The sequence below is a fragment of the Methylosinus sp. shoA genome (assembly GCF_059718125.1).
In genome coordinates, this window is the sequence record NZ_AP046091.1 from 1,473,437 (window position 1) to 1,530,201 (window position 56,765).

Below are 56,765 nucleotides of genomic sequence, written 5' to 3' on the forward strand. Positions count from 1 at the left end.
TTACGGAAGCGACCTTGGAGCCGCCGCCCCGGGCGTGTGCGGCGAGCGCGCTCGAGGCCGCGGGCTCGCAACTGCTCGGGCGGTGGGAGAACGCCGACTGGCCGACCGTCTTCGTCGAGCCCGATCCCGCCTTGCGCCTCGCCCCTTCCTATTCGATGTCCGACGCGGCCGCGGCGGGACGGGCGGGCGGCGGACCGGCGCCGCCGCTCTGCGATCCGCAACGGCGGCCGAAGCCCGACGATTTCGTCTTTCAGACCCGGCGATCGTCGCTGCTGCGTCATGGCCGCTTCGCCCGGCTGTTCGAGGGGCTCGGTGGTCCGCTGCTGATTCTGCTCGGCGACGAGCTCGGCGAGGTCGTGCTGCAGACGGCGATCGACGGATTTCTGGCCGGTCATCCGATTATCGTCGTAAAGGACGCGGCTCCTCCCGGATTTGCGCCGAGCGCGGAGGCCGAGGCGTCGCGCGCGTCGGCGCTGCCGCTCATTGCCTGCTTCGCCCGGCTGATGGGCGCGGGCGAATTGATGCGGGACTGGACCGGCGCCGAATGAGCCGCGGCGCGGCCGTCGCCTCCTCGAGGGCTGCGCGCGACTTGTCTCGGCGCGCGGCTCGAGCCAGTCTCCTCGCCGCGGCGCAAATCGAAAACCTCGTGGGAGCGAAGCGATGGATATCAAGGAGCGGATGAAGGACATCGCCGAGCGCGCGAAACGCCTCATTCTGTCGCCGAAGAGCGAGTGGGCGGCGATCGACGCCGAGCCGATCACCGTGCGTGAGATCTATTTGAATTATGTCGTCTATCTCGCCGCCATACCGGCGGTGGCGAATTTCCTCGGCAACTGGCTGTTCGGCTTCTCGCGCGGGTCCGGCGGCGTCGTGCATACGACGTTTTTCGGAGGCCTGTGGCGCGCGCTGCTGCAATATGGGCTCGGCCTGCCGCTGATCTATCTGGTCGCGGTCGCCATCTCGCGCCTCGCTCCGACCTTCGAGGGAAAAACCGACGATCTGCGGGCCTTCAAGCTCGTCGCCTTCTCCTACACGCCGATCTGGCTCGCCGAAATTTTTGGCCTCGTCCCGGGCCTGCGGTGGCTCGACGTGCTCGGGCTCTACGCCGTTTATCTCTTCTACGTCGGCGTGGCGCGCATGACGCGCAGCAAGGCGGAATATGCGGACGTGTTCACGGCGGCGGGCGTGGCGGTCGGCATAGCCGCCGCCTTTCTCCATGGCGCGATCGTTCATCTGCTCGCCCCCTTATAGGCCTTGCGAGGGAACGGCCTCCCGGAGGGGAGTCCGGGAGGCCTCGCATCCGCCGTCGCGCGAGAGGGGGCGGGGGAGCGGCGGCGGGCTTCGCGCGCCCTCGGGGCGGAGGGCGCCGAAATCAGTGGCAGACTCGCACCCGGCGATAGGCGACGATCCGACCCCAATCGTCGTAGACCGGCTGATCGGCCGGATAGCAGGCGGGAGCATAATAATACGGCTGCGAGGCGGCGGCTGCGCCGAGCGCCAGTCCGCCGAGGAGACCTGCGGCGACCGGGGCGCCCCAACCATACCCGCCACGGTAGCCCCATCCGCCGCGGCGATAGCCCCAGCCGGGACCCCATCCGCCGCGATATCCCCAGCCGGGGCCGCCTCTGCCGCCCCAGCCGCGGCCGCCCCAACCGTGGCCGCCCCAGCCGCCATGTCCCCAGCCATAGCCGCCGGCGGCGGCGGGCGTCGCGAGGCCGATCGAACCCGCCAGGATGACGCCCGCGGCGGCGGCGACGAATTTCTTCAATCTGGCGTCCATCGACGCTGCTCCCATTTTGTGGCGGTCCCCGAGCCGGTCCGCGTGTCGAGAATGGGTGAAGGTTGACCTGACGAAGCTGAACGTCGCATGGCCGTCTTGTTCATCTGGCTGTCAGCTTTCTTTCGCCGCTTTCTTTCGCCGCCGCCGCGCGCGCCTCGACGCGGCGGCAGCCGTCGCGTAACGAAGGGCCGCGTCTCGACGAAGGACGATGTGACGTGGGATCGCCGAAGGAGGAGGAATGGGCCGTGCTGATGCGCGTCGCGGGGGACGCGGACGCCTATCGCCGATTGCTCGCTCGCTCGCGCCTATACTGCGGGGTCTCGCCCCAGCTGATCGACGCGCGGCGACCGGACGCCGCTCGCGATCGACGATCTGGCCGGGAGCTCGTCGCGGTCGGGGCGCCGATGACGGCGTCGACCGGCAGGACCTCGAGCGTCTGCTCGACGGCCTCGGCGACCGTCAGCGCGACCTCGTGCGCTCGCTCACGGTCGAGGACGCTCGATCGAGGAGACGGCGGCGCGGTTGCGCATGAGCGAAGGCGCCGTGCGCGTCGCTCTGCATCGGGCGATCGAGCGCCTGGCTGCTCTCTATCGGAGGGACGAAGGATGAGGACAGAGGATCTGATCGGCGCGCTGGCGGTGGATCTCGCGCCGTCGCGATTTCGCTTCCGTCGCCTCTTCCGGGGCGCGATTCTCGGCGGCGCGCTCGCCGTCGCCTTGTTCCTCGCCTTCCTCGGGCCGCGGCCGGACATCGCCGATGCGGGCGCGAGCATGCGCTTTCTATTGAAATTCATCGTCACTCTCGGCCTTCTCGCGGCGGCGATCGGGCTTCTCTCGCGGCTCGCCGCGCCGGGCCGCGAAGCCGAAGATTGGGCGTTCGCCCCTTTCGCCGCGCCGCTGCTTCTGGCGCTGGCGACGGCGGCGGAGCTCGTCGTTCCGCCGAGCGGCGAATGGCGAGCGAATGTTCTCGGCCACAATGCGTTCTTCTGTCTCACGCTCATTCCGCTGCTGGCGATCGGACCGCTCGCTTGCCTGCTCTATGCGCTGCGGCGCGACGCGCCCGGCCGGCCGGGCCTCGCCGGCCTCGCCGCGGGCGGACTCGCGGCGGCGCTCTATGCCGCCCATTGCGTCGACGACAGCCCGTTGTTCGTCGCCGCCTGGTATTCGCCGGCGATCGGGCTCGTCTCGCTCCTCGGCTTCGCGCTCGGCTCGCGTCTGCTGCGATGGTGAGCGGTCGCCCCACCCTGCGCGCCGACGTCGCGCTCTGCGCGCGCGGCCTGTTCGAGAGCCGCGCCAAGGCGCGCGAGGCGATCATGGCCGGACTTGTCGAGGTCGAGGGACGCAAGATCGAGAAGCCATCGCAGCTCGTTGCGGCCGACGCCGAGATCGCGGCGCGCGCGCCTCATCCCTACGTCTCGCGCGGGGGCGTCAAGCTCGCCCATGCGCTCGAGGCTTTCTCCGTCGAGGCGCGGGATCGCTTTTGTCTCGACGTCGGCGCTTCGACCGGCGGCTTTACCGACGCGCTGCTCTCCGCCGGCGCGCGCCATGTCGTCGCGATCGACGTCGGCCACGGCCAGTTGCACGAAAAGCTGCGCGCCGACCCGCGCGTCGCCTCTTTCGAAGGGCTCGACGCCCGCGCGCTGACCGCGGCGCATCTCGCCGAGCCGCCGTCGCTCGTCGTCGCCGATGCGAGCTTCATTTCGCTCGCGCTGGCGCTGCCCAAAGCGCTCTCGCTCGCGGCGCCGCAGGCCGAACTGCTGGCGCTCGTGAAGCCGCAGTTCGAGGCGGGCCGCGCTTCCGCCAAGAAAGGCGTCGTGCGCGACGCCGCCGTTCACGCCGAGGTTTGCGCGCGCGTGGCCGCCGGGATCGAGGCGCTCGGCTGGCGTGTTTGCGGCGTCGTCCCCTCGCCGATCGCCGGCGGCGACGGCAATCGCGAATTTCTGCTGCATGCGAAGCGGGGCTGAGCTCATGCGCCGGCGTCTCGTCATCGTACGGCTCGGCCATCGCGGGGAGGGAATCGCGCGCGCCGAGGACGGCCTCGTCTTCGTTCCCTTCGCGCTGCCGGGCGAGACGGTGATCGCCGAGATCGAGGGCGAGCGCGGGCGGCTCGTCGACATCGTCGAAGCGTCGCCCGAGCGGATCGAGCCGTTCTGTCCGTATTTCGGCCGATGCGGCGGCTGCGTCGCGCAGACGCTCGCGCCTCGATCTTACGCGGAGTGGAAGCGCGGCCTGGTCGAGACCGCCTTGCGCAACGCGGGACAAGGGCTCGAGGTCGCGCCGCTCGTCGACGCGCATGGCGCGGGGCGCCGGCGCGCGACCTTCCATGCGCGCTTCGATCGCGGCGCGGTCCGGCTCGGCTTCATGCAGGCGCGCTCGCACGAGATCGTCGGGATCGACGCCTGTCCGCTGCTGGAGCCGGGCCTGTCCCGGGCTCCCGCCGTCGCGGCGGCCCTGGCGCAGGCGCTCGCGTCGCGCGGAAAGCCGCTCGACGTCGCGATCACGCTGACGGCCGGCGGGCTCGATGTCGATCTTCGCGGCGCCGGCGCCTTGGAAGAAGGCGAAACGCTCGCTTTGCTGAACCTCGCCGAGAGCCTCGATCTCGCCCGCCTCGCCAATCATGGCCGGCTCGTCGCGCTGCGTCGCCCGCCCGCGGTGGCGATGGGCGAGACGATGGTCGTTCCGCCGCCCGGCGCCTTTCTGCAGGCGACGGCGCGGGGGGAGGCGGAGATCGCGGAGCGGATCGAGGCCGCGATCGGCGCCGGCGCCGATCGCATCGCCGATCTCTTCTGCGGCGTCGGCGCCTTCGCCTTGCGGCTCGCCGCGCGCGCAATGATCGCCGCGGTCGATTCCGACGCGCCCGCCGTCGAGGCGCTGGACAAGGCCGCGCGCGCCGCGATGCGGCCGGTCGAGGCGAGGGCGCGCGATCTGTTTCGGAGCCCGCTCGCCGCCGAGGAGCTCGCGCGTTTCGATGCGATCGTCTTCGATCCGCCGCGCGCCGGAGCGCCGGCGCAGGCGCGTGAAATCGCGCGGTCCCGCGTGCGCCGGGTCGTCGCCGTCTCCTGCGACGCCCAGAGCTTCGCGCGCGACGCCGCGATCTTGAGAGCGGGCGGCTATGTCGCGGGCGTCGTGACCCCCATCGACCAGTTCCGGCATTCGCCCCATGTCGAGATCGTGGCGGCCTTCGAGCGACGGACAGAGCCGCCGCGCCGGCGCTTGCTGTCCCGATAGGCGGCGGGACGGCGAACCGGCTCCCCTTGGCGAAGCGCCGAGCGGCCCTAGGTGGAGGGTCCGCCCGTCCTTTCGTGCGACAACGGACGGAATTTAGATAATTTCGAGCCCCGCGAGCGATTCCCCTTGCCAGTCGCGTCCTTTCGGGCATAGCATTTGCGTCCGTGTCCACCGCAGGGAACGAAACTAGGTAAGTCTCGTTCGTAACTGGAAGGAGATGGTCACATGAATGCGCTTCTCGCCGCAACATTGTGCAGTATCGTCCTGGGTAGCCTTCCCGTCGCCGCCGCCGCTTATGCGCGGGTGAAGCGCTCCGACAGCCGCTATCGCCGTCACAGGTGAGCCTCTCCTTTCCTGGGTGATCCGCGCTGGCTGCCATCCCCGAAAGGCCGTCTCAATCGCCCATGTTCGAGCGCTTGGCCGCGGTCGTGGGCCGTAACGGCGTCATCGCCGATCCGGCCGATATGGTCGCCTATGTGAACGAGCCGCGCGACGCCTTCCATGGACGCGCTCTCTGTGTCGTGAGGCCGCGCAGCGCCGAGGAGGTCGCCGCCGTCCTCGCCCTTTGCAACGACGCCTGCGTCGGCGTCGTGCCGCAGGGCGGCAACACCGGTCTCGTCGGCGGCCAGACGCCGGACGAGAGCGGCGCTCAAATCATACTTTCCCTCCAACGGCTCGACCGCATCCGCGAAGTCGATCCCGCCTCCGACACGATGACCGTGGAGGCCGGCGTCGTATTGGCGCGCGCGCAGGAGGCTGCGGAGCAGGCCGGGCGCTATTTTCCCCTCTCGCTCGCCGCCGAAGGCAGCTGCACGATCGGCGGCAATCTCGCCACCAACGCCGGCGGCGTGCATGTCATCGCCTATGGGACCGCGCGCGACCTGGCGCTGGGGCTCGAGGTGGCGCTCGCGGACGGGCGCCTGCTCTCCAACCTGTCCAAGCTGCGCAAGGACAATACGGGCTACGACCTCACCCATTTGTTCATCGGCTCGGAAGGCACGCTCGGCGTCATCACGGCGGCGACGCTGAAGCTATTTCCGCCGCCGCGCTCGCGCGCCACGGCTTTTGTCGGCCTCGCCGATCCGCGCGCTGCGCTCGATCTGCTGACCCTCGCCAAGACCCGCGCGGGGCCGGCGCTCGTCGCCTTCGAGATCATTCCCCGCATCGGCGTGGATTTCGTCCTGCGCCACCAATCCGGCGCGCGCGATCCGCTCGCGGGCGCGCATGCCTGGTATGCTCTGATCGAGCTGGCCTCGCCCGCCGAGAGCGGAACCGAGGAGCTCATCACCGAGCTGCTGGGCGAGGCGCTGGAGCATGGCGTCGCCGAGGACGCGGCGCTCGCCGCGACGCTCGAGCAGCGCGCCGGCCTCTGGCGGCTGCGCGAGACGCTGCCCGAAGCGCAAAAGCCGGAGGGCGGATCGATCAAGCATGACGTGTCCGTGCCGATCGAGAGCATTCCCGCCTTCCTGGCCGAGGCCGAGGCGCTGGTGCTCGCCCATGTCCCCGGAGCGCGGCCCGTGCCTTTCGGGCACATGGGCGACGGCAATATTCATTACAATGTTTCGCAGCCGGAGGGCGCCGACCGCTCGGCCTTTCTGGCCCGCCGCGGCGAGGTCAACGAGCTGGTGCACGGGCTCGTGCGCGAATTCGCCGGCTCGGTCTCGGCCGAGCACGGCGTCGGCCGGCTGAAGCGCGATCTGCTTCGGCAAGTGAAGGACCCGGTCGCGCTCGATCTGATGCGCGCGATCAAGGCGACGCTCGACCCCAAGGGCGTGATCAATCCGGGGAAGCTGCTGTAGCGCCCGCATGGCGCTTCCGGCGCTTGGGCGCCGTAACCGACTTCTCCGCGACGCCGCCCTCGAAGCCGACGAGGATTTCGTAATCATCCGCGGCCTGCGGGCCGAGATAAGGGACGAGGAGCGGATCGGCGATCACGCGGAACTCGCCGCGCGTCGCGCCGGAGGGGACGGTGACGGAGACGCGATAGGTCTTCGAATCGACGATCGTTTCGTCCTTCTGCCGCCGCACGGAGATGTGCAGCGAGCCGGAATAGGCGCCGGGCGAGCCCGCCGGCCCCAGCACGGCGGCGCCTTCGACGCCGACTCTTATCGCAATGCGGTCGCCTTCCATCGCGCATTCGCGCGCCATGTCGCCGAGCGAGAGCTGATAGCGCACGGCCGTATTGTCCGCGCCGGGAGGAACGCGCAGCGCGGCGGTTCCCGTATCGACGAGAATTTCCGGACAATCGAGGCCGAGCGATCCGCTCGGCGGCGGCGCAGGCGCGGCTCCCGGCGCCTGCTCCCTCTTCTTGTCGCCGAACAGGCCGAAGGGGTTGGGAAGATCGAGACCGCGGGCCGCGCCCGCCGAGAGCGCGAGGCCCGCGGCGAGCGCGGCGAGCCCCGCCGAGATGCGCTTTGCGTTCATGGAACAGTCTTCCTCTCGTCCTCTGGCCAGCGTCCGAGCGCCTCACGGGAGCTTGGCGTAGCCCTCCTTGAAGCCGGCGAGCGACAGCGGCAGGCCGACGCCTTCGTCCGGGGTCAGATAGATCACGAAGGTCGCCGTCTTGCCGTTCTTCAGCTGCTCGATCAGCGCGTCGTCCATCACCACCTCGGCCACGCAGCCCGAGGGGAGGCAGCGCAGAAAGCCGGTGTCGCCGATTCGCGTCTTGTCGATGGTGAGGCCGAGGCCCTTGATGAGCAGCACATTGAGCGGCGCGATGACGCGCAACAGGCGGCTCTTCCCGTCGCTGGTCTTGAGGACGATGACGACCAGATTGATATTGGCCTTGTCCTCGGCGGCGACGCTCTGGATCAGCGCGCATTGCTCATTGGCCGCGCCGGGCGGCGTCTCGCAGCGAATCTCCCAGTCGCCGAATCGCGACTTGAGGGCGCCTTGCGCGGCGGCCGTCGCGCAGAGCCCTTGTGCGGCGCCCGCCATAAAGACGCCCGCGACCAGATGTCGCAACCTGAAGGATCGGCGATCTGGGGCGCTTGGCCTCATTTTCGCTCCGTGACGCTCGATGTGTGTCGTTCGATGCGGAATCCACTGGGCCATAGGATCGAATCCCGGCCGAATCGGGGCGTTACGCAACGCCGCGCGATCCGTATCGCTGGGTAGCAAATGGCCGGTGTCTGTCAAGCTCGAGGGGCTCCGCCTCCGCTTCACGGCGGGCCAGGGGATGGCGCGACTATTTGTCAAGGCGGGTATGGCGCCGCAGCGATTGCGTAGGAGCGCCGTTTGTGATTGAACCCCATCGGAACATGCGTCGAGCGCGGCACGCGGCGGGCCGCCCGGCGCGAAAGACACTGGACATCAGAATCATAACGACCTTGTTCCGAAGGTCCGAGAGGCGAAGTTCATGCTCATCGGCAGACGACATTTCATCCGCTGCGCAGCCACAATGGCAGGCGCTTTTTTCCCCGTCCTGCTGTTCGCGGGACTGGCCTTCGCGCAGGTCGAAGGCAGGCCGACGCCGGGAGGGCTGGGCCTGCCGGCCACGGTCACCGACGTCGGCGCCGAGACGCAGTTCTTCTATAATGTCATTCTTCTTCCCGTCATTTCCTTCATCGGCCTCTTCGTTCTCGGCCTTCTCGTCTATGTCTGCTGGCGCTTCAACGAGAACGCCAACCCCGTCCCTTCCAAGCTGACGCATCACACCGGGCTCGAGATCGTCTGGACGCTCGTTCCGGTGCTGATCCTCGTCTTCATCGCCGTGCCCTCCTTCCGGCTGCTCGCCCATCAGGTCGAGATCCCCGAGGCGGCGGTGACGATCAAAGTCACCGGCAATCAATGGTATTGGTCCTTCGCCTATCCGGAGGATCAGGGCGGCGGCTTCTCCTTCGACCAGTTCATGAAGACCGACGCCGATCTGAAGCCCGACGAAGGCGATGTGCGTCTCCTCTCGGTCGACAACGAGGCGGTGGTGCCGGTCGGCGAGGTGGTCAAGCTCCAGGTCATCGCCTCGGACGTCATTCACTCCTTCACCATTCCGGCCTTCACCGTGCGTATCGACGCGGTGCCCGGCCGGCTCAACGAGACGTGGTTCAAGGCCGAGAAGGAAGGCGTCTTCTACGGCCAGTGCTCGAAGATCTGCGGCAAGGATCATGCGTTCATGCCCACTGCCATCCGCGTCGTCTCCAAGGAGAAATATGCGGAATGGCTGGTCGAGGCGAAGCAGAAGTTCGCAAAGCTCGACGACGGCCGCGTGAAGGTCGCCGCCGAGACCGAAGGGCGCTGATCTGAAAAATCGCAAGAACGAACAAGCCAAGCATTCGAGGACGATAACCATGGACGCGATCTCGACCGCCGAGGCGGGGGCTCACCACGACCATCCGACCGGTCTGCGCCGCTACCTCTTTTCGACCAATCACAAAGACATCGGCACGCTCTATCTGATCCTCGCGGTCGTCGGCGGCCTCATCGGCTTCCTGATGTCCATGGCGATCCGCGCCGAGCTCGCGCATCCGGGCATTCAGGTGTTCCCCGGCCTCGCGGCCCTGCTGCAGGGCACGGATCCGACCTCGATCGACGCCGGCAAGAACCTCTATAATGTGTTCATCACCGCTCATGGCGTGCTGATGATCTTCTTCTTCGTCATGCCAGCGCTGATGGGCGGCTTCGCCAACTGGTTCGTGCCGATCATGATCGGCGCGCCGGACATGGCCTTCCCGCGCCTCAACAACATCTCCTTCTGGCTGCTCGCCGTCGCGCTCGTCCTGCTCGTCCTGTCGGCCTTCGCGGAGGGCGCGCCGGGCAGCCTCGGCTTCGGCGGCGGCTGGGTGTTCTACCCGCCCTTGTCGGCCAACACCGGCCATCCGGGACCGGCGATGGACTATGTGATCCTGTCGCTGCATCTCGCCGGCGCCTCCTCGATCCTCGGCTCGATCAACTTCATCACCACGATCTTCAACATGCGCGCGCCGGGCATGACGCTGCACAAGATGCCGCTCTTCGCCTGGGGCATGCTGGTGACCGCCTTCCTGCTGGTGCTGACCCTGCCGGTGCTCGCGGGCGCCATCACCATGCTGCTGACCGACCGCAATTTCGGCACGACCTTCTATGATCCGTCGGGCGGCGGGGATCCGATCCTGTTCCAGCATCTGTTCTGGTTCTTCGGCCATCCGGAAGTCTATGTGCTGATCCTGCCCGCCTTCGGCATCATCAGCCACATCGTCTCGACCTTCTCGAAGAAGCCCGTGTTCGGCTATCTCGGAATGGCCTACGCCATGGTGTCGATCGGCTTCCTCGGCTGCATCGTGTGGGCGCACCACATGTATACGGTCGGGCTGTCGCTCAACGCGCAGCGCTATTTCGTCTTCGCGACCATGGTGATCGCGGTGCCGACCGGCATCAAAGTGTTCTCCTGGATCGCGACCATGTGGGGCGGCTCGATCTCGTTTCGCACGCCGATGGTCTGGGCGATCGGCTTCATCTTCGTGTTCACGCTCGGCGGCGTCACCGGCGTCGTGCTCGCCAACGCCAGCATCGACCGCCAGCTGCACGAGACCTATTACGTCGTGGCGCACTTCCACTACACGATGTCGCTCGGCGCGGTGTTCGGCATCTTCGCCGCCTTCTACTACTGGTTCCCGAAAATGACGGGCTATATGTACAGCGAGCCGCTGGCCAAGGCGCATTTCGTCCTGCTGTTCGCCGGCATCAATCTGGTGTTCTTCCCGCAGCATTTCCTCGGCCTCGCCGGCATGCCGCGCCGCTATATCGACTATCCGGACGCTTTCGCGCTGTGGAACTATTGGTCCTCGGTCGGCGCCACGATCACCGCAGTCAGCGTGCTGCTGTTCTTCTACACGGTGGCCGAGGCCTTCTTCCGCAAGCGCGTCGCGGGAGCCAATCCGTGGGGCGTGGGCGCGACGACGCTGGAATGGACCTTGCCCTCGCCGCCTCCCTTCCATCAGTTCGAGGTGCTGCCCCGCATCTCCGGCTCCGGACATCAATGATCGGCGCCGCCGGACGGGGAACGGCGCCTGTCCGGCGGCCTAATCGCCGAGAGCGGCGGGTAGAGTTGGAACGATCATGAGCGACGCTTCCTTCATTCTCGACGACAGCGCGCCGCGCGTGCCCGCAGCAGCGCCCGGCGATTATTTCGCGCTGCTGAAGCCGCGGGTGATGTCGCTCGTCGTGTTCACCGCCCTCGCCGGCCTGCTCTTGGCGCCCTCTCCGCCGCATCCCTTCCTCGCTTTCGCCTCGCTGCTCGCCATCGCGGTCGGCGCCGGCGCGTCCGGCGCGCTCAACATGTGGTTCGACGCCGACATCGACGCGCTGATGACGCGCACGCGGCTGCGTCCCATACCCGCCGGGCGGCTCGCCCGCGAGGAGGCGCTGGCCTTCGGCCTCGTGCTCTCGGTCCTTGCGGTTCTGACTCTCGGCCTCGTCGCCAACTGGCTGGCGGCGGCGCTGCTCGCCTTCACCATCTTCTTCTATGTCGTCGTCTACACCATGTGGCTGAAGCGCTCGACGCCGATGAACATCGTCATCGGCGGCGCGTCCGGCGCGCTGCCGCCGGTGGTCGGCTTCGCTGCCGCGACGGGCTCGGTCGATCTGTCGAGCGTCGTGCTCTTCTCCATCATCTTCATCTGGACGCCGCCGCATTTCTGGGCGCTGGCTCTGCTCAAGAGCGAGGAATATGGCCGCGCCGGCGTGCCGATGCTGCCCAATGTCGCGGGCGAGGACCGCACGCGGCTCGAGATCCTCGCTTATTCCCTGGCTCTCGCGCCGATCGGCGTCGCGCCCTATCTCCTGGGTTTCGTCTCGCCGATCTATGGCGTCGCCTCCATCCTGCTCGGCGCGGCTCTGATCGTCGGCGCCGTCCAGGTGTTCCGGCTGCGCAGCGGCGACGCCGCCCGGCGCGCGGCGCTGCGCCTCTTCATTTTCTCCATCGTCTACCTGTTCCTGCTGTTCATGACCTTGGTGATCGAGCGACTTGTTCATCTATCGTCCTGGTTCGCCTGAACGGAGTCGAGAGGGGAGGACGAAGGGATCATGGAGCGCCGCCCGAACGAGAATCCGAGGGAGACGGAGGGGATCATTCTCACTCCGGAGCAGGAGAAGAGCCGGCGCGCGCGCAACATCGCCATCGGCGTCGCCGTGGCGCTGTTCGTCGCGCTGTTCTACTTCGTCACCATCGTGAAGCTCGGCGGCAATGTCGTGCCGAGGAGCTTTTGAAATGAGCGAGAACTCTCCGCGCCGCAACGATGAAGGGGCTTGGCGTTCGCGCCTCGGCCGTTCGGCCGGCGCGCTCGTGCTCGGCTCGCTCGCCATGCTGGCGCTGAGCTTCGCCTCGGTCCCGCTCTATCGCGCTTTTTGCGCCGCGACCGGGTTCGGCGGGACGACGAAAGTCGCCGATGTCGCGCCGGTGAAGCCCGGCGAGCGGCGGCTGGGCGTTCGTTTCGACGCCAATGTGGCGCGCGATCTGCCGTGGCGCTTCGCGCCGGAGACGAGCCGTATCGTGGCGCGAACCGGCGAGACCGCGACGGTCTATTACAAGGTCGTCAATCTCTCCGACCGCGAGACGGTCGGCGTCGCCGCCTACAATGTCAGCCCCGATCAGGCGGGCGCCTATTTCAACAAGCTGGCCTGTTTCTGCTTCTCCGAGCAGAAGCTCGGTCCGCACGAGACGGCCGAATGGCCGGTGGTGTTCTTCCTCGATCCGGCGCTCGAATCCGACGAGACGATGAGCCGCGTCGAGGAGGTCACGCTCTCCTACACATTCTTCCCCGGCAAGGGAGCGCCCAAGGCGGCGACCGCCGAGGGGACGAAGCCGAAGAGCTGAGAGCGAAGCGGTCGGAACGAAGAAAAAAGCGACGGGCGCGCCGGCGGCGGGGCGTATCGGTCGCTCGAAGGAGCCCAGTCAACGAGAGCCGGCGCGCCGGCGCATTGTCGAGGAAATGAAGATGGCGGACGGACACGCGAAACCCCAGCACGATTATCATCTCGTCGATCCGAGCCCCTGGCCGCTCGTCGGATCCCTCGCCGCTCTCGCCACCGCCATCGGCGCCATCAATTGGATGAAGGGCCTGCCGATCCTCGGGATTTCTTACGGGGCGCCGCTGCTGTTCTCCGCCGGCTTCGCCGGCGTGCTGTTCACCATGTGGTCCTGGTGGGGCGACATCATCCGCGAGGCCGAGCATGAAGGCCATCACACGCCGGTCGTGCAGCTGCACCACCGCTATGGGGTGATCCTGTTCATCCTCTCGGAGGTGATGTTCTTCGTCGCCTGGTTCTGGGCCTTCTTCAACTCGTCGATCTTCCCGGCCGATCCCGCCCAGTTCGCGCGCACGGAGCTGTTCCACGGCGTGTGGCCGCCGCATGGGATCGAGGTGCTCAACCCCTGGCATCTGCCGCTGCTCAACACGGTCCTGCTGCTCACCTCCGGCGCGACGCTCACCTGGGCGCACCATGGTCTGCTGCACAACGACCGCGACGTGCTGAAGAAGGGCCTCATCGCGACCATCGCGCTCGGCCTCACCTTCACCGCGGTGCAGGCCTATGAATACGCCCATGCGCCTTTCGCCTTCAAAGGCTCGATCTATGGCGCGACCTTCTTCATGGCGACCGGCTTCCACGGCTTCCATGTCATCGTCGGCTCGATCTTCCTGATCGTCTGCCTCGCGCGTTCCTACGCCGGCCAGTTCAAGCCCGGGCAGCATCTCGGATTCGAATTCGCCGCATGGTATTGGCACTTCGTCGACGTCGTCTGGCTGTTCCTGTTCGCCTCGATCTATGTCTGGGGCAATTGGGGCGGGGCGATGGAATAGGCCGCGCGCCGACTGGACGTCTTTTCGAAGCGCCGGCGACACGCCGGCGCTTCTTTCATTTTGGCGTCGCGACCGCGAGCGACGGAAAGGAAACCATGTCCGCCGAACCCGAACGTCCCCCCTCTCCCCTCGTGGCCGGCCTGCTCGGCCGCTGCCCGCGCTGCGGCGAAGGTCATCTGTTCCGCGGCTTTCTGACGCTCGCGCCGACATGCGACGTCTGCGGGCTAGATCTCGCTTTCGCCGATGCGGGCGACGGTCCGGCGGTCTTCGTGATGACCATCGCCGGCTTCATCGTGGTCGGCGCCGCGCTCTATGTCGAGGTCGCCTTCGAGCCGCCCTATTGGGTGCATCTGGCGATCTTCCTGCCTTTGACCATTATCGTCTGCGCCGGCCTGCTGCGGCCGACCAAAGGCCTGCTGATCACGCTGCAATACGCCAACAAGGCGGAGGAGGGCCGCCGCGCCGATGAGGGCTGAGGCGCGCGCTCTGCTGGGCCCGGCGGCCTTCACGGCGCTGATGATCGCGCTCTCGTCGACTCTCGGCGTCTGGCAGCTGCGCCGCCTCGCCTGGAAGGAGGCGCTGATCGCCCATGTGGAGACGCGCGCCCGCGCCGAGCCGGTCGAGCCGCCGCCGCGCGGAGATTGGCCGGCGTTGCGCCCCGAGGACTATGATTTCCTGCATGTGCGCGCGAGCGGCCGCTACGATCTCGCGCGCGAGGCGCTGATCTTCTCGCCGCCGCCGCAAGGCGCGGGCGTCGAGCCCGGCTATCGCGTCCTCACGCCCTTCGCGCTCGAAGACGGCGGCGTCGTGCTCGTCGACCGCGGCTTCCTGCCGATCTCCAAGCGCGAGAACGAGGCGCGCCGGCGCGGGCCGGCAGGGCCGACGACGATCGTCGGCGTGCTGCGAAAGCCGCAGGCGAGAAATCTGTTCACGCCCGTGGACGACCCTCGGGCCGGCCTGTTCTATACGAGCGACGCGCAGGCGATCGCCGCCGCCCTGAAGATCGAAAACGGCGCGCCCTTCACTCTGGAGCTCGACGCGCCGGACCGCGAGCCGCAGCCCTCCGACGACCTGCCGCACGCGCACGGCGCCAATGTCGAGCTGGTAAACAATCATTTGTCCTATGCGATCACCTGGTTCGGCCTCGCCGCCGCGACTGCCGGCGGCTTCGCTTATTATGCGTGGAGTCGCCGCGGGCCGACGTGAGCCGAGCGACCGGAGACGCCGCCTCGTGCGTGCAAGGTCGGGTCGCCGGTCCGGCGAAGCAGTTCCCGTCTGCCGCTTTTCGATGGATCGGCCTGCGCCGCAGGACCCGACCGTGACCGCTCGCGCGCCGAGAACGGCGCCGGTCCGAGATGACATTTCCGGGCTTTTCGGGCGCGGGGTCGGCAGGCTAGAAGAAGAGCCGTGCGCTACATCTCGACCCGCGGCGAAGCTCGCGAACTCGCCTTCGAAGACGTCCTCCTCGCCGGCCTCGCCGCCGATGGGGGGCTCTACACGCCCGTCGCCTATCCGAGCCTGCCGCGCGACGAGATCGCCGGCCTCGCCGGATTCCCCTATGCGCAGGCGAGCGCGAGAATCATCGCGCCTTTCCTCGGCGAGGCTTTCGCCGGCCCGGCGCTCGAAGAGCTGACGACGAGCGCCTATTCGAGCTTCCGCCACGCCGCGGTCGCGCCACTCGCGCAGATCGGCGACAATCTGTTCGTGCTCGAGCTGTTCCACGGTCCGACGCTCGCGTTCAAGGACGTGGCGATGCAGCTGCTCGGGCGCATGATGAACGAAGCGCTGGCGCGCCGCGGCTTGCGCGCCACCATCGTCGGCGCCACCTCGGGCGATACGGGAGCGGCCGCGATCGAGGCCTTTCGCGGGCTCGACCGCGTCGATGTGTTCATCCTCTATCCGCACGAGCGCGTCTCGAATGTGCAGCGCCGTCAGATGACGACGGTCGCGGACGAAAACATCCATACGATCGCTCTGCGCGGCTCCTTCGACGACGCGCAGGCGATTTTGAAGGCGTTGTTCCGCGATGCGCGTTTTCGCGGCGAGCTCGGCCTCGCTGGCGTCAACTCCATCAATTGGGCGCGGGTCGTCGCGCAGACCGTCTATTATTTTACGAGCGCCGTCGCGCTCGGCGCGCCCTTCCGCATGGCGAGCTTTGCCGTCCCGACCGGCAATTTCGGCGATATTCTCGCCGGCTACGTCGCCAAGCGCATGGGGCTGCCGGTCGACCGGCTCGTCATCGCCACCAACGCCAACGACATTCTGGCGCGCACCCTGGAGAGCGGAGACTATGAGCTGCGCGCGGTCACGCCCACCTTGTCCCCCTCGATGGACATACAGATTTCGTCCAATTTCGAGCGCCTGCTGTTCGATCTGCTCGATCGCGATCCCGCGCGGATCCGCGCGCTGATGGGCTCGCTCGACCAGTCGAAGCGATTCGCGCTCGCCCCGGCGACGCTCGCCGCCATACGCGCGGAATTCGACGCTTGCTCCAGCACCGACGAGGAGACGACGGCCGAGATCGTCCGCACCTTCCGGGAATCGGGCTATGTGCTCGATCCGCACGGCGCGACGGGCGTGCGCGCCGCCCGACGGCGGCTCGCCGCGGACCCGGCGACGCCGGTCGTCGCGCTGGCGACGGCCCATCCCGCCAAATTTCCCGATGCGATCGAGGCGGCGATCGGCCGCAGGCCGCGGCTGCCCGAGCATCTCGCGCCGATTCTCGAGGCCCGTGAGCGTTTCACCATCGTCGACAATGATGTCGCGAAAGTCGCCGCCTTCATCCGCGAGCGCGCCCGCGCCGCGCGCGCGGCCTGAGGAGCGGCGCTCATGGCTCTGTTCGGCCTCGTTTCCTATTATCGCGACCTGCCGATCCGCGGCGACGGCGTCTATCTGCGCATGTCGGACATGCGCGACTATTCCGCCTGGGCGTCCTTGCGCGAGCGGAGCCGCGCCTTTCTCACGCCCTGGGAGCCGACCTGGCCGGCCGACGACCTGACCCGCGCCAGCTTCCGCTATCGCGTGCGCCGCCACGCCGAGGAGATGGCGCGGGACGAGGCCTATTCCTACTTCGTTTTCCGCGCCGCGGACGACGAATTGGTCGGCGGCCTGACGCTCGGCCATGTGCGGCGCGGCGTCTCGCAGGCGGCGACGCTCGGCTATTGGATGGGCGAGCCCCACGCCGGCAAGGGCTATATGTCCCGCGCGGTGCGGGCGGCGCTCGACTACGCCTTCACGCGCCAGCGCCTGCACCGTATCGAAGCCGCATGCCTGCCCGCCAACGAGCCATCCATCCGCCTGTTGGAGCGCAACGGCTTCAAACAGGAAGGCTTCGCCCGCGCCTATCTCAACATCAACGGCCAATGGCGCGACCATCTGCTGTTCGCACGGCTCGACAGCGATCCGCTGCCCGCCGGCCGGCCCCTCGCGGGCTGAGCGTCGCCGTATCGAATTCGCACGGCGCCGCTCGAGCGCGCGTCGCGGGATGACGCCGGCGTCGGCGCGATTCGCCTTGTTCTTGCTCGTTTCGAGGCTCGCGCGATCGTTTGGCGCGATTCTTTCTGCCACCCTGCAAGTCACGATAGCGCGTCCCGGAACAGGACGCGCAAACGTAGCAAGCGTTGCGTTTCGAGGGTGTGTGCATGGCGTCGAAAGATCGAGAACATCCGTTCGAGGCGGTGGAGACCGTCGTGGTCGGCGGCGCGCGCGTCGCGCGGCTCGGGCTCGAGGAGACCGCCCGGCTGATGATCGAGACGGCGCGGGGGCTGTCGCCCGAAGGCGCGCCCCTGTTCCTGACGTCGGTCAATGGCGAGGTGCTGGCGCGGCGCGACGCCGATCCCGATTTCGCCGCGCTGATCGACAGCGCCGACCTCGTCAACGTCGACGGCCAGCCGCTGGTCGTCGCCTCGCGGCTCCTCTCGCGCAAGGCTCTGCCGGAGCGTGTCGCGACGACGGATCTCTATCCCCTCGTCGCCGGCAAGGCGGAGGCCGAGGGCGTCAGCTTCTACCTGCTCGGCGCGAGCGAGGACTCCAACCGCGGGATATTCCAGGCGACGAAGCGGCGCTTTCCGCGGCTCGACATTCGCGGCCGTTGTCATGGATTTCTCACGGGCGCGGCGCTGGAGCGCAAGATCGACGAGATCGACGCGCTCGCGCCCGACATATTGTGGCTCGCGCTCGGCGTGCCGCGCGAGCAGGAATTCGTGCGCCATTGGCGCCATCGCCTTCGCAACGTCAAAATGATCAAGACATCTGGGGGGTTGTTCGACTTCATGGCCGGCGTCAGGAAGCGGGCGCCGCTGTGGATGCAGCAGGCGGGGCTCGAATGGGCGTTTCGGCTGGCGCTGGAGCCGCGCCGCCTGCTGCGCCGCTATGCGACGACCAATCCGGTCGCGCTGATTCTGCTGATGCGCCACACGCGCTGAGGCGAAAACGAATTCCCGCCCGGCGTCTCATGCGCAGAGGGCGGGCGTCCAGGGCCGAGAGAGTATCGATTACCGGCTTTGGGTCCCCGGCGCGCGTCTCCGCCCGCGCCGGGGACGGGCCCGGCCTCAGCCCGGCCTCCAGGGGAATCGGGTGAAGGATTTTCAGGCTGCGACGAGGCTTGCGAGGAATTCGTCGTCCCAGGCGGCGGTCATTCGCTCGAGGCGCTGGGAGTCTCTGCCCGGCGCCTTCCGGATCAGATTATTGGCCATGTGCTCGAGCGTGGTGAAATTTGCCGGGGCGTTTTCGGTCCGCACGCGGCATTCGTCGTCGCGGAAGACCATGTCCAGGACCCAGCGCAGGCTGTTCTCGATCGCCCAGTGATCGCGGATCATCGGGCCGGCCAGAGCGGCGGGGAGCGTCGACGAGGTAATGTAGAACCTCGTTTCCTGCGTGCTCTCGCCGTCGATCTCACGCCGGCTCTCGACCATGACCACGACTTCGAGGACCACGCCTTCGAGCCCCGGCCAATCGTGTCTCTCTTTCAGCCAACCGATGTCGTGGAACGCCGTATAGCGACGCGTCTCGATGCGGCCGCGCTCACCGCAACAGGTGATCGGCTGCGCAACCCCGACCAGCTCCGCCGATCGCCTGTTGCTCACCCCATGCCCGCGGGCGTATCAACCGCCGGGACCCAACTCGCCGCTGGATGAAACTTCGGGGGCAGGTCACCGGCTCCGAGCCATATTTGGCGTTGTAATCGGCGCGGGCTTCGCCATGCCCGCCCGCCTCGAAAAATTGTCCATCCGACGATGACGTGCCGCCGTCGCCCCAGACCCTTGTGAACGGCTGCGCGTGTATCGCTTCTGTCAGGCACGCTAGCGCCGCCTGATATGTTTCGTCGCGAACATGCCATTCCGCGATCCAGAGCAATTTCGAATGGCTGAATATCTTGGAGTTGGCCGCCATTCTGGCGAGGCCGAGATTGGTGGCGTCGGCGAGCAACGCCGTCATCAGCCCTATGCTTTCATCGGCCGGCGCGCCGGTGCGAAGATGGCCGAAGCGCTCGGCGAATCCCGTCCAACAGTTGACTTCGGCGAGAAGCTCAGTGATGCGCAGCCGAGGCAACATTCCGTAGAGCTTGCGCGCGACATCGTCTACTTCATCGTTCTCGTCTTTGCGAATGGGGCTGATCGACAACCCCTCTGCGGTGATCGCAGCTTCGACAAGCTTGCCTGCGGACGCGAGCGTATCGATTTCATTGAGCCGCGATTCGAGCAAGGCCGTTCGCTCGGTGCGCCAGTCGTCGAAGCGATCCGTGACCGCAAGTCCCAATTCGCCTTCCTGTCGCCGAGCGACAAAGGCCTCCGGCGGCAAAAGGAAATCGCCGAAGGCGTGGAATGCGCGGCTCCCTTCGACCCAGATATCTCCAGATCGCAAACTGTCGCGTAGTGACATCATCACCGCGACATCGTACGCTCGACGGTCGAAAGTCGAGCTCTTTCCAACGAGCTTGCGCCATGTCGATTTCAGAAACGCCGTCGGCGGGCGTCGAGGGAATCGCGTCGACGGCGCCGCATACAGTCCGCGCAACGAATCGAGCGCGTCAAGCAGCGAGTCGTTTGGCTTCCATGAGCGGAACACAAATGTGCTGAGCAGGACCGGAATCATCCGGCGCACCGCTGGGTACCTTTCGACTATCTCGATCAGATTGTCGTCGCGCGTGTTGGTAACGACCTGGAAGTGAGGCGCCGACGATCAGAACACGCCCGACACCTTCCACCTGCGCGAGCTTCTGCTGCAGAACGACGGTCGCTGCGTCGTAGATCGCGCTCTGGGAGAGCTTCGATGAGGTCAAAGCAAGGATGAAAATCGGGTTTTCGCCCGGATTGGCTTCGTATAAGTCGGATTTGTCCGCAGCGCGGCCGGCAAATCGACGCGCGCCGAATTAATCGCGGCCTGAACGTCGCGCGCAGCGCCATCCACGCTGCGGGCGAGCCCGAATTCCAGGAAGACCGATGACATGCCTGAAATACTCGACGATGAAATTTCTCGAACGTCAGCGATCCGGCCCAAATGCCGCTTGAGCGGCGTCGCTACGGAAGGGGCCATTGTCTCCGGCCCCGCGCCCCGGCATCGTTGCCGTGACATAGATCGTCGGATAGTCCGACTTGTGGAAAGGGCGCGATCGACAGATAGAAGAATGCGCTCAGGCCCACCAGCATACAGCCAAGGGTTAAAAGCGTCGTCGCCACGGGTCGGGTAATTGATTTCTTGAGAGAAATCCATCGTCGAAATCTGAAACGCAACTCCGAACCGTGAAAGCCGCCGCGGGTCGCCGAGTCGCAGCAAATAGCATTAAATCTATCTGTTTACTAGAGTTAAGGTGACTTGGCAAGGGCTTTAAACAGAGGCTCGGTCTCGAGCGAGCTGCCGTTGCGGTCGCGAGGGGTCAGGATCGATGAAGGCGAGAGCGCTGAAAATGACGAGCGAGACCGCGCCAGCGACGGCGGTGAAGACGATGCCCGCATAGAGGCCGAAGCGCGTCGCGTGCGATAGCAGTGATGGGAAAAAGGTCGATCGGAGACGCAGGCGCGCATGGCGCGCGAGCGTCTGCGCGTCGACAGAGCCCAAAATTTGCGACACAACCAAATCGATTCATATCGTTCGAAACTTGCTCTAAACGCATTCGGCCGTAAGGAAACGGCGCTCTTCGCCTTCCAGCACGAGGCATGTCAGGCGGCCGGTCGCATAAGCTCCGGTGTCGATGCAAATGCGATTGGACGTGACCTCCGGTTCTCGAACTGGCGTATGCCCGTGGACGATGATCTTTTCGAATGGCTCCGAAAATGAGACGAACTCGCCGCGAATCCACAGCAGGTCTCGCTCGTCCTGTTGCGTCAGTGACACGCCGGGACGAATGCCAGCATGGCAGAAAAAATATCCGCCGATGCTGCATGAGAGCAGCGTCCGCTCAAAGAAGGCGAGGTGCCGCGATGGTAGATTGCATCGCAACGACGCTCGCGCCGCCGCATATTCACGGCCGCGCATCACCTCCGTCACATCGACCTTATAAGAGACGAGCGTTTCCAACCCGCCGACGCGGCGCCAGCCGTCGAGGACCCGCTCATCAGCGAGAAAGCTCATAAGCATTTCTTCGTGATTGCCACGCAGAGCAACGATGGAAGTCGGAAACCCGCCGACACAGAGCCGCTCCGTCACGCCTGCCGAGTCGATGCCGCGATCGATGTAATCGCCGAGAAATATGGTCGACACTTCGTCGAAACAACCGTGGCGAAGATCGACTTCGATCCGGCTCGCGAGCCGATCGAGCAGGTCGGACCGCCCGTGGATATCGCCGACGACATAAATGCGCAGCCCAGGCGGCACGCTAGCGGCCGTATGGACCGTTTCCACCAACGGTCTGCGACGATTAAAAACCAAACCGAGCATTTACGCTCCCCAAAAAAGACCTCGCTCTTCGCCCGAGCCGCGGACCTCGATGGGGGGGCCATGCCGCCGCCACACCGCCGAAGCTGTCCTGCGCCTATCCGTACCTCTGGCGACTGGCAAGCGCGGCGGACCGACCTTAACATCTTCGGCACTGCCGAGAAAATTGTGGTTACTCATATCGACGGCCGCAATCATGGGAACTCCGACTGCCTGAGGTCGCAATGTCGAGGAATGTTTCGGCGATTGGATATTTGTTCGGCGTCCTGGTGATGGCGGGATGCGAATCCGGATCGACCCTCGGCCCGATCACCGCCGACGAGCAGCGCAGCCTGATCGAATCCGCCGCATCGTCGCGGGCGCTGCAGCCGGGCGAGAAAATCCGCATCATCGTGTTCGGCGAGGATCGGCTCTCGGGCGAGTATGAGATCGACCCTGCGGGATATGTGTCCCTTCCGCTCGCTGGCACAGTGAAAGCCGCAGGGCTCGGCAAGCAGGAGCTCGAACGCGATCTCTCCAAAAAGTTCAGCGGGGAGTATCTGCGCAGTCCCAAGGTGACGGTCGACGTCACATCGTTTCGTCCATTCTACATTCTCGGCGAGGTCTCTAAGCCCGGCGAATATCCGTTCAAGAGCGGCTTGAACGTCATGAGCGCGATCGCAATCTCCGGGGGCGCGACCTATCGAGCCAGCCGCTCGAACGTGCTGATTCAGCATGCCGGCGAGAGCGGCTTCAAGGAATATCCGCTCTCGCCGATGATTCCGGTCACACCCGGCGATCTGATCAAGATTCCAGAACGCTATTTTTGATGATGGGGGCTCGCCGGCGACGAGCGCGTCGTGTCGAGTGAGGCGGGCGGTCAGTTGGGACTGACGATGAAAGGTGCAATGATCGGCCCGCCGCCTCCCGAAAATCCGCCGCCGCCGGCGCCACCGAAAATGACCCCGCGAAATCCGCCACGGGCTTCATTTTGCGCATTGAGCTGGATTTGCAGAGCGGACAGCACGGCGCGGAATTCCGGATCGGCGCCGGCGAGAGCCGCATTGATCGTTTGCGCCGCCTGCGACGCCGAGTCGAGCGAGTTCAGGACATGTAGGACGCCGAGGGCGATGGCGGCCTTTTGTTCTGGGTTGCCTGCTCTCGCCGCCTCGACAATTGCAGCCGCGTTGACTGGACTGTCGTCGAGAAGCGTCTCCGTGGCGACAGTGAGGCCCGGCCCGCCGGCGGGATATTGCGCGAAAAGCCCCGCCAGCGCGGGCGAGGCCGCAGCGCTCGGCGGACCGTTCGCCCGGCGCGGCGCGGCGAGCGCCGGGCTTGCGCAAGAGACGATCAGCGCGGCGGAAACGACGAGTGCTCCTACTGCTTTCATGGCGCCCTCTCACGGGTTTATTTTTCAATATTTGTAGGTGATTCCAGCTGTGATGACGTTTTGCGAATAGTTGCCGAACCAAGCGTCCGAGATGAATGGCGAGAATGCATTCGCGTTGGCCGAATTGATGCGTGAGAATTGATAGTCGAGCGTGAGCGCCACATTGCGCCAGAACGTGTAGCTGGCGCCGGCGCCCGCCATCCATGCCGTGTCGACGCGCGGCGAATTGGCGTAGCGCGTCTCGCCGTAGCCGCCACGGACATTCGCTGTCCAATAAGGCGAGAACGAATACTGCACTGACAGCCGCGACTGAAAGGCCTTGGCGACTGTCACCGGCCGCGCCGACAAAGACAGAGGATCGAGCGCGCTTACGCCCCATTGATTGACCGAGTATGGCGCCGTCGACCCGAGCGTCTTATCGGCCGAACCCGAGATGGTAAGATAGGGAGTGGGATAATAATAAATCCGGCCGCCATAGGCCGGGCTCGACACCTCGCTGAAATAGCCATGCGTGCTCGCCTGACTCTGATAGCCTCCGTAGACCTCGCCCTTGAAAAGGCCGATTTGGTCCGATCCTAGTCCCGAGACGATTCGGTACCCCTTGCTGTCACTTTGGAAGGTCTCATAGCTCCGGAGCGAGCCGCCCGGCTCAACAAAGGCGTATATGGACGGACCGACCCAGTAGCCGAAACGCGCCGAAGTGGTGAAATTCACGCCGTTCGGCTGCGTGAAAGGATTGGCGCCGACGAAGGTCGAGGGCGTAAAAGAGCGACTGTCGTAGAGCACTCCCTGCACTCGGCTCTGGAAGGTGACGAAAGTATTCGAGAGCTCTTTTTGAACCGAGACGACGCCTGTCAGCTGATTGATGTAGCGTGGCGCGCCGGTTGCCACGACGCCGCTCGGCACGAAGACGGATGACAGCGTGTCGCCGTCTAAGCCGAGCCCGAACAGCCCGAGTTGACGCGTGTAATCGAAGCCGAGGCCGACGGTGAGATCGGGAAAAGGCTGATAGAGATGCGAGAAGCCGAGCCTCGCCTGAACATTGCTAGCTGAAGTCGAATTGCCGAGATCCCAGAAGGAGCCGTGCGAGCCCGGATAGATTTGCCCATCCGCCAGCGCATAGGCCCTGGCCTTGTGGATGCCGAGATCGAGCGTCGCAGTCACGCTCGGTCGCAGTCTTGCGCCGACGGCCGACTGCTTGCTCATCGACGAATTGCGCACATTGTCGTTGAATACGGCTCCCGCGAAGAAGGACGTATAGACGAGCCATCCGCCGATTGGCAGTCCCTCGTCTGGATTCGGTGTCGACGCGACGAACTCGGATGCGCCAAGTTCGGATCCGCCAGCCTGAACAGTGTCTCCAAGAAAAAGAGAGCAGAGCGCCGCGGCGCGTCCGGCGTGGATGAACGAACGAGCCCACGGCTTTCCATTGCGCATCGCACCGGTCCTATCGAGCGCGATCATCGAAAAAATTCGGACGGGTCCCAAAAACCAGCGATTGCCAATTTTGTTCGATGCATTCCTCTCGGCTCTCAATCGAGAGATCGAAGGCTGTAGAAACAAGTATAAAACACAATAGTTCCACATGCGGATCCATGCCGGCCGAGGATAAGGCTTCCGGCCAATTTGGTAGCGAGAGCCACCAACGCGGTCAAGAACGCAAGATCACTTATTAGATCATCATCCGAGCATGGCGATTCAATAAAGCCCTGAGGATTCCCACATCCGAAGAAGCGTCGCGGATTGTGTGCGGCGCGTGGATGGAGGAGATGATGGCGCTGTCGATGGATCTTCGCGAGAAGGTGATGAAGGCGATCCGGGGCGGATATCGCGCCTGCAGGCCGCCGCCTGCTTCGATATCGGTCTGACGACCTCCGTGCGCTGGCCCGTCTTCGAGCGGCGGGAGGACGCCGCAGATCCGCATCGGGAAGGTGAGGAGCCGTAGCCGATGATGCACGAAGGCGAGAAGTCTGACTCCGCCATAGTAGCAAAGAAGCCGACGAACAAGGCGGGGCGACCCGTCGCTCAGTTTCTACGTGCTTCTGCGTGTTGACGTCGTGATGTGTCTCGGTCTACAAGTTGTGAGTGTAATCAGCGCACGTTATATCGATATGAGCGCATAATCCGTAGCCGAATACGTTCGATATTTGGTCGTGGAATCGATTTCTGTGCTATTTCGAAATTTTCTGTCCCATTTTGTTTATAGATATACTTCCTATTATTAGGAACGCCAGCGTGCACCAAGAGTCCTGAAATTCACTCTCTATCGCATATAAGAAGAGGACTGTTGAAATGTTTGTAGATATTTACCGACGCTCTCGTGGTGTGCGGCGCGCCTTTCGGATCGAACTCGCCCCTTGATGCGAGGTAATCGCGTCGCCGTCGCAGATCAAACAGAGGCGGTTCGCGTTCCAAGCGACATCGCCCAATCGGTCCTCTCGTTCCAACGACGAGAGCTCCGTGCGCCTCTCGGCAGCGTACGTTCGCTGTCCGGAACTCGAAACAGCTTCACTTCGACGTAGATGAAACATCGCCGTCGTCGATCGACAAATGTGGATGAGCGATCGCTCACCCGGATGGCGGTAGCATGGCGCGCCGCATCGAAAGCTATCGAAAGGCCATTCAAGCGTGGACAGGCATGGCCGGATGAGGCGCGAGCCGCGCGGCGTGCATGACCGTGCGAACGACGTCGAGTTGCCGCGCGCGCCACGCCGAACGCGCGCCTCTTCGAGCACGCAGCCGTCGCATGAGCCTCTCGAAGATTTTCTGTTTCTCGTTCTGATCGCCGCTCTAGCCTGGGCGCCGTTCTGGCTCGGCGGCAACCGGCCATTCGCCTGGGGCGTCAATGCCATCTTATTTCCTGGCGCCGCATTGTTCTACGAGCTCGCATTGCTCATGCGTCCGCGTCCGCATCCCGTGGCGCCGAAAATTCTGGCGATCCCGTTGGGCCTTTTCACGATCATCGTCGTCTGGATGTTCATCCAGATGTCGACGGCGACGCCTGCAGGATGGCGCCATCCTATCTGGTCGATGGCGGGCGACGTCCTCGAGCATCCGCTCGAGGGCAGCATTTCCGTCGATCGCGATTTGACAGCGCTCGCGCTTCTTCGCCTGATCACCGCCGCGAGCGCCTTCTGGGTATCGACGCAGCTCTGCGCGCGGGCCGAACGTGCGGAATTTCTGGTACGTGCGGTCGGAGCGATCGTCGCTGTCTATGCAGTCTACGGACTAGTCTCTCAGGCGCTATTCTCGAGTGCCATCTTCTGGTTCGATGCGCCCACAGCAGCCGGATCGCTGCGTTCGACCTTCGTCAACCGCAACTCCTTTGCCGCCTATGCCGGCCTCGGCCTTGTTGCGACGATGGGCGCATTGCTCCAGCTCTATCGGCGAGACATGGCGACGCGATCGGACTCTTTCGTCCGACGCCTTGCGGGCTTCGTCGAGAACAGCAGATTGTCGACATGGCTGTCTCTCGGGGCAGCCATGATCACCTTCGTGGCGCTTTTGCGCAGTGGCTCGAGAGGGGGCGTCTCGTCGACGGCGCTCGGCCTGTTCGTGCTGTTCGCTCTCTCCATCATGCGCGACAGGCGTCACGCCGACCATCGCATCGAAGCGGTCGTCTTCGCCATGATCGTCATCACGGCAGGCGTCTTCCTCTTCGGCGACATTTTCGTTGGCCGCATTGCCTCGGACGGCATCGGTGATGTCGATAGGTTCGTCGTCTATTCCATCACTCTGCAGTCCATCCTCGACTCTCCCGTTCTCGGCTTTGGCGCCGGGACCTTCGCCGAGGTCTTCCCGATGTATCGGGATCGTTCGATCAGCGTGATCGAGGTCTGGGACAAAGCACATAACAGTTACCTCGACGTCTTTCAGGGTCTCGGCCTCGTCTTCGGAACGCTGCTGTTCGGGGCACTCGCCTATATCGCCTGCAAATGTGTTATCGGGGCGGCCACGCGGCGCATACATACAACCCCGCCGATCGTCGCCAGCGCGGCCGCCGCGCTGGCGACGGTAGATGCGCTGATCGACTTCAGCGTCGAGATACAAGGCACGACGCTGACTTTCATGGCGCTGCTTGGCGCGGGATTTGCCCAATCCGAGAGCCCGCAGCGCGCCAGCGTGGATTGACGTGCGCGTGCGTCGGTCCCTTGGAGGCATTAAAAAAATCGGATGAAGAGATGCTCGACCGAACGAAGAATCCGCGCGCTTCCGCCGCCGCCGTGGAAGGATTCGATCTTCAAGAGATCATCAATTTCCTGTGGCGGCGCTGGAAACTCATCGCCACCGTCACCGCCGCCGCGACGCTCGTCGGCATCGCCTATCTTGGCCAAGCGACTCCGTTCTATACGGCCAATGTGCAGATCCTGCTTGAGCCGCCCAAGGCGAAGGTGCTCGGCCAGAGCCAGATCCTCTCCGATCCAGCGCTCGATAATGTCGCGTTCGAAGGGCAGCTGGCGATCATTCGCTCTACGGTGCTGCTGCGCCGCGTCGTCGCGAAGGAAAAACTGATTAACGATCCGGAATTCGGCGCGGCGTTGTCTTCGAACGGCTGGATGCTCTTTGGCGAAATCAAATCATTCTTCTCCGAGAAGCCGACGCCAAAAGCGCGCAAATCGCCGATCGAGGAGAATTCCATCGGCGTCATCCCCGCGAACGAACTGGCGGTGATCGGCAATTTGCAGGCGGCGCTCGACGTGAAGCGGGTCGCCCCGGGACAGGCAAATCTTATCAATATCGCCGTTACATCTACCAATCCTGTAAGGGCCGCGCGTCTCGCCAACGCCGTTAGCGACGCCTATATCGTCGACCAGCTCGACGCCCGCTTCGAGGCGGCGGCCCGCGCCTCCGCCTGGCTCACCGACCGCGTCGCCGATTTGCGCAAAGAATTGCGCAACTCCGAGGAGGCGGTCGCCCAGTTTCGCGCGCAGAACAGCCTTCCGACGTCGAGTTCGGGAGCGACTCTCAGCCAGGAGCAGATCGGCCAATTGAACGGCCGTCTCGTCGTCGCCCGCACCGAGGTCGCCGAGCGGAAGGCACAGCTCGAAATGCTGCAGAAGGCCGAGAGCCGGGCGCCCAATATGGCCGCGCTGGGTGACCTGACAAACGTCGGCGCGATCGCCGACCTGCGCCGCCAGCTCGCGGACCTGTCGCGCCAGGAGGCCGACCTTGCGACGCGCTACTCCAACAAACATCCGAGCCTCGTCAACATTCACGCGCAGATGCATGACGTTCGGCGCCAGATCGGTACCGAAGTCGAGCGCGCAGCAGCCAAGATCGATGAAGATTATCAATTGGCCAAAGCCCGCGAGGAGGCGCTCGCCAAGGCGCTGAAGGAGGCAACCGGCCAAACCGGCCTCGATGCTTCCAAGACGATCGCTCTGCGTGAGCTCGAACGCACGGCCGCAGTCAACAGCACGCTGTTCGAAGACTTTTTGCAGCGGTCGCGCATCACTCAGGAGCAGTCGACATTCGAGGCGCGGGATTCGCGCGTCATCACGCCGGCGCTCCCACCGCTCACGCCGAGCGCGCCCAAGAAATGGCCTGTCCTCGTGATCGCCGCCGTGATCGGCCTCGTCGGGGGCGTCGCCGCCGCCGCCGCGGTGGAACTGCTGCACACGGGATTCACGACGCCGCACGAAGTGGAAGAGCTTCTGCATCTGCCGGTCCTCGCGTCACTCTCCAAGCAACGTGATGTCGACCTCATCGTCGACGGCGAGGTCGCTACGCTGCCGACGCTCCCGCGGCTCAAACCTACGTCGCGCTTCAGTGAAGCACTCCGTGGGCTGCGCAGCGGCGTTCGGATGGCGGACGTGGACAATCCGCCGAAAGTTCTGCAATTCGCCTCGTCCCTTCCAGAGGAGGGCAAGACGACGCTCGCGCTCTGCTATTCGGCCTCGGCGGCGCAGTCCGGCTCGAGGGTGCTCGTCGTGGATTGCGACCTGCGCCATCCATCCGTGTCCCGCTATTTCGGATTGGAGAAAAACAAAGGTCTCGTCGACTATCTCATCGGCGAAGCGGAGATCGAAGACGTCGTTCATTTTCAGCCGGCGACGGGCTTTTGGGTGCTGCCCGCGGGCGGTAGAACGCAAAATCCCCCGGATCTCCTCGGCTCCGAACGCATGAAGTCGGCGGTCGAAAATTTGCAAACGAAATTCGATCTAATCGTTGTCGACACGCCGCCGATGGAGCCGGTCATCGATGCGCTGATCGTCGCGAATTACCTCGCCGACAAGGTCGTTTTCGTCATCCGCTGGGCGTCGACCGCTCGTGAGATAGCACGGATATCGGCGCAGCAACTCACAGACCACGCCAAGGTTGTCGGCGTCGTGTTCAATCACGTTATCGACTCAGAGGCAAGAAAATACAAAGCATATGCTAATATATATCATTACAATTCGGGCGCAGATTACGACAAGTACTATGACAGCTGAGGGTCGCGCGTTGCGCATACATGAGCCTCGCGCCTGGGGGGCGATCATCATCGTCGGCGTCTGTCTATTCGCAGTTGCGAGTGGAGTCGATGTGGTCGCGTTCGCTCTCGCCGACCTGTCCGCTGGCGGCGATGTGGCCCGCCTTGCGCCATGGACGACGAAGCGCGGCGTCGCGAGCCTAGCGCTCAGGCGGATCGTCGATGACTCGGCCGCCAAAGGCGTCAATCGCAGACGTGACGAAGTCGTCGAGCTCTTGTCGCATGCGCCGCTCGACGCCAGCGCTTGGGTGACGCTGGCGACGCTACGTCTCGACGGCGGACAGACCGAAAAGGGCGTTATGGCGCTCGCCATGGCGAGCCTCACCGGCCCGAACGAGGGATGGATCATGGCGCGGCGCGCCGTCCTCGGCCTGACGCTCTGGCAGGCGTTGCCACCCGACAGCCGCCAGAAGGCGACGGCGGATATCGTCGCCTCTTGGCAATATGTGCCTGTGGTGAAACGCACGGCGCTCCGCGCCGTTTTGCGCCTGCAAACGCCAAGCGCGAGGGACGAGATGCGCGCCGCCTTGCTGCGCGCGGGTGGCGCATCCGTGGCCGACGCTCTCGCGCTGCGCGCCGCTCGATGAGACGCGGCGTGTCGCTGGGCGCGCAGCCTGGACATCTGGCTCGCGAAACCCAGGCGGGTTCCCGCGTGGAGCCCTCGCATCTCGCGGAAACCGAAACGCAGGACTCGCTTCCGCGCGACGCTGATGAACGTCAACGCTTCGAGCTGAGCGCAACGGTGCGATGAATCACTTCGGATCTACGTTTGGAATCGGCCATCGAGCTATCGGCGCCGCCCTTCGCCGTGGCGCGAGCGACGCGGACCCGTCGCCAAGCCACAACGACTCGGACCGCCTTGCTCGCAAGCTCGTCGACGCGACGCTCCGCAGCGCCGGCGTGCGCATCGCTGGAATGTTCGTCGCTTTTCTCGTCGGGGTGCAACTCGCCCGCTATCTCGGGCCCGCACAGTATGGGATCTATGGAACGGTGATCGCGACGATGACGATGCTGCTCATCCCCGCGCAGATCGCCGCACCGCAGATGGCGACCCGCGAGATATCCGTCTCCATCGCGACCCGCGCGTTCGACAAGGCACAGGGCGCGATGCTCTGGCTGGCCCTCACCGTTCTACTCGCTTCCATCATCGTCGCATCGGCTGGCGCGCTGATCTGCGCGATCTCTGCGACAAACCCCGACGGCTCGACCAATGCCTATTACGCTGGCTTCATCGGACTTCCGCTGCTGGCCCTCGGCAATCTGGGTGCTGCAATTCTGCGTGGCCTTCACCGCGTCGTCGAGGCACAGATTTTCGACGTGCTCCTTCGTCCGGCAATCGCCGCCGTGCTGTTGTTCGTCGCCGCCGCTGCACTGGGCGGTCTGGGCGCGCCGGCCGCGCTGGCGATCCAAGCGCTCGCATCCTTCGCCGCGCTCGCCTTTTGCGGCGCCTTGGTATGGTCGCGAACGCCTCCCGAAGTCAAAGCCGCCAAGCCGACCGCACGCTGGCGCGATTGGGCCACGAGCGCCGTGCCGATGACCGGAACGGAGCTGCTGCGCGCGCTCGATGGGCAATATGCCGTTCTCCTCTTCAGCGCGCTGGCGTCGCCCCAGGAGATCGGCATTTTCCGTGTCGCCCTCTCCATCGCAGGCTTTGCCGCATTTGCCTCAACTCTCGTCAATGTCGTGGTTATGCCCTATGTCGCGCAGCTGCATGCCGTCGGAGATCGGACAAGGCTGCAAATGCTGGCGAGCGGCGCCGCCCTCGCAAAGTTCGCGAGCGTGCTCCTTCTTATGATTGCGCTCGCCATTGGCGGCGAGCCGCTTATCGCTCTGACTTTCGGCGACTCCTATCTCGCGAGTTGGCGACCGCTGATATTGATCTGCGGCGCCTACGCGATCGAAGGCTTCTTCGGTTCCACAGCCACTATCCTCAACATGACCGGTCTCGAACACGCCGTGACTCGCGCCTATGCGGCGGGCCTCTTGGTCGGGATAGCCGTGACATTGTCGCTCTACGGATTTTGCGGAACCACGGCCGCGGCCATTGCGATGATCGTCTCCGAGGGCGTGAAAGGGGTGCTGCTATGGACCCTTGCACGCGAAAAACTGGGGATCGACTCCGCGGCGATCAGCGCAATCTCGCGGGCCACTCCCGAATTGCGTCGACTTCTGACCGTGTCGAAAAGTTGAAGGAGCCTGCCTTGCTGCTCAATACCGACGCCCGTCGATATCTGAAAGCGACGCTTCCCGACATGGTGACGCAGTCACTCAGGAGCTGCGAAGCCTATGTTCATAAGCTCGTTGCCTGTCGCGTCGTCATACGCCAAATTCATGGCAGGGTCGCAAAGGACCGCGTCACGCTCTGGCGCTCTCTCGCGCGGGCGCCATTCGAGAACTCCGCCGGCGTTGGTCGATGGCGCGAGCCGACGCTCGACCAAGACGCCGTTGTGATCGCGGAAGGACTTGGACTGTTTCATATCAGAAGACACAGCGACGATCTGGCGCATGTCGTGCCCTCCTCTCATGCGAAGCTCTTCGAGACAATCCGGCGCTATGTACGCGAAGGCGACACCGTCGTCGACGCCGGAGCAAATATCGGAGCCGTGACCGTCTATCTCGCTCGTCGCGTCGCAGACGCCGGACGGGTTGTCGCCATCGAGATGATTCCCGACACGGCCGCCTGCCTCCGTAAGAACATCGAGCTTAATCGCTTGGCGAATGTCGTGGTGATCGAGCGCGCGTTGTCGGACCGCGCCGACGACGTCGCCTCCGCCTCGTTCCAAGTCGGCCTCTACGGCCAGGCCAGCATCTCGATCGACGCGGGGCCGGCCCGCGTCGCCCGAAGCGTCGAGGTACGGACGACGACGCTCGATGACGTTCTCGCCGACATCGAAGATGTGGCATTCATCAAGCTCGACCTCGAGGGAGCCGAGCGGCTCGCGTTGCAGGGCGCCGCGCAATCGCTTGAGCGCATTCGCTGTCTCGTCTTCGAAAGCTGGACGACCGACGGAGGCGACGCCGCAGCGCTGCTTCGCCACGCCGGCTTTTCGATCGATCCGATCGACGGGCGCAACTTTGTCGCGACGCGACCAGCGGGTGAGGACCCGAGGCGGGTCGCCCTCGGCGCAACCAAGCGCGTCGGAGAAGCGATGAAAACGGACAGCAATAATGAAACATACAATGATTCCCAGGTTGTCGCGATCTATGAAAGGGCGTCGGAGCTTCAGCCCGCGGAAGCGGAAATTTTCCGACGCTGGCTCGCGCCCGGGCTTTCCATCCTCGACGTTGGCGTCGGCGCAGGGCGCACCGCGCCTCATCTCGCGCGCAACTCCCGCCGCTACGTCGGCGTAGATTATGCGCAAGCGATGGTCGAGGCCTGTTGCAAGCGCTTTCCAGATCTCGAGTTTCGGCTTGCCGATGCGACCAATCTGACCCAATTCGCCGACGGCGAGTTCGACGCCGTCGTCTTTTCGTTCAACGGCATCGATGACATCCGCACCGATGAGGGACGCGCCCGTTGCCTTCGCGAGATCGAACGTATTCTCGCCCCCGGCGGCTATTTCATCTTTTCGTCACATAATGCGAAGCGGCTGGCCCTATGGCCGCGACTGTCGGACGCGAAGGGGCTGCAAATCCCATGGCGGATCATCCGTGCGCTCTGCAAGTCGTCCGCGACGATCGTGACGGGCGCGACGAGCCGACGTCGGCGCTTCGGCGAGGGCTATGTCCACGATCCAGTGCATGGCGGCATGCGTCATTATGTCTCGACGCCAGCAGTCATGTCCCCGCAGATTCGGGCGGCCGGTCTCGAAATCGTCGACATCGTCGCGGGCCCAGATCCAGGCGTGAAATCGCTCTATCTGACGCCTTGGCACTATTATGCATGCCGGAAGGCGCGCGCCGCATGAGCCGTCTCCTCCTTCTCATCCCCTCTTCTATTGGAGTCGGCGGCGCCGAACGGATGGTCGACAGGCTGTCCCGCCTTCTTTCGTCCGACGAGCTCGAAGTGTTCGAGGCGTCGTTTGATCCGCCCCATGCAAACAGGCGCTACGAAAGCCCGGCGTCGTTCCATCCGCTCGGGCCGATACCACGGCTGCCGCTCCCATTGCGTCCGATCGAATATGTCTTCACGGCATGGCGTCTGCGTCGACTGAAGAATCGGCTTCGAATCGACGTAACAATCAGCAATCTCTGGCGCGCCGATTTGATCAGCGCCTTGTCCGGCGGAAAAGACAAAAAAATCGCCCTGTGCCACATCAACATCATCGACAATCCAACCAATGCCGCGATGCTCAGGTTTCGTCCGTTCGTCGCGGCCGTCTACAGGCTGTTCGATCGCATTATCGCCGTCAATGAAGCACTGGCTGGAGAGCTGGCGTCGCTCTACGCCCTCCCGAGCGAGCGGGTTGGCCACATCGACAATTTCGTCCCCTATCCAGACGTCGTCTCGCGTCTACCGCAGGATGGCGTGACCCGCTTTGTCTGGTGCGGCCGAATGAGCGCTGAGAAAAACGTTGGCGGTCTGCTCCTGGCTTGGCGCGAATTCGTGCTCGTGCGCGACAATGTCCAATTGATTCTCCTAGGCGATGGCCCGCAACGCGAGGAGCTCGAAGCATCAGCTGACGCGCTACAATTGCGGCGGGGAGCGATCGAGAACCGGGCCGCACGAGTCGTCTTCGCCGGAGTTGTCGCCGAGCCATCCGAATTCATCCTCGGCGCCGGCGCCTTGCTCCTTGCCTCTCTGAACGAAGGGCTCCCGTTAGTGATCCTCGAGGCGCTTTCGATCGGAACGCCGGTCCTGGCCTCGGATTGTCCGGGCGGCGGCGTGCGATCGGCGCTTCTAGGCTATGGGGTCGTCGATCCGGATCGAGAGTGCGCCGAATGGACGCCGTGCGGCGTGTTGCTCCCTGTTCCTACCGCCGCACGACCACAGAGCTTGACGCGATGGAGCGAAGCCCTCGCCCGAATTTATCGCGACGAAACAGAAGTGCGCGCGTGGCGCGAGGGAGCGATCCGGCGCGCCGTCCACTTCAGCCCAGCGGCCGCGCGCCGCCGCTGGCTCGACACGCTCTACGCTGCCCGATGACGATCCTCTATATCTCGCTCAACGGCGTCACCGACCACATTGGTCGCTCGCAGATCGCTCCTTATATGCTCGGCCTCGCACGCCGCGGATTCAAAATTCACGTTATGACTGCGGAAAAGCGCGGCCACGACGAGCTCGTTCGTCGTTACGGCTGCGCGTTCGCCGAGGCTGGCGTGAGTTGGACGCACGTCGCCTATGTCGGCGAGCCTCCCCTCGTCGGCCAAGCGATCACCTTGCTACGGATGTGGCGCGCGGCGAGCCGCGTCGCGCGAGCCGAACCTGTCCGCCTGACGCATTGCCGCTGCTTTCCCGCGTCGTTGATCGGCTGGAGCCTCAAGCGGTCCTTTCAGATCCGCTTCCTCTATGACTTCCGCGACTTTTTCATCGACGACATGCTCGCCAAGACGCGCGGCCCGAGGAGGGCGCTGGCGCGCCTCTTCAAGCAGCTCGAGGGTCCGATGATTCGCGCAGCCGACAAGATTGTTTGCCTGACGGAACGAGCCGTCCACATTCTCTCGAGTCGATATTTGAAGCATGATCTACAAGCAAAGGCTCGGTTCCAGATCGTTCCCTGCTGCGCCGACTTTTCGCATTTCGATCCTAACCGCGCCAGCGCGGCGGATATTGTGAATGCCCGAGAAAAGGCGCGACTACGCGAAGGCGACTTCGTCCTGCTCTATCTCGGGAGCCTTGGACCAGACTACCTCCTCGCGCCGATGATCGCGCTGTTCGCTCAGCTGCTAGAGATGCGCCCGAATGCGCGCTTTCTGTTTCTTTCCAACAACGGAAAAGAGCTGGTCGAAACCGCGTGCGCCAAGTTCGGCATTCGACCCGAACACGTGTCGTTCGTCACCGCGGATCGCGACGAGGTTCCAGCCTTTCTCTCGCTCGCGGACATGGCGGTCATTTTCATTCGCGCCGATCTCTCGAAGGCGGGATGCTCGCCGACCAAGCTCGCCGAGCTCTTCGCCTGTGGCGTTCCGATTATCGCCAACGCCGGCGTAGGGGACATGGATCTGATCATCGATCCCCAGAAGAACGGCTCCGTCCTGGTCACGGACTTCTCGGACACCGCCTTTCGCGCCGCGATCGCCGAGGTTCTCGCGCGCAAAGGAACGACGAATATTCGCGAAAACAGCCGCGCGTTCGATGTCACCGAAGGAATTTCCCGGTACGCCGCCGTTTATGTCCAGCTCATGGAGCAAGAGAGCGAGGAGCTCACATGCTGAAAGTGGTGATATTCAACGGCGGAAGAGGGGCGGCAACGCTTATTCCCGCATTGCTGGAGTGCCCCGGCCTCGACCTCACCTCGGTCGTGAACGCCTATGACGACGGCAAATCGACAGGTGAAATCAGACGCTTTTTCAGCATCCTCGGGCCTTCCGATATTCGCAAGGTGCAGGAGCTGATGCTGCCGCTCGGCGACCCGGACTTCGCCGCGAATCTGCGCGTTTTCGGCTATCGCTTTCCCATCGATTGCGCGCATGACGAGGCGGTCGCCGTCTTGAGCGCCTTCGCTGACGGTCGGAGCGACGATCTCACTGGCGCATGTTTCAAGAGCATAAAGATACGCTCGTCGCTACAGGATCTAGTCAAGGAGTTTTTGAGGGGCCTCGCATCGAGTGAGCGCGCGCTCGGCGCACCATTCCGATTTTCCGACTGTTCGATGATGAATTGCGTCTATGCTGGCGCTTTCCTCATGTTTCAGCGCGATATCGACGAAGCGACTCAATTCATCGATCGCTTGTTCGATCTACGTGGCACGGTGCTCTCGACGAGCAAGCAAGACAAGAAGCTTGTTGCTCTCCGCGAAAATGGCGAGATACTCTATAGCGAGGCAGAAATCGTCGAGATGCGCTCGAACGTACGGATCGAGAGTATCTATCTCCTCGATCATTATCTGGACAAGGAAAGGTTCGAGCGCTTAGACACGGCAGAAAAGAGGCGCGTTCTCGAGCGCCATCATCGGCCAGCACCCGTTTCAAATGCCGTCGAACGCGCACTACGACACGCAGATGTCATCATCTACTCGGCCGGCACACAGCACTCGTCTCTCTATCCGACCTATATGTCGACCGGATTGGCGCGCACGATCTCCAATAACACGACGGCTTTCAAAGCATTCGTCACAAATATCGGGGCCGATTACGAAACGCCACATTATGTCGCGTCTGACTATCTGCGCGGCGCCTTTCGCTATCTGACCAGCGCCGAAGCACAGCCTATTCCTATACAACAGCTCTTCGACGTGATCCTCGTGAACGAGAGCCGGTTAAAACAGAGCGAAACCTATGTGCATTATGACGAGACCGGATATTCCGGCGTTCCCGTGAGACGTGTCGTCGACGCGTTCGAGTCGGCATCAGCTCCCGGCAAGCACGACGGGAGCAAGGTCGTCGAGACGATCCTTGCCCTTTATGACGAAGCGCGCGCTGCGCAGCGTTGCTATGCCTGTGAATAGCATTGTAGGTTTGCGCGCTCTCCTGGCGGGTAAGCGCACGCTCATTTTCGATTTCGATGGCACGGTCGCGGACACGGCGCCGCTGCATGCTCAGGCCTTCCTGCAAACGCTCGCGCCCCTCGGGATCACGGTGAACTATCCATCCATCGCCGGGCTCAGAACGAACGATGCGATCGAACTTTGCCTGCAGGCGGCCGGCCTCTCTCCACAGGCCGTCGATCTGCCGGCGCTTATCGCCGAAAAGCAAGACCGCGCACGCAGGTCCATAGCACATGAGCTCCAACCAAAGCCGGGCGTCGACGCCTTTCTCGGATGGGCGCGGCCGCGCTTCCGCCTTGCAATGGTCACCTCCGGCTCGCGCGCGACGGTCGAGGCGGCTCTGGCGAAGCTCGGACACTTCGGCTGGTTTGATCCGCTCATTTGCGCTGAGGATGTGAGCCGCGCCAAACCCGCGCCGGACGGCTTTTTCGCGGCGCTCGACGCGACGCGATCGATGGCCGCGGACGCGCTGGTGTTCGAGGATTCGCCGGCTGGATTTCACGCGGCTGCCGCCGCCGGGCTGGCCTATGTCGATGTGACGAAGCTAGACTGGCGCGAAGCGCTCGAATGTTCGAGGCTCACCTATGGGAATTGATCCGCACGCCTTCAATTTCATCAAATTTCAATCAGCGCGCGCGCCCCTCGGGCGCGTTTTGACGGTAGGACGGCAATCGAACGACGTCGATTCGCGCTTTCTGTTCGAAAGGCTCGGCGTAGCTGTCGAGCCCTCGAAATATTGCGAACCGTCATTATTGGCGTTGGGCGCAAAGAGCGTCGACTCGGTCGATTGCTCAGACTACGAGGAGGCGACCCTGATCGCCGATCTCGGTCGGCCTCTTCAACTGGATAGGCGTTTCGACACGATCATCGATTCCGGCTCTCTGGAGCACATATATGATACGGCCACGGCGTTCAAAAACCTCATCGGACTTTGTGAAATCGGCGGCCGTATTCTCCATTTCCTTCCGGTGAACAATCTCAATGGACATGGATTTTGGCAGTTCTGCTCTGATCTCCTCTACAGCCTCTACAGCGAACGAAACGGATTTTGCGACGCGGAAGTCTATTACGCCTCATGTCTCGATCCGACGGCATGGTTCAAAATGCCCAGGGCTCGCCCGGGAGTTCGAGTCGAAGTCGTGTCGTTGGAGCCGCTCATTCTTCTGAGCGCGGCGCGCAAGGTTTGCGACAGAGATGATATCGACGTGAGCCAGCCGTTCTACGCGCCTATGTGGACCCACGAAGATGCATCGAAAGGGTCGCCGCGGGTTCGAGTGGAGCTCGCAGACGGATTGGCTCGGTTCCGACTGCGCCGCAAAAAATGGTGGACCCTGTTACGGAACATGCATCTGCTCATTGGATTGACAACGGGGAGCGGCCATTACGCGTTGAAGCGTCGATGCGAATGCAGAATCGATGTCGAAAGAGCGCTCACGGGTTCCGCGATATGAGAATTCTCGCCGCGATCGTGACGTTCAATCGGCGCTTGCTGCTCGCCCGATGCCTCGATCATCTGCAGAAGCAGACAAGGCAGCCGGATGTGATCGTCGTCATCAATAACTCGAGCAGCGACGGCACAGAAGAAATGCTGCGCGATCGCTGCGTCAAAGTGATCACGCAAGAGAATTCTGGCTCGGCTGGTGGATGGCGGCGTTGCATCCAATATGCGATGGACGAGCGCTTCGATGCGGTCTGGCTCATGGACGACGATGGCTTTCCACATGCGAATGCGCTAGAGGCGCTGGAGCGGGCGATGACCGGGAACATCTCCTGCGCATCATCTCTCGTCCTGCGCGAAGACCAGCCTACGCATTTGGTGTTTCCGATGCCGATGCTCGACTCGGCTGGGCAACCTGCGATATTTGCCGTTCCACGCAAGCTGCGGACCGTCGCCGCGCTCCGGGCTCGAACGCATGGTGGGACCTTTCCTTTCGCGCATCTGTTCAACGGTGCACTCTTGCGTGTCGAATCGGCGCGCCAAATTGGAAACGTCAATCCAGAATATTTCATCTATGGCGATGAGATCGACTACTTCTTTCGACTCCGCGCGGCTGGTGACGTCGTCTCGGTGCTCGACGCCGCGCATTTTCATCCAGATGTCGGGAAGCGGCCGTATTCGGCGTTCAAAGTATATTACTATACGAAAAATAGCTTGATCGTGAATGCGCGCTATTGCAATTTTGTCCTCGTTCGCCATCTGTCGATCGTGGTCGCGGTGCTCGCTAGAACCGCGCTTCGAAACGGCCCGCTCACCGCACTCTCCTTTCTCTTGGGTGCAAATGCGCCAATTTTCTATCGTGCGATCCTTCGTGGGTTGCGCGGCCAAATCGGAAAAGACTTCCTTGCCTGACGTGAGCGCCCTCATTGCGGCGGCTGGACGCGGTTCGCGCGCCGGACTGCCTTATCCGAAGACTCTGTTCGAAATTGGCGGAAAGCCGATTCTCGTTCGAATATTCGAGCAGCTCAAGGCGCATGATGCGCGTCCGACCGTCGTCGTCAGCCCGAGCGGCGAAGAGCCCATTCGGAAACGCCTCCTTCACGAAGGGCTCGACGCTCATCTCGTGACGCAGCACGAGCCACGCGGCATGGGCGATGCGGTGATGCGCTTCGTCGACTCGCCTGCGTACTACGCAGCTGATCATGTTCTCCTGATCTGGGGGGATGTGCCGTTCATCCGGACGTCGACAATCGCGACGATGGTTCTTGCGCACCGGGCAAGCGACAACGACTTTACTTTTGTGACGCGCGTCGTCGATCATCCTTATACAGTCGTAGCGCGCGACGACTGCGGACGCGTCTTAGGCGTCGTGGAGACCCGTGAGGATGGCAATGTTCCTCCTTCGCGCGGAGAAAGGGACGTAGGGCTCTTCATCTTTCGTAAGCACGCCGTCCTCGACATGCTGGCGCGCGACTTTCCGGATAAATGGGGTAGGTCGACCGGCGAGCATGGCTTCCTCTATATCATTCGTCATCTCGTCGAGAGCGGTCTGAAAGTGGAGGCGCTTCCGATCGCCGACGATACAGAGATCGTGTCGCTCAATCGATTGCAGGATCTGGAGCGCTTCGTTTGAGCGGTGGTCCTGTGATGGAAACCGGAGGAGCGATGAGGAATGCATGCAAGCGCTCGTTGTTTGCTCTTCTCGCCGCGAGTGGCGTCAATGCGATATACGCCGCGGCGCATCGCGGCCGCGTGAAAACGATTATCTACCATAACGTGTTGCCACAAACGGACGCCTTTCCGTTCGCGCTTTCACCTATTGCTTTCGAGAGACAGCTCGTCGCAATCAAGCGGTTCTACAATCCGGTCTCGCTTACTCAGTCTGGAGAGATTGTCGGATCGAGGCGCGATCGTATCAATGTTTTGCTGACGTTCGACGATGGGTTTGTCAATAATTACGAGTTCGCGTTCCCGCTGCTCATCAAGCATGGCATGAAGGCTACATTTTTCGTTATCGGCGATTGCGTCGAACGAGGCGCTCGGCCGGGCCTCGCTGATCGCTACGCGAAGAGAGCCTCGTCAATAGGGATCGATCGGCAAAAGCATATCTATCGTACGATCGACGTCGCGCAGATACGACAGATGGCGGCTGCCGGGATGAGCTTTGGGTCGCATAGCGCCAACCATGACGACTTCTCAGTCTTGTCTTTCAGAGAAGGACTCGAACAGGCGGTGGCCGCCAATGACCGCCTGGCTGAAATGCTGAAGATGGAGATGAAGATGTTCGCTTTTCCCTGGGGTCGTCATCATCCCGGACAGCCGGAGGCTTTGGCGCGGACATTCAAAAGGGTCTTTACGACGAGCTTCGGCTTCAACACTCCGATCGACAGGATCATGCACCGCAACGAAGCGATCGACTCGTTGCATCTCCGAGCGGCAATGTCTGGATCGCTCGATCTCCTGCGCCGAATGCGGTCTTCGCTTTTGCCGATGCGCGGTTGAGGCGCTTCGTACGCTCGCGGCATCGCGCGTGGGATTTACGGAAGTGCTCAGATAGGCATCGGCGGCCCGATGATGCGAGCAATGGGTTTTCCGATCGAATGGAATCGTTCGATCGATCTGAATGTGCTCCTTAGAAAGAACGCTAGAGCGCTACGCGAGCTAATCGGATCGGACAGCGCTCTAGGCATCGATGGAAACGCCCCGTGAACAGACCTCTCATCACGACTTTGCTGCATAGCCTCGTCCCACTCGGTGGGGTCGAAAGTGTTCGCTTGAGATTAGATCGCTATTTCGTGCAGGCAGGATTTGGGGTCGACTTGCTTCTCGTTGACGAGCGCAACGATGTCGCGGCGATCGTGCCGGAAGGCGTGCGCGTCATCAATTTGAATGCACGAAGGCTACGTAGCTCGATTGGGCCGCTCGTGCGCTATTTGAAGGAAGAGAAACCGGACGCCTTCCAGGCCTCCATGTGGCCGCTCACGTCCATCGGCATTCTGGCGCATCGCCTCGCGGGCTCAAAGGCGCGCATGATCGTCTCCGATCACAATATGCTGTCGATCCAATACAGCGGCTCTGGCTTTCTGCATAGGCTGGCTTTGAAGGCCAGCATTGCCGCCTCCTATCAGCGGGCCGACGCGTGCATCGGCCCTTCTCGGGGGGTCGTAGACGATGTCGCCCGGCTTGCCGGCTTGCCGCGGGCGTGCTTCGAGGTCATTCATAATCCGCTGGCGCTCGCGCTCGACCAGACGCCCGACACAGGCGTCGCGGAAGCCGCCTGGGGAGGCTGGGAGGGTCCGCGCATACTCAACGTCGGACGGTTCAAATCACAAAAAAACCACGCGCTCCTCATCCGCTCGTTTAAACGACTGCTTGCTGTGCGCGACGCGCGGCTGATGATCGTCGGGACAGGCCAATTGCTCGACGAGACGCGCACCGTCGCTTCGGTAGAAGGGATAGCGGACAAGGTGCTCACGCCTGGTGACGTGACTGACCCGAGACCCTATTACCAGTCGGCCGATCTCTTCGTGCTCTCGTCCGATTACGAAGGATTTTGTAATGTGATCGTCGAGGCTCTAGCCTTTGGTCTGCCGGTCGTGTCAACAGACTGTCCGAGCGGCCCGAGCGAAGTTCTCGACAATGGACGCTATGGCCGGCTCGTGCCGGTCGGGGACGCCGGGGCGCTGGCGATGTCGATGGTGGAGGCGCTCGACACCGAACATGATCACGACGCGCTGCGACGGCGTGCGAGTTGCTTTGGTGTCGAACGAATTGGCGAGCAATATTTACGGCTCGCGAAGCTGCAGAATGCCGCGGGCCTCGCTTGTGGCGAAGTCTGACGCCATGTGCGGACTCGCGGGGGCCTGGAGCATCGATCGGCGCGGCGACAGCTGCGCGAATGTCGAGGCGATGATCGCGACATTACGCCATCGCGGCCCGGACGGCGACGGCGTTTGGAGCGACGCGGCGGCCGGCTTCGCTATCGGTCATCGGCGTCTGGCCATTTTAGACCTTTCCGAACGCGGCGCCCAACCGATGCGTTCTCCATGCGGCCGATATGTGATCGCGTTCAACGGCGAAATCTACAACCATCGTGCATTGCGGGCGGAGCTCGAGGAGGCCGAGGCTGCGCCTCGGTGGAGGGGAACCTCGGACACGGAGACTTTGCTGGCCGGTATCGTGCATTGGGGCTTGACGCGCACGCTCGAAAAATCCGTCGGTATGTTCGCGATCGCACTTTGGGAGACCCGCGCGCACCGTCTTACGCTCGCGCGCGATCGATTTGGGGAAAAGCCGCTCTATTTCGGCTGGATCGGTGGCGGCGGCGAACGTGCTTTTGTTTTCGGATCGGAGCTAAAAGCGCTCCGCGCTCATCCGGGCTTCGCCAATTCGATAGACCGTGGCGCGCTTTCCTTGTTCTTGCGCTATTCTTACGTGCCGGCGCCCTATTCGATCTATCAAAACGTTTTCAAGCTCGAACCCGGCATGACGTTCTCGGTCGATGCAGAGGCCCTCGTACGCCGCGAGCCTACATCGGCCATCTACTACTGCATCTCCGATGTAGCGCGGGCAGGCATGAGCGCCCCGATATGCGACGAAAGAGAAGGGCTGGAGCGACTGGAGAGCGCGCTTCGCGAGGCGGTGGCGCTACAGATGAATGCCGACGTTCCGGTCGGGGCTTTTCTTTCGGGAGGGATCGATTCGTCGATCATCGTAGCGCTCGCGCAGGAACAATCGCCCCGGCCGATCGAGACGTTCACTGTCGGCTTCGATGAAGCCCAGTTCGACGAAGCCCCGCACGCTGCGGCGGTAGCGCAACGCCTAGGAACACGACATAGCGAGATCCGAGTGTCGTCCGCGCGCATGCGCGAGGTCATTCCGAGGTTGCCGACGAGCTACGACGAACCTTTCGGCGACAGTTCCCAGATCGCGATGAGCGTCATCTGCGCCGTCGCTCGAATGTCGGTCAGCGTGGCGCTGTCCGGCGATGGCGGCGACGAATTGCTGGGAGGCTACAACCGCTATGTCTGGGGTCCACGGTTCTGGCGTGACGTCGGCTGGGCGCCGGTATGGGGACGCCGCGCCCTCGCCGCTGCGCTGTGCGCGGTTCCGGTCGAGGGATGGAATCGGATCGGTGGGCTGCCGTTGCTCGACCGACGCTTTTCCATGCTCGGGCAAAAGGCTCATAAGCTCGCGTCGCCACTCGCCACCGCCTCGAGCATTATGGACCTCTATCGGGCTGTCGTGTCGCAGTGGAATGCGGAATCGGTTCCGGTGCTCGATGCGCCGTCAATGCCGACGAAGCTCGACGCCATGGCGATCGCCGAAATCGGTGGCGAAGCCGCAGATCGCATGATGCTGCTCGACACGGCGACCTATCTCCCAGACGACATATTGACCAAGGTCGATCGTGCGGCGATGGCGGTCGGCCTCGAAACGCGCATTCCCTTCCTCGATCATCGAGTTATGGAAGTGGCGTGGCGCCTGCCTCTATCCGCCAAGATACGCGGCCAGCAGGGAAAATGGGCGTTACGTCAATTGCTCTACCGTCGCTTGCCACCAGAGCTCGTCGAACGCCCCAAGGCGGGCTTCGCCGTTCCGCTTGCGCAATGGCTACGCGGGCCTCTGCGCGACTGGGCCGAGCCTTTGGTCGCCGATGCGCGTCTGCGCGGCGACGGCTTTCTCGACGCCGAGAGTGTGCGCACGCTGTGGCGCGAACACCTTGCCGGGCGGCGTGACTGGTCGGGGCGCCTGTGGAACATCGTGATGTTTCAGGCGTGGTTGGACGAGCAATGAGGTGGTCTGTGCAGGATCGGGACGGTGCGCGATCGCGCGCTACGGCAATCCGAAGGCCGTGTCCAATCTGCGGCGGTGGAGCCGCGTCTGTCGCCTTTCCATACGCGGTGCGCTTCAACGAGGCGACGTTCGACTATGTTGCCTGCGGCGCCTGCGGGAGCGTGTTCGTCGACCCCGTTCCCGACGAACGCACGTTCGAGTATATCTACGCCAAATCCTCTTATCACGATCTTCATTACGCCGGTCGCCCAGTCGAGCGCTATGTCGCCTCGGCGCGCCTCTTACGGCAATTTCTTCCCGAGCGAGCGACGGTTCTCGACTATGGCTGCGGTCTTGGAGCATTCCTCGATGCGCTCGCGGCTGAAGGTCTTACGCCGACCGGCGTCGAGTTCGACGAAGATGCGGTCGCTTCCGCAGCTTCCAAAACCGGCTACAGCGTTTATTCTACGGCGCAGTTTCGTGCGGCGCGCAATGGCTTTGTCTACGACGCCATTCACCTCGGCGATGTGCTCGAGCATCTCCCGCACCCGGCGTTGACGCTGATGGATCTCCTTCGACATGTCAGGCCGGGTGGGTTGCTGTTCGCAGAAGGGCCGCTGGAAAACAATCCAAGCCCTGTATATTGGTCGGCAAAGCTTTTCGGTGCGGTCAAGCGGCGCTTCGTCCCGCATCAGATCGGCTCCGGCAAGCCAACGCATCTCTTTCGCATCGACGCGGAACGCCAGCTGGCATTTTTCTTCCGCGTTCAACCGTGCCTGCAACGGATCCACTGGCAGGTCGAAGAATCGGGTTGGCCTTATGCTGATGGCGGCGCCGTGAAGCGCGCAGTCGCCGCCACTGCACGCGCTCTCGGCGGCAGACGCATATTCGGTGCGACCTTCGGCAATCGCTTTCGCGCGGTCTTTCGACTGCCGTAGGACGAGGCCAACGATAGCGGCTGTGGCCTGTAACGTCTCGAACCTTCGACGGCTGCGCCACTTCATCGACAGGAGCCTAGTATGACGATGACGAGGAGCGAGCATCGCGGTGTCGGGGAAGATCGAAATCTAGATCCGGCGACAGTCGCGTCCTTCAGTGACGAGTGGTCGAGGTTTGATCAATCGGCTTTGTCGCAGGACGAGTTGAGCCGCCTATTCGACTGCTATTTTCGGATATTTCCTTGGCGCGCGATTCCTGCCGACGCCGTAGGCTTCGACATGGGCTGCGGATCCGGACGCTGGGCAAAGTTGGTGGCGCCGCGCGTCGGCAGCCTGACCTGCATCGACGCATCCGCCGAGGCGCTCGCGGTCGCGCGCGAGGCGCTCGCGTCAGATGACAATGTACGATTCATGCACGCATCCGTCGACGACGTCGCTCTTGCGAACGGAAGTCAGGATTTCGGATATTCGCTCGGCGTTCTACACCACCTTCCAGATACGGAGTCCGCGCTACGGGCCTGCGTCGCGCTTCTCAAGCCGGGCGCGCCGTTTTTGCTGTATCTCTATTACCGCTTCGACAACCGGCCGCTCTGGTTCAGGGTGCTGTGGCGCGCGAGCGAGATGCTGCGTCAGGTCGTCTGCCGGTTGCCTCCGCGTGCAAAAGGTCTAGTTACCGACGCCCTCGCGCTGATCGTCTATCTGCCACTCGCCCGCTTTGCCGGCCTCTGCCGGTGGCTAGGTGTCGACACGCGCAATTTTCCTCTTCGATTCTACTCCGACGCGAGCTTCTACACGATGCGCACGGATAGCCGCGACCGCTTCGGCACGCCGATCGAAAGCCGGTTCACCCGTCACGAAATAAGGGCGATGATGGAACGTTCTGGATGTTGTGATATCGCCTTTTCCGACTCGGCTCCGTTCTGGTGCGCGGTTGGGATCAAAGCGCCATGACCGAACCAAAGCTCAAGCCGCTCGACGTCGCGCCGCTGACCGCGCGCAAATACGAGCATCTCGCTTTTTCGAGCGACTCGCCTCAGCGGAAATATTTCGGTTGGAAGAATGTGGTCGTCGAGGACGGGCTGCAGATTATCGCGCAGCAGCGCGGATCGATTCGGCGTTGCATGATTCTCGCCGCTGGGGTCGCCGACGAACGAATCGAGCAAAAGCTCGCACTCTTGAGATTGCCCAACGCGACGACAGAACTCATCCTCCATGATTTTTGCGACGCCGGACAGGAATCGCGGCGGATCGTCGGCCGGGCGTGGCGGCGGGTGAAGGACTGCGAGCGTATGCTCAACATCGCGACCTTCGTCTTCGATCTTACCTACGACGATGAAGCTCTGAAGGCCGCGATGAGCGCCGACTATCGTCGCAAATTGCGCAGAGCCCACGAAGCCGGCGTTCGCGTTCTCGTTGAAAATGATCCCTCTCCGGAAAGTTTCGCGGGCTTCATGAAGAGTTTCACGAACATGGCGCGGGAGAGAGCGTTGACACGGCCGGGGGACGACGTCGTCCGTAAAATGTTCGACAACGGCGATCTGGTGCTGTTTCGCGCCGTCAATGGCGAAAGGACACGTGCGGTCGCCAGCGTCTACCGCGCGGACCATAGAGCGATTTTCATGATTGGCGTCGGCGGCGACAGGGGCAACGACGGAGCGGGTCAGATGCTGCATTTTGAAATTATGCGTGAGCTGCGATCGCGCGGCGTGCGCTGGTATGATTTCGGTGGCGCGCCTTCGAGTGTAGACGACGGCATTTATCGCTTCAAGAAAGGCTTTGGCGGACGCTTCGTATCACTCGGCTGCGAGTATTTGTTGCGTCCGCCCCTCGTCGGCGCGGTGATCGGCGTGAGAACCCATTATCGGGCCGCCACGAAGCAACTCGAAATGTTTACGAGGCGGCGCCTTTCGTCCTCGCATTGAACCCATCATAGAACCGGCGCCCATAATCCTTCGGCCGTCACGCGAGTTCGCAGCCGTCATATGATTCCTTATTTTCTTCTCTTCGCCATCGCGGCCTCCTTTGCCGCGAGCATGCCGCCCGAAAGGGTTCGCTCCGGAAGCGGCTTGGTGTATTTTTGGCTGTATGCGGGTTTGGTCGCGTTGATGATCGGCTTTCGTTGGCGAGTGGGCGGCGACTGGAGTTGGGACATTCGGCGGATGATTACATATAGCCATTTGAGCCTTCAGGACTTCATGCAATTGATCGACCCCGGCTATGGCGCCTTGATGTGGTTTACCGCCAATTCAGGCATGAATGTTTGGCTCCTGCATCTCGTCGGTGGAGCATTGTTCGCCTTCGGGCTGGCCAAGTTCTGCCTTATCGAGGCGCATCCTTGGCTGGCGATGACAGTCGCAATTCCTTACCTCGTCATCGTCGTCGCGATGGGTTACGATCGGCAGGCGGTGGCGATCGGCTTTGTTTTGCTTGCCATAGTCGCTTTACGGCATAAGGCGTTGGGACAGTTCGTAGGCGGCATCTTGTTGGCGACATCGATGCACGTCACCTCGCTCGTGCTGATGCCCTTGCTTCTCGTCGGCTCGCGCATCAACAAAGTTTGGGTGCTAGGCATCTGTGGACCGATTTTCGTAGCGGCCTTTGTCTACGTTCTACAGGACAAGGTGGACGCTGCCGTGACCGGGTACTTCGCCAAGAGCTACTCGTCGAACGGAACGGAAACACGGCTCCTTATGAACGCGATACCCGCTTTTATCTATCTGGCTTTCAGAAGGACATTTGATTTAGACGATGATGAGCGCCTTTTCGCGAACGTAATGTCGATCGCCGCGATGCTGTTCGTGGTATTCTTTTTCCTGTCTCCCTCTTCGACGGTGGTCGACCGGATGGCGCTCTACATCATACCTGTTCAACTCTTCGTACTGGGGCGCCTGCCATTTGCTTTCGGCCACACGCGCAAGAGCCGTAGAGCGGTGACCATCGGCGTCGTGGTTTATTCCGCCTTGGTCATGATCGTCTGGTTGAATTTCGCCGACAACGCCATTGCTTGGGTTCCTTATTCGCTCTTCGACAGCGACTGCTTGATTGGACTTTCGTTCTGATCGGCGGCGGTTCCCAAAACGCTTCTCGGCGCGACCGCTCTGCTGCAACCGGAGACATATTCCGGAAAATCCGTGGGAATTTCAGCGGAGCACTGCGAATGAATGAATGCCCGACCGAGATACGTCCTTTGACGTCGCTGCGTGGAATCGCGGCATTATGGGTGGTCGTCTACCATCTGGTCGGGAGCTTCGAGGTGTCAGGTCTCACCGACGGGCCGAACGGCGCGCTCGCTAATTTGACCCGAGGAGGACAATTTGCCGTCGACATTTTTTTTATGTTGAGCGGCTATGTCATCACGATGAGCTACGAGCGGCGGGGCTATCTAAGCTTCGTCGGGAGGCGATGCGCCCGCATTTTTCCACTCCATGTCGTCGTCATGCTCGCTATGGCCGCTGGCGTTACAGTGATAGCGCGACTGGGAGTGACGCCGCGCGACGAGAAATATTTCTCCGCCGAGACATTCGTGTTCGCCCTGACCTTGACGAATACGTGGTTTGGTTTGCCGCCATCCTGGAACAATCCCACCTGGTCGCTGAGTGTGGAGTTTGGAATCTATCTAGCGTTTCCGATGCTTTTTGCGCTTCTACCGAAGACGGGAGCATGTCGGTGGGCGGTTACGGCGGCGTGTCTTCTCGCCGATTCGGCGACGTTGAGCCTCATTGGCTTTTCGATCACAGGAGTCGGCGCCATGTTGCGCGGACTCCTTGGATTTTGCGCTGGGGCGATGCTGCGACTGGGAGGTTGGAACGCCGGAATTTGTTCGCCCACCGCAATTGGCGCCGCCATATTGCTTCTTTGCGCGTTGGGTCAGTATTGGCTGGCTGTCTTTCCCGCCGCTCTTTTGATCATAGCGCTCGCCGATGCCGGCCGACGCAACTCTGCGTTCTGGTTGATGTCGTCGGCGCCGATGGTGTGGCTGGGACGGATCTCCTTCAGTGTCTATCTCACGCATGTTCCGCTTTTGATTCTCTTCACAGCTGTCGCTAAACGAAGCGGCGGCCTCGCAAACGGCCATGTGTGCGTCTCCGCACTGGCGTTCGTTTCGATTGTGATTCTCGTCGCCAGCGTGACTTTTGTCATCGTCGAGAGGCCGAGCAGGATATTGCTGCGGGCGGGCTTCTTTCCAAGCAGGCGGATTGACGTGCGCATGCGCGGGCCTTCGGAAGACGCCGCTAGAGCGGAATCCGATCAAGCTGCATCATAGCCGGATGCGGCAAAGTAATTCGCGCATTCACTCGGCGTGACGCTTCGCAGGGCCTGGGCGACAGCGGCGTCGAGCGCATCGGCGGTGCGCGCCGCGATGCGCTGGAGAACCGACTTGATCTTCGAGAAGGATTTTTCGATCGGGTTGAAGTCCGGCGGATAAGGCGGAAGATAAAGAACCTTCGCGCCTTTCGCTTCGATCGCCTCCCGCACGCCCACGATCTTGTGGATGCTCACATTGTCCAGCACGACGATCTCTCCCGCGCGGAGCGTCGGCGCCAGAACCTGCTCGACATAGGCCAGGAACGAGGGGCCATCGAGCGCGCCGTCGATCGTCATCGGCGCGTCGATGCGATCGACGCGCAGCCCCGCGATCAGCGTCGTCGTCTCCCAATGCCCGAATGGAACCGACGCCCAGCAACGCTCGCCGCGCGGCGCGCGGCCGAAGCGCCGCGCCATATTCGTCGAGACGCTGGTTTCATCGATGAACACCAGCTTTTCCGGATCGAGATCGAGCTCGCCTTCGAACCAGTCCTCTCGGGCCTCGGCGACGTCCTCCCTGTCTTGTTCCGAGGCATGGCCCGTCTTCTTCTTGCGCGTGATCCCATGGCGCGCGAGGAACCGCCACACCGTGCCATAGCCGACGGCGAGCCCGTGGCGCTCCCTGATCTTGTCGCGCAACTCCATGATCGTCATGTCGGGCTTGCTCTTTATCTGCGCGAGGATGATATCGGCGTGCGCCTCGATACGCTGCGAGCGGCGGTCGCCGGACCGATATCGAACCGTGCGGCCGCCTGTCGGCGCGACATCCCGCCCCGGATCGCCTTCATCACCTTCTCGCGAAGATCCATCGACAGAGCCATGATTCCCTCCCAGCCGTTCGCGCCGCTCGATGCCGGTCAGCGCTCCGCTTCAGATATGGAAAGCCGCCACACTTTATTGAATCGCCATGCTCGGACAACGCTCTAAGGTCGAGAAGCCGATTATCGAGAACGTCGAGGACGATGGATCGCGACAATCCAATGGGGCAACGTAGCGGAGAGGACGTCGACATGAAGAAGATCCTATTCGCAAACACCGACTGGTATCTCTACAATTTCCGACGCTCGCTCGCGCTCTCGATCAAGAAGGCGGGGAACGACGTTCTGTTGGTGTCTCCCCCCGGCCCTTATGGTGAGAAGCTCGAGGCGCTTGGTCTTCGCTGGATCGCTGCGCCGATGCGTCGACGTAGCCTCAATCCCTTGCGCGAAGTTTTCCTGCTCGTCTGGTTGTGGCGCTTGCTCCTGCGCGAACGTCCAGATGTCGTCCATTCATTCACGATCAAATGCGCCGTCTATGGGGGGCTGGCGGCGCGCGTGGCTGGCATTGCGCGCGTCAATGCCATTACCGGGATGGGCTATGTGTTCATCGGCAACGGAATCGAAGCACGACTATTGCGACCGTTCGTGCGGTGGTTGATGCGGATTGCGCTTTGCGGCAAACGTGCACGGCTGGTCCTTCAGAATCCAGACGATTTGGACTTCTTCGTCTGCGAGCGGGTCGTGCCGGTGGAGCAGATAAGACTGGTACGCGGATCCGGCGTGGATTGCCGCCGCTTCACTCCGCCGCGCGGTGACGGTTGGTCGGTCGACTGCGTTGCGCCGCGTGTTCTGCTCGCGTCGCGTTTGCTCTGGGACAAAGGCGTCGGCGATTATGTCGAAGCGGCTCGGCTATTGCGAGCGGAGGGCAGAGGCCTGCGTTTCCTTCTTGCCGGCGACCCAGATCCCGGCAATCCCGCGTCGATCTACGAGAGTGTGATCGAGCGCTGGCAGGGGGAAGGGATTATCGAATGGCTTCGGCATGTGGATGACATGCCGGCGCTGTATGCGCAGTGCGACATTGTCGTGCTACCGAGCTATCGCGAGGGACTGCCGAAAAGCCTGATTGAGGCCGGCGCCTGCGCTCGAGCTCTTGTCGCCACGGACGTGCCCGGTTGTAGGGAGGTGATTACAGATGGTGTCGACGGACTCCTGGTCCCGCTCCGCGATCCGTCGGCCTTGGCGCGCGCAATTGCGCGGCTGCAGGACGATTCGGCGCTTGCCTGCCGTCTCGGACGGGCCGCGCGCGCCAAAGCGCTTGCCAAATATGACGAACGCATCGTAATCGCTCAGACCTTGCGCATTTACGCAGAGTTTAGGACGAATACAGCCGATTGGTCGGTGTTCGGATCGAACACGTCATCGCCGAAGGGCGTATCCTGACACTACCTCGTGCGGAGGAGTTGAAAGCGGGCGCACTTTTGTGATTCCACGCGAAAGCCGACCCTTCGGGCGCGATCAACGCCTTCGATCCGACCGGTGGCGAGGCGTCCGATGTGCGCAATTTCGAAACCGTGCTCGACATTGGACTTGATATATATATATCCTCGCGCCGATCGTATGTGACGAAGGCTAAATGCAAGCAAAGCGTGCCGCGCGGCGGCCATAAAAGGGGCATCGCTCCCGTGTGCCCGCGCAAGGCCTACGACAAGGATCGGCCCAAGCTCTTCACCAAGACACTCTTCAAAGCTTGCGCTCACTTCGGACAAGGGTTCGGCCGGCTCGAACGCTTGTTTAAAAGGTCTCCTTAGGATGCGAAAGGATGGAGCAAAACGTGAGATCGGTGGTCAGCTATGCTCCTATCATTCCAGTTGCTTTTTGAGATGAGCGCGCCGCGCCTCGGCTTGATGTGCTCGTCGCCATAACGACCATGCGATGACGAACTCGGGACGAATGTGTTTTCGTGCGAGACGCGTGGCGATGCATCGGATTTCCTGCATCGACCAGCGGATCAGTTCGCCGTCGAGCGAAGCCGCGCAGCTCTTGTCGTCATTGCTCGCCGGATCTTTTTTGGGTGCGGCGCGGCCGATGCATTGGCGTGAACGCGTATCGTCGCCATCATGGCGAAAGCCAACATGACGAGCGAGACATGACGTCGCCATCCATGCCAGGAGCGCGTTTCGTTGTGATCGAGACCGAGCTCGTTCTTGGTGGTTTCGAAACTGTCCTCGATCGCCCAACGATGGCCTTCGACTTTCGCCAGCGCTTCGATCGTCGTTCCGCTCGGCGCCCATGTCGTGAAGAAGGCGAGATCGCCATCGACGATCTTGCGACGGATCAGCAGTCCTCGCGTCCAGACCTGGCCGTCGAGCGCCTCGGTGTATTCGCCGCCGGCGAGATCGGCGAGGGCTGATCTCGGCCATCTGGAAACCTCCTGTCTGAGGGTGGGTTGCAACGCCCAAATCCTCTCAGACAGGAGGCCAATCACGCGACTTCGCCGCTCCCGTCGCGATAGCGGCTTCGTTCAATCGTGAAAATTCGTCCGCTTTCAATTCGTCCACACGACCTAGTCTATTCCGCATCCTATTGGTCCGCACGACTACGATTACCACTGTCGTCACTTTTCAATCATGAGGCTTCGCCCTTAAATGGATGTCACCTACGAAACGATCGGCATTATCGGCCTCGGGTATGGGCGCAAACTGCTAGCACGATTGCGGCATGAGCCCGTTTACGACGCTATCGTTGTCGCCGTCTCACATAGCAACTACGCCGAAATCGGAACCGCGAAACTTCGCGAGCTCGGCATGCCCGGCGCGGTCCTGTTCGATCTGAAGGGTCTGTTCGACAGCCATGAAACCGATGGGAGGCTTTAGTGAAGGTACTAGTGACTGGCAACGCGGGCTTCATAGGATATCACGTTACAAAAGCGCTAATTGCGCGTGGTGACGAGGTCGTCGGCTTCGACAGCGTCAACGCATATTACGATCCATGCCTCAAGGAGGCGCGCCTTGCCGACCTCGAACGCATTGCGTCCAAGAGCGGTGCCGCGCCCTATAGCTTCATCCGCGCCAATCTCGCTGACATGGATGCACTCGCTGGATGCTTCGCGCGGCATCGCATTGATCGGGTGATTCATCTCGCCGCTCAAGCGGGCGTGCGTCACAGCATCACCCATCCAGAAGATTACGTGGAGGCGAACATCGTCGCTTTCACTAATATTCTTGAAGCGTGCCGGCACAACGGCGTCCAGCATCTCACCTATGCGTCGACGTCGAGCGTCTATGGCGCGAACACCAATATGCCGTTCACGGAGCACAAGGGCGCCGACCACCCGCTCCAATTCTACGCCGCTACCAAGCGAGCGAACGAATTGATGGCACACGCTTATAGCAGTCTATTCCGACTGCCGACCACGGGTCTTCGCTTCTTTACCGTTTACGGCCCATGGGGTCGGCCCGACATGGCGCTGTTTTTGTTCACCAAGCACATCCTGGCAGGGGAGCCGATCCAGCTTTTCAACCAGGGTGAACATACGCGCGACTTCACCTATGTCTGTGACATTGTCGAGGGAGTCATCCGAGCCAGCGACAACATTGCCTCGGCGAATCCGGATTGGAACGGTGACGATCCAGATCCAGCGACGTCCAGTGCACCATTCCGTGTGTTCAACATCGGTAATAATTCTCCGGTGACGCTGCGCCAATATGTCGAAGCGATCGAGGACCGGCTGGGCAAAAAGGCAATTAAGGAATTGCTGCCGCTGCAGCCGGGCGACGTGCCGGACACTTTCGCCGACGTTTCGGCGCTAGTGAAGGCCGTTGACTACAAGCCGGCAACCTCAGTGCGGGACGGCGTTTCTCGCTTCATCGATTGGTATCTCGAATATTACGGCACGTGACGAGGCTTTGTCGCGAATGTTTTGACGCGGGTTGGTATGGACTATGTTCGCAGTCAGCAGAGCAGGCGGAATAGCGCGATGATTGATTTCGAGGGCGGCTGACTGTCAGGGTACATCTTATTGTTGGAAATTCGTAGTTCGTGGCGGGTTTGGGCATCTTATTTGAGAATTTACTGGGAGGCTTTCGTGTTTGGACATTTAAAAGGGTCTTTGTCACTTTCCGGGGAACTGATTGTCAAGGTTGCGCCTTCCGTGCAGAGGTAAGGGGCATGCGAAAGAAAATCAAATTGTCAGTTGGTCCCGGAATCGAGGTCGAAGAGATCATTGCGGGACCGCCGCTGGGTCGTAAGCGCCGTTGCGACCCCATTGATTCTTCGGGTTCGGAAGGATTTTCGGATGTGAGATTCTTCTGAGGGACAGCCATGTCTCTGGAAGGATCCGAAGATGAACGAGAATGCGACGATCGAAACGGCTTTTGGCGCAGGATTTGTCGGACGTGTGGATTTTCGTCGTTCACGTTCGGGCAATCGGCTGTGGTCGAAGGAGCTGAAGGGCCGGATCGTACGAGAGAGTCTCGCGCCTGGAGCGCGCGTCGCCGACGTGGCCCGCAAATATCGGATATGCGCGCAGCAATTGACGCAGTGGCGCCGCCAGGCGCGCACCGGGCGGCTCGCGCTGGTGACCGACGGTCCCGCGGAGTTCGTGGAGATCGAGCTCGAGCAGCCCTCCGTTCGTAACGAGAGCGATGCGAAGATCGAGATCGTCGTCGGCAAGGTCGTGTTACGGCTGGATCAGGACACCGCGTCGACGCGCATCGCCGAGATCATGACGGCGCTGGAGCGCGGCGCGTGATCATTCCGTCGCAAGGGTTGCGGATCGTGCTCGCCGTGCGTCCCGTCGATTTCCGCTGCGGGCATGACGCGCTGGCCGCTCTCGTGCAAAACAAGCTCGGACTCGATCCGCATTCCGGGCTCATCGTCGTGTTCCGCTCGAAGCGAATGGATCGCTTGAAGATTTTGCTGTGGGACGGAACCGGACTCGTGCTCGTCTACAAGCGTCTCGGCGATAGCCGCTTTTCTTGGCCGCAGATCAGCGACGGCGTCCTGCAATTGAGCCGGGTGCAATTCGAAGCTCTATTCGACGGGCTCAACTGGAAGCGCGTCGGCGAGCGGATCGTGGCGACGCCGACCGCGGCGAACTGATCGCAACTTCGGCTTCATTCGGCGCCTCGCTTGCGATAGATTCGCCGACGTGACGCCGAGCTTCGATCCCTCCAGACTCGCAGAGCTGCCTGCCGAACTACGCGCATTGTTCGAAGCTCAGCGCGCCATGCTCGAAGCCGAACGCATCCGCGCCGATCATGAGCTCGCCGCGCGCCTTCACACCGAGAGCGAGCTCGCAGCGTCGAAGGAGACGGTCGAACGTCTGCAATTGCTCGTCAAGGAATATGAACGCGCGCGTTTCGGCAAGCGTTCGGAGAAACTCGATCCCGATCAGTTACAGCTCGTTCTGGAAGATATCGAGATCGCCATTGCCGAAGTCCAGGAGCGGGAAGACGATCGCGCGCGCCGCTCGGGGCGCCCGGCGACCAGGGAGCGCGCCGCCCGCGCCGCGCGCGCCTTTCCTGCTCATCTGCCGCGCGTCGAGCGCGTGATCGAGCCAGAAAGCCTCGCCTGTCCCTGCGGCTGCGGCCTGATGGTTCGGATCGGCGAGGACCGCTCCAGCCGCCTCGACGTGACGCCGGCGCAATATCGCGTCATCGAGACCGTGCGGCCCCGCTACGCCTGTCCGACAGGATGCGCGGGCGTCGCCCAGGCGCCGGCTCCTGCGCATCTGATCGAGGGCGGCGTTCCCACCGAGGCGCTGCTGGCGCAAGTGGCGGTCGCCAAGTTCAGCGAGCACATGCCGCTCTACCGTCAATCGCAGGTCTTCGCGCGCCACAGGATCATGCTCGACCGCGCCGTTCTGGCCGATTGGATGGGAACGACGGCCTTCCACCTCGCGCCGATCGTCGAGCGCATGAGCGCGCTGATGAAGCTGTCCGGCCGTCTATTCATGGACGAGACTCGGGCGCCGGTTCTCGATCCCGGCCGCGGCCGGACGAAAACTGGCTATCTCTGGGCGGTTCTGCGCGACGACCGCGGGCACGGCGGCGCCGATCCGCCGATCGTGGTCTATCATTACGCGCCGGGTCGCAGCGGCGAGCACGCCGAGCGGATGCTCGAAGGATTCGACGGCGTTCTCCAGGTCGACGGCTATGGCGGCTATCATCGTCTGGCGCGCGCCGAGCGCAAAGGTGGCGCCCCACTGCGGCTCGCCTGGTGTTGGAGCCATGGCAGGCGCGAGATCATCGCCGCCACGCCGAAAGCGGGCTCGCCCATCGCCGAGGCGATCCTGGCGCGCATCGCCGCGCTCTATGCGATCGAGGCGGACATCCGGGGCAAAGAGGCGCCGATCCGGCAGAGCGTTCGCGCCGAGCGGTCGCGGCCTCTTGTCGTCGAGCTCGAAGAGTTTTTGCGCGCCCAGGCCGCTCGCCTCTCCGGCCGCAGCGACATGGGCAAGGCGGTCGCCTA

Annotated in this window: 53 protein-coding genes and 4 pseudogenes (1 of these 57 cut by a window edge); 46 read left to right on the plus strand and 11 right to left on the minus strand. The window is 62.9% G+C overall.

From position 1 onward, the window contains the following. Positions 1–14: 14 nt before the first annotated feature. Both AC6IW9_RS06660 and AC6IW9_RS06665 read left to right on the plus strand, forming a co-directional pair. A complete protein-coding gene (locus AC6IW9_RS06660) occupies positions 15–548 on the plus strand; it encodes an isochorismatase family protein (RefSeq protein ID WP_497770533.1) in 534 nt (177 codons plus the stop codon). A gap of 112 nt (positions 549–660) precedes the next feature. Beyond that, entirely contained in the window at positions 661–1,251 is a 591-nt protein-coding gene (locus AC6IW9_RS06665; RefSeq protein WP_497770536.1) for a Yip1 family protein, read from the plus strand. Between the two features lie 121 nt (positions 1,252–1,372). Here AC6IW9_RS06665 and AC6IW9_RS06670 read toward each other — a convergent pair whose 3' ends face one another. Next, the gene (locus AC6IW9_RS06670; protein ID WP_497770539.1) at positions 1,373–1,780 is read right to left on the minus strand and encodes a hypothetical protein; all 408 of its coding nucleotides are present in this window, start codon (positions 1,778–1,780) and stop codon (positions 1,373–1,375) included. 522 nt (positions 1,781–2,302) lie between these two features. Here AC6IW9_RS06670 and AC6IW9_RS06675 point away from each other — a divergent pair. From AC6IW9_RS06675 to AC6IW9_RS06695, 5 genes are all read left to right on the plus strand, one after another. After that, positions 2,303–2,389 carry a hypothetical protein gene (locus AC6IW9_RS06675; RefSeq protein ID WP_497772456.1) on the plus strand — a complete coding sequence of 29 codons (87 nt, stop codon included), beginning with the start codon at positions 2,303–2,305 and terminating at the stop codon, positions 2,387–2,389. Continuing rightward, positions 2,386–3,009 (plus strand): NrsF family protein, encoded by a 624-nt coding sequence (locus AC6IW9_RS06680; protein ID WP_497770542.1) that lies wholly within the window; start codon positions 2,386–2,388, stop codon positions 3,007–3,009. Before AC6IW9_RS06675 ends, AC6IW9_RS06680 begins: the two co-directional genes overlap by 4 nt. After that, the gene (locus tag AC6IW9_RS06685) at positions 3,003–3,743 is read left to right on the plus strand and encodes a TlyA family RNA methyltransferase (RefSeq protein ID WP_497770545.1); all 741 of its coding nucleotides are present in this window, start codon (positions 3,003–3,005) and stop codon (positions 3,741–3,743) included. Before AC6IW9_RS06680 ends, AC6IW9_RS06685 begins: the two co-directional genes overlap by 7 nt. Positions 3,744–3,747: 4 nt before the next feature. Further along, entirely contained in the window at positions 3,748–5,007 is a 1,260-nt protein-coding gene (locus AC6IW9_RS06690) for a class I SAM-dependent RNA methyltransferase (RefSeq protein ID WP_497770549.1), read from the plus strand. 404 nt (positions 5,008–5,411) lie between these two features. After that, positions 5,412–6,806, plus strand: coding sequence for an FAD-binding oxidoreductase (locus AC6IW9_RS06695; RefSeq protein ID WP_497770553.1), 1,395 nt, complete (start codon positions 5,412–5,414; stop codon positions 6,804–6,806). Here the strand turns inward: AC6IW9_RS06695 and AC6IW9_RS06700 are convergent. Further along, positions 6,784–7,431, minus strand: a complete 648-nt coding sequence (locus AC6IW9_RS06700; protein WP_497770555.1) for a hypothetical protein — start codon at positions 7,429–7,431, stop codon at positions 6,784–6,786. The genes AC6IW9_RS06695 and AC6IW9_RS06700 overlap by 23 nt on opposite strands. Before the next feature lie 42 nt (positions 7,432–7,473). Then, positions 7,474–8,007, minus strand: coding sequence for an invasion associated locus B family protein (locus AC6IW9_RS06705; protein WP_497770557.1), 534 nt, complete (start codon positions 8,005–8,007; stop codon positions 7,474–7,476). 358 nt (positions 8,008–8,365) lie between these two features. Between AC6IW9_RS06705 and coxB the strand changes: the two genes are divergently transcribed. The 11 genes from coxB to AC6IW9_RS06760 all read left to right on the plus strand — a co-directional run bounded on the left by coxB (position 8,366) and on the right by AC6IW9_RS06760 (position 18,205). Then, on the plus strand, positions 8,366–9,244 hold the full coding sequence (coxB, locus tag AC6IW9_RS06710; protein ID WP_497770559.1) for a cytochrome c oxidase subunit II: 879 nt from the start codon (positions 8,366–8,368) through the stop codon (positions 9,242–9,244). Between the two features lie 49 nt (positions 9,245–9,293). Beyond that, a complete protein-coding gene (gene ctaD, locus AC6IW9_RS06715) occupies positions 9,294–10,964 on the plus strand; it encodes a cytochrome c oxidase subunit I (RefSeq protein ID WP_497770562.1) in 1,671 nt (556 codons plus the stop codon). A 76-nt stretch (positions 10,965–11,040) separates the two neighbouring features. Further along, positions 11,041–11,976, plus strand: a complete 936-nt coding sequence (locus AC6IW9_RS06720; protein ID WP_497770565.1) for a heme o synthase — start codon at positions 11,041–11,043, stop codon at positions 11,974–11,976. A 30-nt stretch (positions 11,977–12,006) separates the two neighbouring features. Further along, complete coding sequence (locus AC6IW9_RS06725; RefSeq protein ID WP_497770567.1) at positions 12,007–12,189, plus strand: cytochrome c oxidase system small membrane protein; 183 nt, start codon at positions 12,007–12,009, stop codon at positions 12,187–12,189. Position 12,190: 1 nt separating this feature from the next. Beyond that, on the plus strand, positions 12,191–12,796 hold the full coding sequence (locus AC6IW9_RS06730) for a cytochrome c oxidase assembly protein (protein ID WP_497770570.1): 606 nt from the start codon (positions 12,191–12,193) through the stop codon (positions 12,794–12,796). 121 nt (positions 12,797–12,917) lie between these two features. After that, a complete protein-coding gene (locus AC6IW9_RS06735) occupies positions 12,918–13,781 on the plus strand; it encodes a cytochrome c oxidase subunit 3 (protein WP_497770573.1) in 864 nt (287 codons plus the stop codon). 95 nt (positions 13,782–13,876) lie between these two features. Next, positions 13,877–14,257: a DUF983 domain-containing protein gene (locus AC6IW9_RS06740; RefSeq protein WP_497770576.1), complete on the plus strand. Its 381-nt coding sequence runs from the start codon at positions 13,877–13,879 to the stop codon at positions 14,255–14,257. After that, on the plus strand, positions 14,247–14,987 hold the full coding sequence (locus tag AC6IW9_RS06745) for an SURF1 family protein (RefSeq protein ID WP_497770578.1): 741 nt from the start codon (positions 14,247–14,249) through the stop codon (positions 14,985–14,987). The genes AC6IW9_RS06740 and AC6IW9_RS06745 overlap by 11 nt, the downstream gene beginning before the upstream one ends. A 201-nt stretch (positions 14,988–15,188) precedes the next feature. Further along, positions 15,189–16,598 carry a threonine synthase gene (gene thrC / locus AC6IW9_RS06750; protein ID WP_497770581.1) on the plus strand — a complete coding sequence of 470 codons (1,410 nt, stop codon included), beginning with the start codon at positions 15,189–15,191 and terminating at the stop codon, positions 16,596–16,598. Between the two features lie 12 nt (positions 16,599–16,610). Continuing rightward, positions 16,611–17,216 (plus strand): GNAT family N-acetyltransferase, encoded by a 606-nt coding sequence (locus AC6IW9_RS06755; protein WP_497770583.1) that lies wholly within the window; start codon positions 16,611–16,613, stop codon positions 17,214–17,216. Between the two features lie 206 nt (positions 17,217–17,422). Continuing rightward, entirely contained in the window at positions 17,423–18,205 is a 783-nt protein-coding gene (locus tag AC6IW9_RS06760; protein WP_497770585.1) for a WecB/TagA/CpsF family glycosyltransferase, read from the plus strand. Positions 18,206–18,367: 162 nt separating this feature from the next. On the opposite strand, the gene AC6IW9_RS06765 is transcribed toward AC6IW9_RS06760, so the two are convergent. The 4 genes and pseudogenes from AC6IW9_RS06765 to AC6IW9_RS06780 all read right to left on the minus strand — a co-directional run bounded on the left by AC6IW9_RS06765 (position 18,368) and on the right by AC6IW9_RS06780 (position 21,656). Further along, a complete protein-coding gene (locus AC6IW9_RS06765) occupies positions 18,368–18,865 on the minus strand; it encodes an ISAs1 family transposase (protein ID WP_497770587.1) in 498 nt (165 codons plus the stop codon). Then, positions 18,804–19,580: a Tn3 family transposase gene (locus tag AC6IW9_RS06770; RefSeq protein WP_497770589.1), complete on the minus strand. Its 777-nt coding sequence runs from the start codon at positions 19,578–19,580 to the stop codon at positions 18,804–18,806. Before AC6IW9_RS06770 ends, AC6IW9_RS06765 begins: the two co-directional genes overlap by 62 nt. A 361-nt stretch (positions 19,581–19,941) precedes the next feature. After that, positions 19,942–20,488: pseudogene (locus AC6IW9_RS06775) on the minus strand (efflux RND transporter permease subunit); the annotation flags it as partial. A gap of 394 nt (positions 20,489–20,882) precedes the next feature. Next, positions 20,883–21,656 carry a metallophosphoesterase family protein gene (locus AC6IW9_RS06780; RefSeq protein WP_497770592.1) on the minus strand — a complete coding sequence of 258 codons (774 nt, stop codon included), beginning with the start codon at positions 21,654–21,656 and terminating at the stop codon, positions 20,883–20,885. 221 nt (positions 21,657–21,877) lie between these two features. Between AC6IW9_RS06780 and AC6IW9_RS06785 the strand changes: the two genes are divergently transcribed. Beyond that, a complete protein-coding gene (locus AC6IW9_RS06785) occupies positions 21,878–22,462 on the plus strand; it encodes a polysaccharide biosynthesis/export family protein (protein WP_497770595.1) in 585 nt (194 codons plus the stop codon). Between the two features lie 50 nt (positions 22,463–22,512). Here AC6IW9_RS06785 and AC6IW9_RS06790 read toward each other — a convergent pair whose 3' ends face one another. Then, positions 22,513–23,022 (minus strand): hypothetical protein, encoded by a 510-nt coding sequence (locus tag AC6IW9_RS06790; protein WP_497770598.1) that lies wholly within the window; start codon positions 23,020–23,022, stop codon positions 22,513–22,515. Positions 23,023–23,046: 24 nt separating this feature from the next. Further along, entirely contained in the window at positions 23,047–24,609 is a 1,563-nt protein-coding gene (locus tag AC6IW9_RS06795; protein WP_497770601.1) for an outer membrane beta-barrel protein, read from the minus strand. Positions 24,610–25,689: 1,080 nt separating this feature from the next. Here AC6IW9_RS06795 and AC6IW9_RS06800 point away from each other — a divergent pair. From AC6IW9_RS06800 to AC6IW9_RS06900, 21 genes and pseudogenes are all read left to right on the plus strand, one after another. Further along, positions 25,690–27,153: an O-antigen ligase family protein gene (locus AC6IW9_RS06800; RefSeq protein WP_497770604.1), complete on the plus strand. Its 1,464-nt coding sequence runs from the start codon at positions 25,690–25,692 to the stop codon at positions 27,151–27,153. 50 nt (positions 27,154–27,203) lie between these two features. Next, the gene (locus AC6IW9_RS06805; RefSeq protein ID WP_497770607.1) at positions 27,204–29,456 is read left to right on the plus strand and encodes a polysaccharide biosynthesis tyrosine autokinase; all 2,253 of its coding nucleotides are present in this window, start codon (positions 27,204–27,206) and stop codon (positions 29,454–29,456) included. A gap of 91 nt (positions 29,457–29,547) precedes the next feature. Continuing rightward, complete coding sequence (locus AC6IW9_RS06810; RefSeq protein WP_497770609.1) at positions 29,548–30,081, plus strand: hypothetical protein; 534 nt, start codon at positions 29,548–29,550, stop codon at positions 30,079–30,081. Between the two features lie 160 nt (positions 30,082–30,241). Further along, entirely contained in the window at positions 30,242–31,684 is a 1,443-nt protein-coding gene (locus tag AC6IW9_RS06815) for a lipopolysaccharide biosynthesis protein (RefSeq protein ID WP_497770611.1), read from the plus strand. 62 nt (positions 31,685–31,746) lie between these two features. Beyond that, positions 31,747–32,484 (plus strand): annotated as a pseudogene (locus AC6IW9_RS06820) (FkbM family methyltransferase); the annotation flags it as partial. A gap of 159 nt (positions 32,485–32,643) precedes the next feature. Further along, on the plus strand, positions 32,644–33,402 hold the full coding sequence (locus AC6IW9_RS06825; protein WP_497772457.1) for a class I SAM-dependent methyltransferase: 759 nt from the start codon (positions 32,644–32,646) through the stop codon (positions 33,400–33,402). After that, positions 33,399–34,580 (plus strand): glycosyltransferase, encoded by a 1,182-nt coding sequence (locus AC6IW9_RS06830; protein WP_497770614.1) that lies wholly within the window; start codon positions 33,399–33,401, stop codon positions 34,578–34,580. The genes AC6IW9_RS06825 and AC6IW9_RS06830 overlap by 4 nt, the downstream gene beginning before the upstream one ends. Before the next feature lie 65 nt (positions 34,581–34,645). Beyond that, positions 34,646–35,809 carry a glycosyltransferase gene (locus AC6IW9_RS06835; RefSeq protein ID WP_497772458.1) on the plus strand — a complete coding sequence of 388 codons (1,164 nt, stop codon included), beginning with the start codon at positions 34,646–34,648 and terminating at the stop codon, positions 35,807–35,809. Further along, complete coding sequence (locus AC6IW9_RS06840) at positions 35,803–37,041, plus strand: 2-phospho-L-lactate transferase CofD family protein (RefSeq protein ID WP_497770616.1); 1,239 nt, start codon at positions 35,803–35,805, stop codon at positions 37,039–37,041. Before AC6IW9_RS06835 ends, AC6IW9_RS06840 begins: the two co-directional genes overlap by 7 nt. Positions 37,042–37,051: 10 nt before the next feature. Then, complete coding sequence (locus AC6IW9_RS06845; RefSeq protein ID WP_497770618.1) at positions 37,052–37,675, plus strand: HAD family hydrolase; 624 nt, start codon at positions 37,052–37,054, stop codon at positions 37,673–37,675. Next, positions 37,665–38,531 carry a class I SAM-dependent methyltransferase gene (locus AC6IW9_RS06850; protein WP_497770621.1) on the plus strand — a complete coding sequence of 289 codons (867 nt, stop codon included), beginning with the start codon at positions 37,665–37,667 and terminating at the stop codon, positions 38,529–38,531. The genes AC6IW9_RS06845 and AC6IW9_RS06850 overlap by 11 nt, the downstream gene beginning before the upstream one ends. Then, positions 38,528–39,430, plus strand: a complete 903-nt coding sequence (locus AC6IW9_RS06855; RefSeq protein WP_497770624.1) for a glycosyltransferase — start codon at positions 38,528–38,530, stop codon at positions 39,428–39,430. The genes AC6IW9_RS06850 and AC6IW9_RS06855 overlap by 4 nt, the downstream gene beginning before the upstream one ends. Beyond that, a complete protein-coding gene (locus AC6IW9_RS06860; protein WP_497772459.1) occupies positions 39,360–40,151 on the plus strand; it encodes an NTP transferase domain-containing protein in 792 nt (263 codons plus the stop codon). The genes AC6IW9_RS06855 and AC6IW9_RS06860 overlap by 71 nt, the downstream gene beginning before the upstream one ends. Continuing rightward, positions 40,148–41,020, plus strand: coding sequence for a polysaccharide deacetylase family protein (locus tag AC6IW9_RS06865; protein ID WP_497770626.1), 873 nt, complete (start codon positions 40,148–40,150; stop codon positions 41,018–41,020). The genes AC6IW9_RS06860 and AC6IW9_RS06865 overlap by 4 nt, the downstream gene beginning before the upstream one ends. A 227-nt stretch (positions 41,021–41,247) precedes the next feature. Continuing rightward, the gene (locus AC6IW9_RS06870) at positions 41,248–42,357 is read left to right on the plus strand and encodes a glycosyltransferase (RefSeq protein ID WP_497770629.1); all 1,110 of its coding nucleotides are present in this window, start codon (positions 41,248–41,250) and stop codon (positions 42,355–42,357) included. 4 nt (positions 42,358–42,361) lie between these two features. Further along, positions 42,362–44,314, plus strand: coding sequence for an asparagine synthase (glutamine-hydrolyzing) (asnB, locus tag AC6IW9_RS06875; protein WP_497770632.1), 1,953 nt, complete (start codon positions 42,362–42,364; stop codon positions 44,312–44,314). Positions 44,315–44,421: 107 nt separating this feature from the next. Beyond that, the gene (locus AC6IW9_RS06880; RefSeq protein WP_497770635.1) at positions 44,422–45,231 is read left to right on the plus strand and encodes a class I SAM-dependent methyltransferase; all 810 of its coding nucleotides are present in this window, start codon (positions 44,422–44,424) and stop codon (positions 45,229–45,231) included. A gap of 81 nt (positions 45,232–45,312) precedes the next feature. Next, complete coding sequence (locus AC6IW9_RS06885) at positions 45,313–46,182, plus strand: class I SAM-dependent methyltransferase (RefSeq protein ID WP_497770637.1); 870 nt, start codon at positions 45,313–45,315, stop codon at positions 46,180–46,182. 110 nt (positions 46,183–46,292) lie between these two features. Further along, a complete protein-coding gene (locus AC6IW9_RS06890) occupies positions 46,293–47,153 on the plus strand; it encodes a GNAT family N-acetyltransferase (protein WP_497770640.1) in 861 nt (286 codons plus the stop codon). 60 nt (positions 47,154–47,213) lie between these two features. Beyond that, on the plus strand, positions 47,214–48,290 hold the full coding sequence (locus AC6IW9_RS06895) for an EpsG family protein (protein ID WP_497770642.1): 1,077 nt from the start codon (positions 47,214–47,216) through the stop codon (positions 48,288–48,290). A gap of 98 nt (positions 48,291–48,388) precedes the next feature. Further along, the gene (locus AC6IW9_RS06900) at positions 48,389–49,495 is read left to right on the plus strand and encodes an acyltransferase family protein (RefSeq protein ID WP_497770645.1); all 1,107 of its coding nucleotides are present in this window, start codon (positions 48,389–48,391) and stop codon (positions 49,493–49,495) included. On the opposite strand, the pseudogene AC6IW9_RS06905 reads toward AC6IW9_RS06900, so the two are convergent. After that, positions 49,480–50,357 (minus strand): annotated as a pseudogene (locus AC6IW9_RS06905) (IS630 family transposase). The gene AC6IW9_RS06900 and the pseudogene AC6IW9_RS06905 sit on opposite strands and share 16 nt — an antisense overlap. Positions 50,358–50,546: 189 nt before the next feature. Here AC6IW9_RS06905 and AC6IW9_RS06910 point away from each other — a divergent pair. Further along, positions 50,547–51,734 carry a glycosyltransferase family 4 protein gene (locus AC6IW9_RS06910; protein ID WP_497770649.1) on the plus strand — a complete coding sequence of 396 codons (1,188 nt, stop codon included), beginning with the start codon at positions 50,547–50,549 and terminating at the stop codon, positions 51,732–51,734. A 568-nt stretch (positions 51,735–52,302) separates the two neighbouring features. Here AC6IW9_RS06910 and AC6IW9_RS06915 read toward each other — a convergent pair. Further along, a pseudogene (locus AC6IW9_RS06915) lies at positions 52,303–52,713 on the minus strand (IS701 family transposase); the annotation flags it as partial. A 226-nt stretch (positions 52,714–52,939) separates the two neighbouring features. On the opposite strand from AC6IW9_RS06915, the gene AC6IW9_RS06920 reads away from it, so the two are divergent. The 5 genes from AC6IW9_RS06920 to tnpC form a co-directional block, all read left to right on the plus strand. Next, complete coding sequence (locus tag AC6IW9_RS06920; RefSeq protein ID WP_497770653.1) at positions 52,940–53,167, plus strand: hypothetical protein; 228 nt, start codon at positions 52,940–52,942, stop codon at positions 53,165–53,167. Continuing rightward, positions 53,167–54,192 carry an NAD-dependent epimerase gene (locus AC6IW9_RS06925; RefSeq protein WP_497770657.1) on the plus strand — a complete coding sequence of 342 codons (1,026 nt, stop codon included), beginning with the start codon at positions 53,167–53,169 and terminating at the stop codon, positions 54,190–54,192. Before AC6IW9_RS06920 ends, AC6IW9_RS06925 begins: the two co-directional genes overlap by 1 nt. 444 nt (positions 54,193–54,636) lie before the next feature. Continuing rightward, positions 54,637–55,044 (plus strand): IS66-like element accessory protein TnpA, encoded by a 408-nt coding sequence (tnpA, locus tag AC6IW9_RS06930; RefSeq protein ID WP_497763764.1) that lies wholly within the window; start codon positions 54,637–54,639, stop codon positions 55,042–55,044. After that, positions 55,041–55,394, plus strand: coding sequence for an IS66 family insertion sequence element accessory protein TnpB (tnpB, locus tag AC6IW9_RS06935; protein WP_497763765.1), 354 nt, complete (start codon positions 55,041–55,043; stop codon positions 55,392–55,394). The genes tnpA and tnpB overlap by 4 nt, the downstream gene beginning before the upstream one ends. A gap of 49 nt (positions 55,395–55,443) precedes the next feature. Next, on the plus strand, positions 55,444–56,765 hold the 5' portion of the coding sequence (gene tnpC / locus AC6IW9_RS06940; RefSeq protein ID WP_497763766.1) for an IS66 family transposase. 316 nt of this gene lie beyond the right edge of the window; only the first 1,322 of its 1,638 coding nucleotides appear in the window; the start codon lies at positions 55,444–55,446; the stop codon falls past the right edge of the window.

What these genes read in the sequence shown, in the direction of transcription:
- AC6IW9_RS06850 (WP_497770621.1), top strand. Translation starts at nt 37,665, where the DNA reads ATGGGAATTGATCCGCACGCCTTCAATTTCATCAAATTTCAATCAGCG.
- AC6IW9_RS06805 (WP_497770607.1), top strand. Translation starts at nt 27,204, where the DNA reads ATGCTCGACCGAACGAAGAATCCGCGCGCTTCCGCCGCCGCCGTGGAA.
- AC6IW9_RS06860 (WP_497772459.1), top strand. Translation starts at nt 39,360, where the DNA reads ATGCGCCAATTTTCTATCGTGCGATCCTTCGTGGGTTGCGCGGCCAAA.
- ctaD (WP_497770562.1), top strand. Translation starts at nt 9,294, where the DNA reads ATGGACGCGATCTCGACCGCCGAGGCGGGGGCTCACCACGACCATCCG.
- AC6IW9_RS06760 (WP_497770585.1), top strand. Translation starts at nt 17,423, where the DNA reads ATGGCGTCGAAAGATCGAGAACATCCGTTCGAGGCGGTGGAGACCGTC.
- AC6IW9_RS06730 (WP_497770570.1), top strand. Translation starts at nt 12,191, where the DNA reads ATGAGCGAGAACTCTCCGCGCCGCAACGATGAAGGGGCTTGGCGTTCG.
- tnpA (WP_497763764.1), top strand. Translation starts at nt 54,637, where the DNA reads ATGAACGAGAATGCGACGATCGAAACGGCTTTTGGCGCAGGATTTGTC.
- AC6IW9_RS06725 (WP_497770567.1), top strand. Translation starts at nt 12,007, where the DNA reads ATGGAGCGCCGCCCGAACGAGAATCCGAGGGAGACGGAGGGGATCATT.
- AC6IW9_RS06855 (WP_497770624.1), top strand. Translation starts at nt 38,528, where the DNA reads ATGAGAATTCTCGCCGCGATCGTGACGTTCAATCGGCGCTTGCTGCTC.
- AC6IW9_RS06665 (WP_497770536.1), top strand. Translation starts at nt 661, where the DNA reads ATGGATATCAAGGAGCGGATGAAGGACATCGCCGAGCGCGCGAAACGC.
- AC6IW9_RS06815 (WP_497770611.1), top strand. Translation starts at nt 30,242, where the DNA reads ATGAATCACTTCGGATCTACGTTTGGAATCGGCCATCGAGCTATCGGC.
- AC6IW9_RS06690 (WP_497770549.1), top strand. Translation starts at nt 3,748, where the DNA reads ATGCGCCGGCGTCTCGTCATCGTACGGCTCGGCCATCGCGGGGAGGGA.
- AC6IW9_RS06895 (WP_497770642.1), top strand. Translation starts at nt 47,214, where the DNA reads ATGATTCCTTATTTTCTTCTCTTCGCCATCGCGGCCTCCTTTGCCGCG.
- AC6IW9_RS06780 (WP_497770592.1), bottom strand. Translation starts at nt 21,656, where the DNA reads ATGCTCGGTTTGGTTTTTAATCGTCGCAGACCGTTGGTGGAAACGGTC.
- AC6IW9_RS06755 (WP_497770583.1), top strand. Translation starts at nt 16,611, where the DNA reads ATGGCTCTGTTCGGCCTCGTTTCCTATTATCGCGACCTGCCGATCCGC.
- AC6IW9_RS06700 (WP_497770555.1), bottom strand. Translation starts at nt 7,431, where the DNA reads ATGAACGCAAAGCGCATCTCGGCGGGGCTCGCCGCGCTCGCCGCGGGC.
- asnB (WP_497770632.1), top strand. Translation starts at nt 42,362, where the DNA reads ATGTGCGGACTCGCGGGGGCCTGGAGCATCGATCGGCGCGGCGACAGC.
- AC6IW9_RS06835 (WP_497772458.1), top strand. Translation starts at nt 34,646, where the DNA reads ATGCTCGGCCTCGCACGCCGCGGATTCAAAATTCACGTTATGACTGCG.
- AC6IW9_RS06795 (WP_497770601.1), bottom strand. Translation starts at nt 24,609, where the DNA reads ATGTGGAACTATTGTGTTTTATACTTGTTTCTACAGCCTTCGATCTCT.
- AC6IW9_RS06825 (WP_497772457.1), top strand. Translation starts at nt 32,644, where the DNA reads ATGAAAACGGACAGCAATAATGAAACATACAATGATTCCCAGGTTGTC.
- AC6IW9_RS06745 (WP_497770578.1), top strand. Translation starts at nt 14,247, where the DNA reads ATGAGGGCTGAGGCGCGCGCTCTGCTGGGCCCGGCGGCCTTCACGGCG.
- AC6IW9_RS06705 (WP_497770557.1), bottom strand. Translation starts at nt 8,007, where the DNA reads ATGAGGCCAAGCGCCCCAGATCGCCGATCCTTCAGGTTGCGACATCTG.
- AC6IW9_RS06720 (WP_497770565.1), top strand. Translation starts at nt 11,041, where the DNA reads ATGAGCGACGCTTCCTTCATTCTCGACGACAGCGCGCCGCGCGTGCCC.
- AC6IW9_RS06695 (WP_497770553.1), top strand. Translation starts at nt 5,412, where the DNA reads ATGTTCGAGCGCTTGGCCGCGGTCGTGGGCCGTAACGGCGTCATCGCC.
- AC6IW9_RS06785 (WP_497770595.1), top strand. Translation starts at nt 21,878, where the DNA reads ATGTCGAGGAATGTTTCGGCGATTGGATATTTGTTCGGCGTCCTGGTG.
- AC6IW9_RS06910 (WP_497770649.1), top strand. Translation starts at nt 50,547, where the DNA reads ATGAAGAAGATCCTATTCGCAAACACCGACTGGTATCTCTACAATTTC.
- AC6IW9_RS06790 (WP_497770598.1), bottom strand. Translation starts at nt 23,022, where the DNA reads ATGAAAGCAGTAGGAGCACTCGTCGTTTCCGCCGCGCTGATCGTCTCT.
- AC6IW9_RS06735 (WP_497770573.1), top strand. Translation starts at nt 12,918, where the DNA reads ATGGCGGACGGACACGCGAAACCCCAGCACGATTATCATCTCGTCGAT.
- AC6IW9_RS06830 (WP_497770614.1), top strand. Translation starts at nt 33,399, where the DNA reads ATGAGCCGTCTCCTCCTTCTCATCCCCTCTTCTATTGGAGTCGGCGGC.
- AC6IW9_RS06900 (WP_497770645.1), top strand. Translation starts at nt 48,389, where the DNA reads ATGAATGAATGCCCGACCGAGATACGTCCTTTGACGTCGCTGCGTGGA.
- AC6IW9_RS06670 (WP_497770539.1), bottom strand. Translation starts at nt 1,780, where the DNA reads ATGGACGCCAGATTGAAGAAATTCGTCGCCGCCGCCGCGGGCGTCATC.
- AC6IW9_RS06740 (WP_497770576.1), top strand. Translation starts at nt 13,877, where the DNA reads ATGTCCGCCGAACCCGAACGTCCCCCCTCTCCCCTCGTGGCCGGCCTG.
- AC6IW9_RS06840 (WP_497770616.1), top strand. Translation starts at nt 35,803, where the DNA reads ATGCTGAAAGTGGTGATATTCAACGGCGGAAGAGGGGCGGCAACGCTT.
- AC6IW9_RS06920 (WP_497770653.1), top strand. Translation starts at nt 52,940, where the DNA reads ATGGATGTCACCTACGAAACGATCGGCATTATCGGCCTCGGGTATGGG.
- AC6IW9_RS06885 (WP_497770637.1), top strand. Translation starts at nt 45,313, where the DNA reads ATGACGATGACGAGGAGCGAGCATCGCGGTGTCGGGGAAGATCGAAAT.
- AC6IW9_RS06680 (WP_497770542.1), top strand. Translation starts at nt 2,386, where the DNA reads ATGAGGACAGAGGATCTGATCGGCGCGCTGGCGGTGGATCTCGCGCCG.
- AC6IW9_RS06685 (WP_497770545.1), top strand. Translation starts at nt 3,003, where the DNA reads ATGGTGAGCGGTCGCCCCACCCTGCGCGCCGACGTCGCGCTCTGCGCG.
- coxB (WP_497770559.1), top strand. Translation starts at nt 8,366, where the DNA reads ATGCTCATCGGCAGACGACATTTCATCCGCTGCGCAGCCACAATGGCA.